The sequence below is a fragment of the Bradyrhizobium sp. Kon56 genome (assembly GCF_055807635.1).
The window spans coordinates 222197-278290 of record NZ_JBVVOU010000005.1 but is presented as its reverse complement, the minus strand read 5'-3'; the positions used below and the strand labels follow the sequence as shown (position 1 = coordinate 278290).

Below are 56094 nucleotides of genomic sequence, written 5' to 3'. Positions count from 1 at the left end.
GCCGAGCTCCAGCTTCGATCCCGATGTGTACGTGGTGAATTGAGTGAGGGCGCCACGGCGCTGGTTGTAATCGGGCTGCGTGTCAGCGTGCCCTCGCCCCTTGCGGGAGAGGGCAGCTCCGCTGGTTGATGCAGACTCACTGGGGTGAGGGGTTTGTCTCCGCGGAAGCAGACCCCTCATCCGGCGCTTCGCGCCACCTTCTCCCGCAGGGGGAGAAGGAAAGAGAGCGAGCCGCACGAGCGGAATGCTTCGTCCTACGCATTCGAATATTTCTTCAGCTCGAACCGCGCGATCTGGTTCCTGTGCACCTCGTCCGGCCCATCCGCAAGCCGCAGCAAGCGCGCGGTCGCATAGGCCTGGGTTAATCCGAAATCGTTCGACGTGCCGCCGCCGCCGTGGGCCTGGATCGCCCAGTCGATGATCTGGCAGGCCATGTTGGGCACGGCGACCTTGATCATCGCGATCTCCGCTTTCGCCACCTTGTTGCCGACGGTGTCCATCGCGTAGGCGGCGTTGAGCGTCAGCAGCCGCGCCTGCTCGATCATGATCCGGGCTTCTGCAATGCGTTCCTGCGTCACCGTCTGCTCGGAGACCGGCTTGCCGAAGGCGATGCGGCTGCGCACCCTCCGGCACATCTTCTCCAGCGTGCGCTCGGAGAGCCCGATCAGCCGCATGCAATGGTGGATGCGCCCCGGGCCGAGGCGTCCCTGCGCGATCTCGAAGCCGCGGCCCTCGCCGAGCAGCATGTTCTCTTTGGGCACGCGCACATCGGTGAAGACGACCTCAGAGGCACGGTCGGGCACACCATAGAAGCCGAACACGGGCAGGGGGCGCTTGACCTCGACGCCCGCAGTGTCCATCGGCACCAGGATCATGGATTGCTGCTTGTGGCGGTCAGCATTGTCGGGATCGGTCTTGCCCATGAAGATGCAGATCTTGCAGCGCGGGTCGGTCGCATTGGTGGTGTACCATTTGCGGCCGTTGATGACGTAATGGTCGCCCTCGCGAACGATCGAGCTTTCGATGTTGGTCGCATCGGAAGAGGCGACGGCAGGCTCGGTCATGGCGAAGCAGGAGCGGATTTCGCCTGCGAGCAGCGGCTTCAGCCAGCGCTCCTTGTCCTCCTTCGTGCCATAGCGCTCCAGCACCTCCATGTTGCCGGTGTCGGGCGCCGAGCAGTTGAAGACTTCGGGTGCGAGATGCGAGCGGCCCATGACCTCGCAGAGCGGGGCATATTCGAGGTTGGTCAGGCCGGCACCGTGGCCGGAGTCCGGCAGAAACAGGTTCCAGAGGCCTTCAGCGCGCGCCCGCGGCTTCAGCTCCTCGACGACCGGATAGACCTTCCAGGGTCCCAGCTCCTCCGCCTCGCGATAAAAGCGCTCCTCATTGGGATAGATGTGCCGATCCATGAAACTGTCGAGCTTGCGCATGAGCTCGACGACTTTGGGGGACATCGGGTAGAGCATCTTTGGTCTCCTCGATCGACAGACAGGCCGGTGCACGATCGGCTCAAGCGACGCGATACTCCCTGAATTTCTCGCGCAGCGCCGATTTGAGCACCTTGCCGGTGCCGGTCATCGGGAATTCGTCCAGAAATTCGACGGCGTCAGGCATCCACCAGCTCGCGATTTTCGGACGCATGTGGTCGAGCAACGTCTTGCCGTCGACGGTCGCGCCCTTTTTGCGGACGACGAGGAGCAGCGGCCGCTCCTGCCATTTCTCATGGTTGATCGCGACCACGGCGGCTTGCAGCACATCGGGGTGAGACAAGGCCGCGTCCTCGAGTTGGATCGAGGAGATCCATTCGCCGCCGGACTTGATCACGTCCTTGGAGCGGTCGGTCAGCGTGACGTGGCCCTGGGGGTCGATTACGGCCATGTCGCCGGTGATCAGCCAGCCGTCGCGGTCGAGGCCTTCGTCGAGTTTCATGTAGCCGGACGCAACCCACGGTCCCCGCGCGCGCAGATGGCCGACGCTCTTGCCGTCGCGCGGCAGCTCGTTGCCGCCGTCATCGACGATGCGCAAGGCGGTGCCGAAACAGGCGCGGCCGGACACCTGGCGGCGGTCGAACTTCTCCTTGTCCTCAAGATGCTCGGAGCCCGGCCGCAAGCCCGGCATCGAGCAGCCCAAGGCTTCGGTCATGCCCCAGGCCTGGACGTAGTCGATGTCATACTCGCGCTTGAGCCTCTCGACCATCGCGCGCGGGGGTGCCGAGCCCGACGACAATGTTGCACGAAGTGTCGAGAACCTGTTGCCGGTCCGCCCGAGCCAGTCGAGCAGGATCAGCCAGAAGCTCGGCACGCCCGCGGACAGCGTCACCTTCTCGCCTTCGAGCAGCTCGTAGAGCTTGTCGGGCTCGTAATTGCGGCCGGGCAGCACCAGCTTCGAGCCGGTATAGGGCGCGGTGAACGGCATGTTCCAGCCGTTGCCGTGGAACAGCGGCGCCATCGGCATCATCACCTCGCGCACGCCTTCCAGGTGCCCGGGCAGGAAGTCGAAATTGCAGGAGACCATGGTCTGCAGGATCGCGGCGCGATGCGAATAGATCACGCCCTTGGGATTGCCTGTCGTGCCCGAGGTGTAGCAGATCGTGGATGCCGATTTTTCGTCGAATTCCGGCCAGGCGAAGCCGGTGTCGTGCTCGTTCTCCAGCAGGTCCTCGTAGCAATGAACGTTGGCAAGCTTGGTCTCCGGCATTCGCTCGCGCGAGCACATCACGACATAGGCTTCGATCGATCTCAGCTGCGGCGCGATCGTCTCCACGATCGGCAGCGTGGCGCGGTCGATGAACAGCAGGCGGTCCTCGGCATGATTGACGATGTAGACGAGTTGTTCGGGAAACAGCCGCGGGTTGATGGTGTGCAGCACATATCCCATGCCCGGCGCGGCGTAGAACATCTCGAAATGCCGGTGCGTATTCCAGGCCAGCGTGCCGACGCGGTCACCGGACATCATGCCGAGCCTCTTGAGCGCCAACGCCATGCGCTTGATGCGCGGGTGGGCGTCGGCATAGGTGTAGCGATGGATGTCGCCTTCGATCTCGCGCGCGACGACCTCAGCCTCGCCGTGATAGTCGGCGGCATACTGGATCAGGCCGCTGATCAGGAGCGGCATGTCCATCATCAATCCCTGCATCGTCTCCTCCGGACCGCCATGTCGTTGCATGACGTACGCTTGTGATGTGCGCTTGAGGTTAGCGGAACGCCACTCCACGTTCACGCAAAAAGCGAGAGACGCGATTGCATGCGTCACTTTTTCAGGGCTAAGTGATGCTAGCTGCCGGCGAAGCAGTGTCCGCCGGGGGAGGAAACGGATGTCAGCGCAAAGACACAAGACCGGCGCAGCCGGCGAATCTACAATCGACATTGCCGCACTCCGAGCGCGCTATCGCGACGAGCGCGATCGTCGCCTGCGCGCCGAAGGCAAGGCGCAATATGTCGAGGTGACCGGCGAGTTCGGACGCTATCTCGACGATCCCTGGGCCAATTCCAGATTTGCGCGCGAGGCTGTCAGCGAACAGACCGAGGTGCTCATCGTCGGCGGCGGCTTCGGCGGCCTTCTGTGCGGCGCGCGACTGCGCGAAGCTGGCATCGATGATTTCCGGGTCGTGGAAAAGGCAGCCGATTTCGGCGGCACCTGGTACTGGAATCGCTACCCTGGCGCGGCCTGCGATACCGAGAGCTACATCTACCTGCCGTTGCTGGAAGAGACCGGCTACATGCCGGTGCGCAAATATGCGCGAGCCCCCGAGATCTACGAGCATTCGCGCCGCATCGGCCGTCATTTCGGCCTCTATGAGCGCGCGCTGTTTCAGACCGTCATCACCCACATGGAATGGCGGGAGCAAGAGGCACGCTGGCTGGTCGAGACAGATCGCGGTGATTGCATCCGCGCGCGCTTCGTCATCCTTGCTGGCGGCCCGCTGAGCCGTCCGAAGCTGCCGGGCATTCCCGGTATCGAAAGCTTCAAGGGACACAGCTTCCACACCAGCCGCTGGGATTACGCCTACACCGGCGGCACGGCCGAAGGTGATCTTAGTGGTCTTGGCGACAAACGCGTCGGTATCATCGGCACCGGGGCCACCGCCGTGCAATGTGTGCCGCATCTCGGCCGCTCGGCCAAGGAGCTCTACGTCTTCCAGCGTACGCCGTCGGCGATCGGCGTGCGCGACGACCGCCCGACGGATCAGAGCTGGGCGCAGGGGCTCAGGCCCGGCTGGCAGCGCGAACGCATGGACAATTTCACCGCCGTGATCTCGGGCGAGCCATTCGAACAGGATCTGGTGCAGGACGGCTGGACCGGCCTGCTCGGCGAGATCCTGCTGGCGCCGCGCCGCCAGCCGCAGCCGGTGACTTCGATCGAGGAGGCGCTCAAGGTCATCGAGCAGGCCGATTATCGCAAGATGGAAGAGATCCGAGCGCGCGTCGATGCGATCGTCAAGGATGAGGCGACGGCTTCGGCGTTGAAACCCTGGTACAAGGCATTCTGCAAACGGCCGTGTTTCCACGACGAATATCTCGACACCTTCAATCGTCCCAACGTGCATCTCGTCGACACCAGGGGACAGGGCGTCGAGCGCATCACCGAGAACGCGGTCGTGGTCGACGGCAGGGCTTATGAGCTCGACTGCCTGATCTATGCCAGCGGCTTCGAGGTCGGCACCGACTACGCCCGCCGCATGGGCTTTGAGGTCTACGGCCGTGACGGCGTGAGCCTGTCGGCGCGCTGGCGCGATGGCGTCAAGACGCTGCACGGCTTCTACAGTCGCGGCTTCCCGAATTGCTTCCTGATCGTCATGGTGCAGGCCGGCCAGAGCGCCAACTTCCCGCACATCATCGACGAGCAGTCGCAGCACATCGCCTATGTGATAGCCGAGGCGCGCAAGCGCAAAGCCCGGACGCTGGAGCCGACGCTCGATGCCGAGAACGCCTGGGTCGAGGAGGTGGTCAAAGCTGCGCTCGGCCGCCAGACCTATCTCGCCGAATGCACGCCCGGCTATTACAACAATGAAGGCGTGTTCGATCCGATCGCGGCGAGAAACAGCCAGTATTGGCGCGGGCCGGTGGCATTCCTGCGGCTGCTGGACAAGTGGCGCCAGGAGGGCAATTTGGATGGACTGGAACTGTCGTATGATCACGCCATGGAGTCGGCGCCTTCGTCCGGGTAAGCTCGGGCATTGGATCACCCAGGGAGAGGACGTCGGACATGATCAGGGGCAGAACTGTAGCTGCGGCGGTTTTTGGGGCGATGACGCTGCTCGGCTGCCTGGCGCCCGCCGCCCACGCCGCGCAATGCGGCAGTTCGTCGGCCGGCTTCGAGGCCTGGAAGCGCGAGTTCAGCGCGGAGGCGCAGGGCAAGGGCGTCGGCCAGACTGCGCTCTCGGCGCTGATGCAAACCAATTACGCCAGTGCCACCATCGCGGCCGACCGTGGCCAGCGCAGCTTCTCGCTGACGCTCGACCAGTTCCTCGCCAAGCGCGGCGCCACCACCATCGTTGCCAAGGGTCGCCAGCTCAAGCAGTCGCAAGCCGCCTTGTTCACCTCGATCCAGCAGCGCTATGGCGTCCCGCCGGGGCCGCTGATCGCGATCTGGGGCATGGAGACCGGGTTCGGCAGCCAGCGCGGCAACCAGAATATGCTCTCTTCGATCGCGACGCTCGCCTATGACTGCCGCCGTCCCGAATTCTTCACTGAGCAGCTCTATGCGGCGCTGAAGCTGATCGATCGCGGCACGCTGTCGGGGGCAACCCGCGGCTCGATGCACGGCGAAGTCGGTCAGACCCAGTTCATGCCCAAGAACATCCTGGCCTACGGCACCGGCAATCTCGAAGTTGCCGCCAATGCGCTGAACTCGACGGCGAATTTCCTCAAGGCCCATGGCTGGCGTGCAGGAGCGGGTTACCAGCCGGGCGAGCCGAATTTCGCTGCCATCGAAGCCTGGAATGCCGCCGGCGTTTATCAGAAAGCGATCGCCCTGATGGGACGGCAGATCGACGAGGGCGGAGGTACGGCCGCCTCGCGCTGACCAGAGCCGCGTTTCGAAGGGGCTCAAGCTTCTTGGTTTTGCCGCGTTTGCTTTATGCGAACCGGCATCCACTTCGCTTGAGAACGCTCCTGCTCAGCAAGGCGTGATGCGCCGGCAAGAGAAAGTTGTTGCCAACTGGAACCGACGGCACGAGGTTTGCTTTGATCGAACAGGGCTGGGCATGAGGAGACTCAACATGGCAACCCAGATCGTGATGGACCAGACTGGCGACACGCGCCACGAGTTTGATCCTGGCAATGCCGAAGCGCTGGCGCGAGCCGAGCGGCGCTTTCGGGAGCTGACCGGAGCGGGCTTCACCGCCGCGCTGCGAACCGGACCTGGCGAAGTCACCCGGATCCGATCGTTTGACCCGACCGCGCAGGAAACGCTGTTCTATCCCCGCCTGGTTGGCGGTTGATCTGAGCTGCTCATGATCGCGGCAGTTTGGCTCCGTGGGCCGGCGCGTGCGCGTCTGCATGCGCTCCGCGAACTCTATCGGCGCTTTTTCGGCGAGAACACGCCGGATGCTCGCGGTCGCCGGCTCCTGGCCGAATGGCTGTCACCGGCGCAGCGCGCCCAATTCGAGCAGCACCGGTATTTCGATGTCGTCGGCGGCGATACCGGCAAGACCTATCGCATCCATTATGGCACCGCCGCCAACGTCCATGAGATCGACGAGGCCGGAAATGCGACGATGGGGTGGTGCTTCGTCCCGTCAGGCTTTCTCGTTCCCGGCGACGTGATGCTCGCACAGAAGATCGCGCTCGAAACCGACGAAAGGGGAGCTCTCGCGCTCGCCAACAGGTTTCCGCCAGCGACGCATTCGGAGCACTTCTACCGGCGGCCGTTCTAGGGCGTGGGCTATCAGTAATGGGTGGAGCGATAGGCATCCACCGCGTGCGCTGCAAAGACGCCGACGCTGCAAAGCGCGAGCAAGGCCGAGATCAGCTCGATCATAGTTCGTCCTCCTGCGGCGGCAGGGCGACGAGGTGCTGACAGCAGGAATAATCCCAGATCAGGTTGAGGAAGAATTGCATGGTGGCCGTCCCTGTATGCTTTTGACAACGAGATAACCGACCATCTGTTTCAGGCGTGTTTCGTCGCATCTGGAAACGGGTTTCTTGGGGAACCCCGGGCTGGTTTGTGCGCTGCGGAGCCGCTACATCCCGCTCTTGCTCAATCCCATTAGCCGCGAGGCGGCGCATCACATTGCGAGGCGAAATCATGGCGCAGGTCGAGTGGTTCGACGATCTCACCATTGGAATGCAGTTCAAATCCCCCGAAGTTCACGTCACCGAGGCCGACATCAAGCGGTTCGCGGCCGAGTTCGATCCGCAGCCGATGCATCTCGACCACGAAGCCGCCAAGCAGACCCTGTTCAGGGGTCTCGCTGCCTCGGGATGGCACACCGCCGCGATTGCCATGAGCCTCGCGATCCAGACCCGTCCCTTCGGCCCGCATCCGCTGATCGGTGCCGGCGTCGACGGGCTGCGCTGGACCATCCCGGTGCGGCCCGGCGACCGCCTGCATCTGGTCGGGGAGGTCATGAGCCTGACGCCATCGAAGTCGAAGCCGCAGGGCATCGCACTGGTGAAATGGACGATGTTCAATCAGAACGGCGAGGAGGTTTACACCTTCACCCCGATCGCGATCGTGCCGCGGCGAACCGCCTGAAGCCCTTGCGGGTCACCGGCAGAGGTGGTCATCTCAGTCCGGGGAACACGCTGGAGGCTGACATGAAACGATATCTTCTCGCCGCCGGGCTCCTGGCAGGCGCCTTGAGCGCAGTCGCTTTGACCGCAGGACCGGTGCAGGCGCAACAATCCAAGGTCGGCGACTGGACCATCGAAAAGCGTATGCAGGACGCGCATTGCAATGCGAGCCGCGGCTACAAGGACAAGGAAGACGAGAACCGGGACTACGTCATCGTCATCACCTATTCCGAGAAGGCGATCGTGATCGTGATGATCTATGACGGTTGGGAGTGGGACAAGGTCGGCGAGATCCTCCGGGCCGATGTCGGCACCGACGACGCCGATATCATGAAGAAGGCGAAGTGGGAGGTCATGGACAAAACTACCGTGCGCGGCATCTTCGAATACGAGCAGTCCATGATGGACCGGCTGTCCAAGGCCAAGCGTCTCTCGCTCGATTTCGAGGACGATGACGACGACAGCATCGAGATGCAGGTGCCGCGTGCCGGTGAAGCGCTGGCGGCATTGAAATTCTGCGAGGAGAATCGCAAGTAAACTGCCGGAGCCGAATGCGAGGCCGGCGGGATCGGTGGCGACAGGGTTCTGCGGTGCGCGCGCTGCCTGACGCATCGCACGCGTGACTCATCGCACACAGTCCGCGCGCTGTTCGCATTTATCCTAGTCTTTGGCGAAAACGTCCAAGCCGCATCCTGCGGTTGACGTTACGCAAGGACGATGTTCGATATTCCAGCATTTCGTTGCAACGTTTTCTCCCAGTCGAAGGCGGCCATTGAACGGCCCGTCTCCTTCGCCAGTCCCCGGATCGCGATCTTTCTCGCACGCCCGAGCCATACGCAGATTGCGTCGTCCGGCCGATGACAATCCTCCACGCAAATCGATTCTCGTCCCTTGTCGGCGAGATCTACGACGCCGCGGTCGATCCCGCACTGCGCAGCGGGGTGCTGGAACAGGTTTCGCATTTCGTCGGCGGATGTGCCGCGACCATCCTGTCCAGGGACAGAGCCAGGCTCTCGATCGAGATCCACGAGCATTTTGGCACCGAATCCCGCTTCCGCCAGCTTTATCGCGACCGATATGTGGAGCTGGACCCTCTACTCGATCGCCATTTTACGCTCGCGGCGGAGCAGACGATCGGCGTAGCCGACATCATGCCTCAGGCGGATTTTCTGGCAACGAGCTTCTATCGCGAGTGGGTGGAACCGCAAGGAGCGATAGACCTTGCAACCGTTGCCCTCGAGAAGTCGGACACGCGCACCACAATCCTGCAGGTGTTGCGCCACCGGTCGCGCGGAATGGTTGACGAGCCGATGCGTGAGCGCATGCGGCTGCTGGCTCCGCACCTTCAGCGCTCCAGGATCATGGGCCGACAGATCAGGGCACGCTCGCATACCGTGGACGACCTTGCCGAGGTCTTGGATGGGCTGAGCACGGCGATTTGCCTGCTCGACGCAGATGGCCGCCTCGTGCATGCCAACGCAGCATGCCGCGGGCTGTTCGCCGATGCCAGCCTGCTCGCAATGGTCGGCGACCGGATCGTGGCCCGCAACACCCAGACTGATAAAATATTCCGCGGCCTGTGCGAAATCGATTCAGGCAGCGAAACTCGTTCCGCTGCCCGCCGCCAGATCGAGCTTGCGACATCAGTTGATGGACAGCACTATCTGCTCCACGCCTTTCCCTTGAAGCGCTGTCGCACTCCATCGCGAGATGCTGCAGCCACGGTGCTGTTCGTTCAGAAGGCATCGGCGGCGACATGGCTCGCGGCTGATGCGATTGCGGCGGCCTTCAGGCTGACACCGTCCGAACTGCGCGTTTTAATGGCCATCATCGAGATTGGCGGTGTTCCCGACATTGCGGCAAAGCTCGGCATCGCCGAAACGACGGTGAAGACGCATCTCGGTCGCCTGTTCGAGAAGACCGGCACCGGCAGGCAGGCCGACTTGGTCAAGATCGCCACCGGCTTTGCCGTTCCATTCGCGCATCGAACGAATGGCGGTGACGACGCCGTGTGATCCATTTCACAAGGCTCGCCGATACGTGCCGCGATCTCAATGCATTGTGATGAGCCGAGCTCCCGTGTCCTCCGAATGCAGGACGCGAGTCATTTGATACTTTCGTATATCGCGATCCAGAAAAGTGAAGAGCAGCAAGCGCCACGAAGAGATGCGACGACGGCGTCAAACGCGAGTGTGAGGAAACGACAGCGCACGGCCGGACCTGCTCGTCGGTTGGAGGATTGCAGTGAGCCAGTTTGATTTTTCCATTATTAATGTTTCGACGAACGAAATTCCCGAAAACGAGCGTATCCCGCTGCTTCGCGATTTCTACTGCCGCGGGGCGTTGAAGGCGGAGGTCGAGGCGAGAGAAGGAAAGCCGGCTACGGCGAGCTTCACGTCCCACGTCTTGCCGGAAGCCCAATTGCTGATCGGAGGATTGTGCGGAGCGCGCGTCAGTCGCACCAAACACCTGGTTGCCGATGGCGACGACAGCCTGGCCCTGATCGTGAATCGATCTGGCGTACTTGGAATATCCGAGCGGGGACACGATCTGAGCCTTCGTGCAGGGGAGGCGGTCCTGACCAGCGCGGAGGACGTCACGACGTTCGAGCGATTGTCGCTGGGCAGCTGCTTCTCCCTACGCGTGCCGAGACGCGTGCTGGCGCCGATGATCGTGGATGTCGATGACGCCGTAATGCGTGTCATGCCGGAGAGCTCGACAGGACTTCGATTGCTGGTCAACTATGCGGAGACACTGGTGCGGGAGAAGGCGTTCGCGACGCCAAATTTGCGCCAGCTCGGGGTCGGGCATCTGCACGATCTTCTGGCAATCGTTCTCGGTGCCACCAACGAGCCCCGGGAGCTGGCCGGGCGGCGCGGCGTGAAGGCGGCACGGCTGCAGAAGGCCAAAGTCTCCATCGCCAACAATTGCTGGCGGCAGGACCTGTCGGTGGCCACAGTCGCCCAGGAGCTCGGCGTGCGCCGCGTTATCTCCAGCGCCTGTTCGAGGCCGACGGCAAGACGTTCTCGTCCTTCGTGATCGAACAACGCGTCAAGCGCGCCCATCGCATGTTGCGGGAACCCGGATACGCCGAGCGGACGGTCAGCTCGATCGCCTACGATGTCGGCTTCGGCGATCTCTCCTATTTTAACCGCTGCTTCCGTCGAACTTATGGCGCCACGCCCAGTGACGTCAGGAGCGGCGAAATGTCGTGACCGCGCACGACTGAATTTCAAGTCAAATGCCGCTTGGAGACAGCACGGGCGGGCGTGCGCCGCCCCCAGTTGGAGTGTTGCATGCGCCGTTTTTTCTTTGACCTTATGATCGGCAATATCGTGAAGATCGATCCGGGCGGCATGGTGTTCGAATGCCCCGAAGCGACATTCGTGGTGGCCAACGAGATGGCAAGCCACCTGTTCGTCTGGCGCGACGATTTGCGCGACCGCGATGCCTGCATCCGGGTCAGAAATGCCGACGGGCGCGAGATCTATCGCGCCGCGGTCTGGTCGGAGAATATGGAGAAGGTCGGCTGGGACGAGATGTGAGCGTCCCGGTGCGGTATCGCGACTCTGCATCAGTAGCACCCGAAACGAATATCCGCTCTTGGCGGCCGACGCCTCATCCGATCGGAGGATGCCGCATGCTGAGGTTGTGGTATGCATGGTGATATTGATCACCCAGGCCATTTATAGCCATGCACGGACCGCGGAAGCTGCCCGACCTCGTCGAGGCCATCTACGATGCCGGACTCGATCCTTCACTGTGGAACAACGTCGTCACCGGCATCCGCGACTTCGTCGGCGGCCAGGCCTGTGGACTGTTTTCCAAGGATTCCATCAGCAAATTCGGCGTCACGCACTATTATTGCGGGGCGGAACCGCACTACATCCAGCTCTACTCCGAGACGCATTCGAAGTTCGATCCGCTGACGGTCTTGCCGCCGCACGGTCAGATCGTCAGCATTCCGGATCTCGTTAATTTCGATGAATACCGGGGCGGACGCTTTTACCAGGAATGGATGCGGCCGCAGGGTTGCAGCGATGCGGCCAACGTGGTGCTCGAGAATTCGAATGCGAGCTGCCCCGTGATGATGACGGTGCTGTCGGGCCGCCGGATGGTGGATCCGGTGATGAAGCAGCGCCTCTCGCTGATCTTGCCGCACGCCAGCCGAGCGTTGCTGATCAACCGCGCCATGACCTCGCAACTGACGCTGGCGACGGCGTTGGCGGAGGTCCTGGACAATTTGGCCTGCGGCATCTTTCTGCTCGATGGATTCTGCCGGGTGGTGCACGCGAATTCCGCGGGGCACGACTTGCTTGCGGCGGACGATCTGGTTCGGTCCGTTGCCGGGCAATTGGTGACCAGCAGTGCGGAGGCCAATCAGACGCTGCGGGAAGCGTTCGCGACCCGCCATGAAATTGCGCTGCTTGCCGCAAAGGGGCACGCGTTTTCGCTGCTTTCGCCTTCGGGCGAGCGCTACGTCGCGCACATCCTGCCGCTGTCGTCCGTCCTGCGGGACGGCAGCGAGCGGGTGGTCGATGCCGTCGGTGCGCTGCTGCTGCGTAAGGTATCGCTCGGCGGACAGTCCTACGGCGAATTGATCGCGCGGACCTTCGACCTTACACCGGCCGAGTTGCGCGTGTTCCTGTCGATCGTCGAGGTTGGCGGCATCCCGGAGACGGCGGTCGCGCTCGGTATCGCGGAAACGACGGCGAAGACGCATCTGCATCGCGTGTTCGCCAAGACGGGCGTTTCGCGTCAGGCCGATCTCGTTAAGCTCGCGGCAGGATTCTCCAATCCGCTTGTGAACTAGACTGTTGAATTTTGCCTTCACGATTGAACCTTTCGCTCCCGCGAAAGACTCACGGAAGCCGCCAGGCATGAAGAACATTTCGCCATCTCCATGTGTCACCATTGGCTCTTCCGATGCCCCGACCTCCAAAACCGTCTGAGTTGATCGAGACTATCTATGACGCGGGTCTCCACCCGGAGTTGTGGAGCGAGGTCGTTGTCAAACTCAATGCCTTCATTGGCAGCCAAGCCTGTGGTCTGATTTCGAAGGACCCGGTCAGCAAATCAGGCGCGACGCATTATTATTGCGGGGTCGATCCGTACTACATTCAGCTCTATGCGGAGACCTACTCCCGATACGACCCGCTTGCTCGGCTTCCGCGCTATGGCGAGGTGCGCAATATCCCTGATCTCGTGGATTTCGACGAATACCGCCGCGGCCGCTTCTACCAGGAATGGCTGCGCCCCCAGGGCTGCGTCGACGTCGCCAACGTGGTGCTGGAGCAGTCGAAGTCGCCGTGTCCGATGCTGATGACCGTGATCCCGGGCAGGGAGATGCTCGGCGCGGAACAGCGGGCGCGAATGCAGTTCCTGGCTCCGCATGCGAGCCGGGCGCTGTTGATCAACCGGACGATCGAGCGGAAGCAGCAGCGCGCGGTCGCGCTTGCCGACGTCGTGGACCGACTGAATGCCGGTGTCATCCTGCTCGATTCGACCTGTCATATCATCCACAGCAATCCGGCCGCGGCGACGATCCTAGACGTCGACGATGTCCTGCGGTCTGTCTCGGGCAGGTTGGTGGCAAGATCTTCCGCTGCTAATTCAGCCTTGCGCGATATTTTCCGTGACACCAGCGAGGTCGCGTTGGCGGCATCTTCGGGACGGAAAATTCCGTTGATGTCGCATGACGGTTCCTACTACGTCGCGCAAATCATCGCGCTGCCATCATTGCTGCGCGACGGGGTGGCCGAGCGCAGTTCGGCAGTGGGAGCCCTGTTCATCTGGAAAGCGGAACTCGACGGCCGCTCGTGTGCCGGCCTCATTGACCGCACCTTCGAGCTCACGCCTGCCGAACTGAGGGTCTTGCAGTCAATCGTCGATGTCGGCGGCGTGCCGGAGACGGCGGTTGCGCTCGGTATCGCCGAGACGACGGTGAAGACGCATCTGCATCGCGTGTTCGCCAAGACCGGCGTTTCTCGTCAGGCCGATCTCGTCAAGCTCGCAGCTGGATTTTCCAATCCGCTCGTGCACTGAGACGCGTTCAAAAACGCAGGCGAGTCGCCGTAGCTCGCAATAGGTTCAATCACAAGCATCATTAGAAAGTTATCGCACGTCGTTCGATCGAATGACGCGATTTTCCGCGTTGTCTTCTACTAGACGTCACACGATCTGTTGTTCGACCTACCAGGCATTTTTGTGAAGCAACTCACTGCGAGCGGAAACGAATTCCGTCAATCTCTCGTGCAGGGTTGAGAGGAGATTGTCATGCGGACGGCGTCACCAGTTCTGACAGGAAGATTCCGCGATATCGTCGCCCGCATGGGCGCGGTACTCCGCGCGCAGCGGGAAATCGACGCGGAGCGCGTGTTGCGGCGCTATCGCCACCTGCTGGACCAGCCGCACGAAGCGCCGTGTTTGAATGAAATTATTCCCGTTTCCCGTGAAGAGGATATCTTTGAAAATGCCAACGGAGTTGATCCGCGCGAGCGCACGAGCGACCACCCCAAATTCGAACGTGCGTAACGCCAGCATCGTCGCAATCGCGCTGACGGCAGCGCTCGTCGCTCTCCAACTGGTCGGCCTCGCGATGCTGGAGCGATCTCATGCTTACGCGCAGCCGTCGGTTCCACTCGTGCCGACCGTTTGCACCGAGAGCGCCGATGTCCCCGTCTCGCAAATTCCCTACGATTGATCGGAGGGCAAATTGTGCCTGATGTCACGACTCTGATGCTGCTCAGCGTTGCCGTGTTCGCCGGCGCCTTTGTCTCCGGACTCTCGGGATTTGCCTTTTCCGCGGTAGCGGGTGCCATCCTGCTCCGGGTGTTTCAGCCGCTCGAAGCCGTACCGCTGATGATGGCGTGCAGCATCGGCGTGCAGGCCACCAATCTGTGGTCGCTTCGGCGCAATATCCGCTGGGAAGGCAGTCTGCTGCTGATCGTCGGCGGCTTGATCGGCGTTCCCATCGCGGTGTCGCTGCTCCAGAGCACCGATACGCATCTGCTCCGGCGCGGCTTCGGCATTATCGTTGCGCTCTATGCGGCCTACATGCTGCTGCGGCCGACGCTGGTGACGGCCGGCGAGGCGGTCGGGCGGCACTGGGTCGCGTTGATCGGGTTCGGTGGAGGACTGGTCGGCGGACTGACCGCGATGCCGGGCGCGATCCCGACGATCTGGTGCGACATGCGCGGCATGCCCAAGAGCGAGCAGCGCGGCCTGGTGCAGCCGTTCATCGCCGCGATGCAGCTGTTCGCGATCGCGCTGCTGTTCGGACATCAGGATCTGTCGTCAAAGGTCTTCGTCGATCTCGCGGTTAGCCTGCCGGCGCTGTTCGCAGGCTCCGCGCTGGGCGTGATCGCGTTCCACAGGGTCAACGAGACGGTCTTTCGCAAGACCGTGCTCGTTTTGTTGTTGCTGTCGGGGATTTCCCTGATCTAGTGCCCGACGGGTTGCACCGGCGCCGCGCTGGTGTCGCTGCCGTGATGCGTCAGCGGCTTCATGCCAGTGACGGTCCGCAGCAGCACATAGAACACCGGCGTCAGGAACAGGCCGAATACGGTGACGCCGATCATGCCGGAGAACACGGCGACGCCCATGGCGCGCCGCATCTCCGAGCCGGCCCCGGTCGAGAGCACCAGCGGCAGCACGCCCATGATGAACGCCATCGACGTCATCAGGATCGGGCGCAACCGCAGCCGGCTCGCCTCGATTGCGGCCCGGATCGGGGTGCGGCCTGCGAATTCGAGCTCGCGCGCGAATTCGACGATCAGGATCGCGTTCTTGGCCGAGAGTCCCACCAGCACGATCAAGCCGATCTGGGTGAAGACGTTGTTGTCGCCCTTGGAGATCCAGACACCGAACATAGCAGCCAGCAGACCCATCGGCACGATCATGATGATCGAGAGCGGCAAGGTCAGGCTCTCATAGAGCGCGGCCAGCACCAGGAACACCAGGAGGATCGCCAGCGGAAACACCCACAGTCCGGAATTGCCGGCGATGAACTCCTGATAGGTCAGGTCGGTCCATTCGAAGGCAAAGCCGGGCGGCAGCGTCTCCGCCGCGATCCGCGTCGCGACCTCCTGCGCCTGTCCGGAGGAGAAGCCGGGAGCAGCCGCCGCGTTGATATCGGAGGACAGGAAGCCGTTGTAGCGGATCGCCCGCTCGGGTCCCGCGCTCTGGCGAACGCTCAAGAGCGCCGAGAGCGGCACCATGTCGCCCGAGGACGAGCGCACCTTCAACTGCCGGATGTCGTCGGCGCGGGCGCGGAACGGCGCGTCGGCCTGCACCCGGACCGAATAGGTGCGGCCAAACTTGTTGAAGTCGTTGACGTAGTAGGAGCCCAGGTAAATCTGCAGCGTGTTGAACACCTCCGTCACGGGCACGCCCAATTGGAGCGCCTTGGTGCGATCGATGTCGGCGAACAGCTGGGGCACGTTGACCTGGAAGCTCGAGAACACGCCGGCGATCTCCGGCGCCTTCTGCATCGCGGCCATGAACGCCTTGGTCGCCTCGTTCAGCGCCTCATAACCGAGACCGGCACGGTCCTCGATCTGCAGCTTGAAGCCGCCGATGGTGCCAAGGCCGTTGACCGGCGGCGGCGGGAACATGGCGATGAAGGCTTCCTGGATGCCGGCATATTTCTTGTTCAGCTCGGCCGCCAGCGCGGGGCCGCTGAGAGAAGGATCCTTGCGCTCGTCGAACGGCTTGAGCGTGGAGAACACGATGCCGGCATTGGAGGAGTTGGTGAAGCCGGCGATCGACAGGCCCGGAAAGGCGACCGAACTCTCGACACCTGGCTGGGTCAGCGCGATGTCGCTCATCTTGCGGATCACCTCTTCAGTGCGATCGAGCGCTGCGCCGTCGGGCAGCCGCGAGAAGCCGACCAGATACTGTTTGTCCTGGCCCGGCACGAAGCCGCTCGGCACCTGCTGGAACAGAAGCGCGGTCACGCCGATCAACACCACATACAGTCCCATCACTGCGGCCTTGCCTGATATCACCTTGGTGACGGTGCCGCTGTAATTCTCCGACGAGCGTGTGAACACCTTGTTGAAGCCACGGAAGAACCAGCCAAGGCCCTTTTCCATGATGATCGTCAGCCGGTCCTTCGGCTCATTCTGTCCCTTGAGCAGCAGCGCCGACAACGCAGGCGACAGCGTCAGCGAATTGATGGCGGAGATCACGGTCGAGATCGCGATCGTCAGCGCGAACTGCTTGTAGAACTGCCCGGTGAGGCCGGAGATGAAGGCGAGCGGCACGAACACCGCGATCAGCACCATCGCAATCGCGATGATCGGCCCCGACACTTCGCGCATCGCCTGGTAGGTGGCGTCGCGCGGCGACAGCCCTCCCTCGATGTTGCGTTCGACGTTCTCGACTACGACGATGGCGTCGTCGACGACGATGCCGATTGCGAGCACGAGCCCGAACAGGCTGAGCGCGTTGATCGAGAAGCCGAACACGTGCATGACCGCGAATGTGCCGACGATCGACACGGGCACCGCCAGCAGCGGAATGATCGAGGCGCGCCAGGTCTGCAGGAACAGGATCACCACCAGCACCACCAGCGCGATCGCCTCCAGCAGCGTGTGAATGACGGCCTCGATCGAGGAGCGCACGAACTGGGTGGGATCGTAAACGATCTGGTAGGACACGCCTTCCGGCATATTCTTCTTGATCTCGGCCATGGTGGCACGGACATGATCGGAGATCTCCAGCGCGTTGGAGCCGGGCGCCTGGAAGATCGGAATCGCCACTGCCTGCTTGTTGTCGAGTAGCGAGCGCAGGCCGTATTCGGACGCGCCGAGCTCGATGCGGGCGACGTCGCGCAAGCGCACGACTTCGCCACGCGTACCGGTCTTGACCACGATGTCGCCGAATTGCTCTTCGTTCGCAAGCCGCCCTTCCGCGTTGACGGACAGCTGCAGGTCGATGCCCTTGACATTCGGGGAGGAGCCGACCACGCCGGCAGCGGCCTCGACGTTCTGCGCCTGGATCGCCTTGACGATGTCGCTTGCGGTGAGCCCGTGTTCGGCAGCCTTCTGCGGATCGACCCAGACCCGCATCGAATAGTCGCCGGCGCCATAGAGCTGGACGTCGCCGACGCCGTCGATCCGTGCAAGACGGTCCTTGACATTGAGCACGGCGTAATTGCGCAAATACGTCATGTCGTAGCGGCCGGTGGGCGACAACAGATGCACGACCATGGTGAGGTCGGGCGACGACTTCTTGGTGATGATGCCGAGCTGCCGCACCACGGCGGGCAGGCGCGGCTCGGCCTGCTGCACACGGTTCTGCACCAGCTGCGTCGCCTTGTCAGGATCGGTGCCGAGCCGGAATGTCACCGTCAGCGTCATCGCGCCATCGGTGGTCGCCTGGCTTGACATGTACAGCATGCCTTCGACGCCGTTGATCTGCTCTTCGATGGGAGTCGCCACCGTCTCGGCGATCACCTTGGGATTGGCCCCGGGATAGGTCGCGCGCACGAGGACGGAGGGCGGCACGACATCGGGATATTCCGAGATCGGCATCGCGAACAGCGAGATCAGGCCGGCGAGGAAGATCAGGACCGAGAGCACACCGGCAAAAATCGGACGATCGATGAAGAACTTCGAGAGATTCATGGCTTTGCCCCTGCGCGAGAGACGACCCTCCCGCCATTCCCGGGCGCGGGAAAAGCCCGCAAATCCGGAAATCCAGAAGTGATGTCTTGGTAGTTCAACAAATTCGACATTCCGGCTCGCGCTGCCCGCGCGCTCCGGAAGCGGAGAATGCTAGCGTTGCACCACGTCCTGTTTGCTGTGGTTGGAGGCCTGCTGCGGCCCGCGCGCGCCCATCGACGCGATCTCCGTCTTGAGCAGGGCGCCGGGACGCACGCGCTGGAGGCCGTTGACGATAATGCGATCGCCGGTCTTCAGTCCCGTCGTCACGATACGCAACCCGTCGACCGAGCCGCCGAGGGTGATCGGCCGGTAGACCGCGCGGCTGTCGTCGCCGACCGCCATCACGAACTTCTTGTCCTGGTCGGTACCGATCGCGCGCTCGTCGATCATGACCAGCGATTGCTGCTTAGGCTGGCCCATGCGCACGCGGGCGAACTGGCCGGGGATGAGACGCCCGTCCTCGTTTCTGAACACCGCGCGGACACGGATGGTGCCGCTCTGGCCGTTGACCTGGTTGTCGATGAGCTGGATGTGGCCCTTGGCCGAGAGGCCGCCTGAGGTCGTCATCTCCACCGGGATCTGGTCCAAATTGCCGCGCTTGCCGGAGACATCTGCGATCGAGTTCAGCGCCCGCAGCACCACCTCCTCATCCGCATCGAACGACGCGTAGATCGGATTGACCGAGACCAGCGAGGTCAGCACGGGGGAGGCGGTGCCGGCGGCGACGAGATTGCCGACGGTGATTTCGATCTTGCCGACGCGGCCTTCCACGGGTGCACGTACCTCGGTGTAGTCGAGATTAAGCTTTGCGGTCTGGAGCGTCGCCTCGGCTGCCTTCACGTTGGCGATGGCCTCGCGGTTGGCGTTGTCGCGCTGGTCGTAGTCGCGCCGCGTCACCACGGCGTTGCCGACCAGCTGCGCGCCGCGCTCAAGTTCATTCTGCGTGAACACGACGCGCGCTTTCGCAGCTTCGAGCTGGGCCGCGGCCTTGTCGACCTCGGCTGCGTAGGGCGCCGGGTCGATCTTGAACAGGATGTCACCAGCCTTCACCAGCGCGCCTTCGATGAAGTTGGCCGACAGGATCGCGCCGGCCACGCGCGGGCGAAGCTCGACGCGTTGAATGGCCTCGAGCCGACCGGAGAAATCGTCCCACAGCACGGTCTGCTTTGGTTCGATCAGCGCGACCGTGACAGGGACGGCTTGCTCGGCCGCGGCGGTCGCGGTCGCCTGCGCGGCACGAAAGTAATGGCCGGTCGCGATCGAGCCGGCTACGGCGAGAGCGCCCACGATGGCGACGCCGCTCAGAAGGCGGCGGACATGGCCGGGGCGAGTGGTATTTTGGGAGGGGGGCATTTGCGCTCCATATATGTAGTGTTCACTACAGATGTGGAGCTGGATACCGCAGCGCAAGATACTTATGTACCATTCGCTAAGAAAATTGTAGCCGCTTACCGCAAGTATTGGCAAGTGGAAGAGAAAATAAAGCGAGAACAAAGAGATAGGATCCGGCGTTAGGGTCAGGGACGACGCCGATTTCGAGGAGAACAGGCAAATGGGCATGGGACGCCCCCGCGAATTCGACGCCGAAACGGCGTTGGACCAGGCGATGGAAGTGTTTTGGCGCCATGGTTATGAGGGTGCCACGATCGCTCAGTTGACCGAGGCCATGGGGATCAATCCGCCCAGCCTCTACGCCTGTTTTGGCAACAAGGAAGGGCTGCTGAAGGCCGCGCTCGACCGCTATACCAAACTGCGCACCGTCTGGATGGACGAGGTCGTGGCAGCGCCGACTGCCCGCGACGTCGCCGAACGGATGCTGATGGGCATCGCCGACAAGCAGACCGATCCCGCCAACCCGCCCGGTTGCCTGCTCGTGCAGGGCGGCATTGCATGCGGCACCGGATCAGAAAGCGTCCCCTTCGAACTCGCCGCTCGGCGCGCCCAGAACGAGGACCAGCTTCGCGATCGTTTTGTTCGCGCCAAGGCCGAAGGCGATCTCAAGCCGACCTCGGATCCCGCGGCACTCGCGCGCTACGTTTCGGCCGTCTCGGTCGGCATGGGCGTGATGGCGTCCTCAGGCTCCGACCGCGAGGCATTGCAGCAGGTCGCGAGCGTGGCGGTGCAGGCGGTCGAGGCGCAGTCGACTGCAAGAACATGACGAGCGTTGTCGTCTTCGCCTCTATCATCTCACCGATTGCGTGGCAGACAGCGACGGCGGCGGGACGAAGCCGCCGAACGCGCGTTCGATCAGTCCGGCGAGCGCAATCGGTGTGCGGTCCTCGAGATAAGGCCCGATGATCTGGACGCCGATCGGCAGGCCCGATGGCGTGCGCTCGATCGGAACGGCCGTTGCAGGCAGTCCGCAGGTCGAAGCGGGGTCTGCCCAGATGAAGCACGCATCGGCATAGGGATAGAGCTGTCCATCGATATCGAGTTGCCGCGCGTCGAACGGCTCGGACTGGTCCTGGGGAAAGGCCGGTACGGCGGCGGCCGGGTAGATTACTGCGTCGAACTCGCGGAACAGCTCCTGCCATCGTTGTTGCAGCCGCAGGCGCGCCGCGTCGGTCGCCAGCCATTCGCGATGGACCATCGCCCAGCCGCGCGCGCGCTCGGCCTGCAGGCTGCGGTCGTCGGGCGAGAGTTCTGCGGCAACTCCTTGCGCCTCTGCGAGGGCGGCCGGTGTCAGGCGTGGACTTCGCGCTGCGTTCAACAGCTTCATGTAAAGGCGGGCGGATTCGGCGAGATCGGGCAGAGACGCACTCGAGCGCGCGACGCGTGCGCCTGATCGTTCGAGCCGTTCCGACAACCGCCCGATGGCGGAACGCACGGCATCGCCTGTCGGCATCAACGGATGCGTATCGATCACGAGAATCCTGAAACCCCTGAGCTGGTCGTGTCGTGAGGCCGGCAACGCAAGACGATAGCCGATCCCGTCGCGCGTCTCGTCGGGGCCGGCGATCACGTCGAGCGCGAGTGCGAGATCCGAGGCAGTGCGCGTCATTGGTCCAACGACGGCGAGATCACCCTGGCCGGCAACGGGCGGTGCCGGCGGAAGGCTGTATCCGCGTAGCGGGACGAGGCCGAGGCTCGGCTTGTGTCCGAACACACCGCAGAAATGCGCGGGCACCCGGATCGAGCCGCCAATATCCGAGCCGATCGACAGCGGTCCGAATCCCGCAGCCAGCGCCGCTCCTGATCCGCCTGAAGAGCCGCCGGGCGATCGGCCGAGATCCCACGGATTGTTCGTCGTACCGTAGATGTCATTGTAGCTCTGGAAATCTCTGAGGCCGATCGGGATATTGGTCTTGCCGATGATGACAGCACCCGCCGCCTTCAACCGCGAGACGACAAGGGCGTCCTCCGCGGGTTGGAAATCTTTGAAATGCGGAAAGCCCCACGTCGTCGGCAGGCCGGCGACGTTGAACGGTTCTTTCAACGTCAAGGGGATGCCGAGCAATGGCTGCCGCTCGCCGCGACCAAGTGCGGTATCGGCGGCGCGCGCGGCGTCTCGTGCGCGATCGAAATCGCGAACGATGACGGCATTGATCTGCCCGTCCAGCGCCTCGATGCGCGCGATCGTATGCTCGATCAACTCGGACGCAGAAAGCTTGCGCGCGTGCAGGGCGCTCAGCAATGTGCTGATCGAGCCGTAGTCCCAGTCAGTGGCGGTCAATCCGGGCGGCATCACGATCTCCATTGTCTTGCATCGCCGCGTCGATGTCGCTCGGCTGCAAATCGATCCGAGTATCGAGCATGCAATTTGGCGGATGGTATGAGGAGGCCACGCAACGGGAACCAGATCTGTCCGCCGGTCGGGGGCCGGAGGCGGTGCCTGGCCATCAGATCGCGGGATACCCACTGCTTGCCGCGGTCTATGCGCGATCGAGGGCTCTGTACGGGCTGCTGCTCACGTGGCATTGGGGGCGGCGAAGCCTGGATACTGACGACCATGTTCGCCCTGACATTCCTTGGGACCTCCGCCAGCGTTCCGTCGGCGGAGCGCAACCATCCGGCTCTCCTGGTGGAGGCCACGGGCAAGCGCGTCCTCATCGATTGCGGCGAGGGCACGCAGCGCCAGTTGCTGCGCAGCGGCGCGGGCTTTCGACGGCTTGACCGCATTCTGCTGACGCATGCCCATCTCGATCACGTGCTCGGTATCCCCGGTCTCTTCTCGACGCTGGGGTTGCGTCAGCAATCGGACGCGATGACCGTCTATGGAGGCCAGGGCACGCTCGACATCGTCATCCGCATGCTTGCCGGCCTGTGGGGCGCGGGCAGGGCGCCGATCCCGGTGGAGTTCGCACCGCTGACCGAAGGACAGGTTATCGACGCCGGCGACTTCACCATCGATTGCTTTCCGGTTCGTCACCGCGACACCGACAGCTTTGGTTTTTGCTTCCAGAGTCCGGCACGCCGCCATCTTGAGCGGGAGCGCCTCGCCGAGCTCGGTGTTCCCGATGGGCCGCTGCGCGGAGAACTGGCCGCGGCACGACCAGTCGTGATCGCCGGCCGCACGATCTATCCCGAAGACGTCATGGGGCCGCCGAGCGGCGGCAGGAAGATTGTGGTCATCGGCGACACCGAAACCACTGACGGGCTGTCCAGGCATGTCGCCGACGCCGATCTGCTGGTGATCGAGGCGACCTTCCTCGATCGCGACGCCGCGACCGCCCGGGACTATGGTCATCTCACCGCGCGCGAGGCGGCTTCATTTGCCGCCGCGAACAACGTCAGGCAACTCGTGCTGAATCACATGTCGGGGCGTTATCGAGACGAAGAGATTCTGGCCGAAGCGACAGCGATTTTTCCAAACACGCGGATCGCCGCCGACTTCGATCGCGTCGTGATTTAGCGGCACCGCTCAAAGAGAGCGCAATCTCTGACGGTCTGTTTGTGAGCTGCTTAACCTGCGGTGGCTGGGGAACTAGGATTCGAACCTAGACAAACAGAGTCAGAGTCTGTTGTGCTACCGTTACACCATTCCCCAACGGAATAGCCGAACAAATTCAATGACTTGTTGATTTGTCCGGCTGTGGCCGATGGCACTTATCGCGCAAATCACGGCTCAAGCGTGGAGGGTTTCTACCCGCTCGGCTGTGGGCTGGCAAGCGCTGCGACGCAGGGATGTTTTGCGGTCCACATGGGACGTGCGGGCCGCGGCATCATGGGCTCCGGCGGAGCGCCGCGGCGGTGCGCGACCGTTTGCCTCATCCGAAAATCACGTTTCCTGGTCGGATCGTCACGCACCGCATCGTCCTTCGGACACACAACCCAAGGAGATCCGTGATGCCCTATGTCGATGGTTTCGTGCTGGCCGTGCCGAAGGACAACATCGAGGCTTACAAGGCGCTGGCGAAAACGGCCTGCGCGATCTGGATGGAGCACGGTGCGCTCGATTATGTCGAATGCATCGGCGACGACGTGCCCTACGGCGAGCTGACTTCGTTTCCGCGCGCGGTGATGGCGAAGGAGGACGAGATCGTGGTGTTCGCCTGGATCGTCTATCGCGACCGGGAGACTCGCGACACCGTCAACAAGAAGGTGATGGCGGACCCGCGGCTGAAGTTGGATGGTATGCCGTTCGACGGCAAGCGCATGATCTACGGCGGCTTCACGACGCTGCTGCGGGCGAGCGACGTGATGGGGTAAGGGCGCTGACCCGGCCCACACGTCGGTGCTTGTCCATGCAGCGTCGTGGCAAGCCGTTTTACTTGCCGGTACGGGGCCAGCATGCCATCCTCTCATCGCCAGGCATAAACAACCGGAAGCGGGCGCTTAGCCGAGCTTCCAAAAAAACTGGTTGGGGAAACCCTTGGGAGGTTTGATTTCATGAGATTGAAGCACGTCACCGGGCTGCTTTGCGCGGCCGCGATGTCCCTTGCGCTCGCTTCAGCCGCGCAGGCCCAGGACAAGGTCGTCAAGATCGGCGCGATCCTGCCGATGTCCGGCGGCACCGCCTCGATCGGGGCGCACGCCAAGGCGGCGCTCGAGGTCGCAATGGACATCATCAACAACGCTCATCCCGAGCTCGGCACTCTGCCGCTGGCCAAGAACGCAGGCCTTGCGGGCCTCGGCGGCGCCAAGATCGAGATCGTGTTCGCCGACAACCAGGGCAACCCGGCGACAGGCCAGAACCAGGCGCTGCGCCTGATCACGGAAGACAAGGTAGCCGCCGTGTTCGGCTCGTATCAGTCCGGCGTCACGCTGACCTCGAGCGCCATCGCCGAAAAATACGGCATTCCCTTTCTGAACTCCGAGTCGGTCGCCGCCAATCTCACCGAGCGCGGCTTCAAATGGTTCTTCCGCACCACGCCGATCGCCACCGACTTCGCCAAGGCCTATGTCGATTTCCTCGCCGACATCAAGGCGCAGGGCGCCAAGACCGATGCAATCGCGCTGGTTCACGACAACACCGAATACGGCACCTCGGTCGCCAACACGATCAGCGCCGCCTTCAAGGAGAAGGGCCAAGTCATCGCAGTTGACGTCGCCTATCCCGTCAATGCGACTGACGTTCAGGGCCAGGTGCTCCAGCTCAAGGAGAAGAAGCCCGACGTGATCATCATGATCAGCTACACGTCGGATGCGATCCTGTTCGCCAAGACCATGCAGTCGCTTGACTACAAGCCGGCGGTTCTTTTGGCCGATGACGCCGGCTATTCCGATCCCTCCTTCATCAAGGCGGTCGGCAAGATATCGCAAGGCGTCTTCAACCGTTCGTCATGGTCGGTGGGGCCGGCCGGCTCACCATCGGCCATCATCGCCGACATGTACAAGAAGAAGAGCGGCGAGGAGATGGACGACACCGTCGGCCGTCAGATGCAGGGCTTCTTCGTGCTGGCCGACGCGATCGACCGCGCCGGCTCGACCGACCCGGCAAAGATCCAGGCCGCGTTGAAGACGACCGATCTGAAGCCCGAGCAATTGATGATGGGTTACAAGGGCGTGAAGTTTGACGACAAGGGCCAGAATATCCTCGCCTCCGGGCTCATCATCCAGCTCCAGGATGGCGAGAACTACACCGCGGTATGGCCGAAGGCCAACGCCGCGAAGGCGCCGGTGCTGCCCTACAAGGGCTGGTGAGATTGAAGGCGGGGCTGCGCGCCCCGCCATTTCCGAAATGATTTGATCAGAGCAACGCTGGCTCATGTCCTTTGTACTCGTGCAGGTGATCGTCGGCGGACTTCTGCTTGGCGCTGTCTATGCCCTGTTTTCCTCAGGCCTCACGCTGGTGTGGGGCATGATGAACATCGTCAATTTCGCGCATGGCGATTTCGTCATGCTCGGCATGTACGTCGCCTATGTCGTCTACACGCTGTTGGGAGGAGGGCCGATCCTCGGCGCGCCGCTGGCAACCCTGGTGCTCGCGACCGTCGGCGTCGTGGTCTATTTCGCCCTGATCCGCGATATCATGAAGGGACCGATGCTGGCGCAGATCCTCGGCACTTTCGGGCTTGCGCTATTGCTGCGTTATTCCGTGTTCTGGTGGTTCGGGGCCAACTTCCTGTCGATGCCTCCGGACATCGTGGGCGGCACTTATGCGTTCGCGGGCCTGCGCATCGAGGCCTCGCGGCTGCTTGCCGGCGTGGTCGCGCTGCTGGTCACGCTCGGGCTGCATCTGCTGCTCACGCGGACCTCGCTCGGCTCGAAAATGCTGGCGGTGGCGGAGGATCAAACAGCGGCCCAGCTCATGGGCATCCGTCCCGATACCATGCAGGCGATCGCCTGGGCGATTGCGGCCGGTGCCACCGGGCTTGCCGGCGCGCTGATTGCGAACTTCTTCTACATCGTGCCGACCGTCGGCGAGACGCTTGGCATCGTCGCCTTCGTCACGGTGTCGCTCGGCGGTTTTGGCAGTGTGCCGGGCGCCCTTGTCGCAGGCCTGCTGATCGGCATGATCGAATCGCTGTCGGGCTATCTGATCGGCGCGATCTACAAGGACATCGTCGTCTATGTCCTTTTCCTGCTCTTCCTCTGGTTCCGGCCGCAAGGCCTGATGGGCAAGACCTGATGGGAAGGCTGTGATGCGGCGCTTGATCTGGCTCTCGGTCGTCGCAGCGTTCGCGATCTGCTATCCGCTGCTGCTGTCCTCGCCGTTCCAGCAGCGTCTGGGCGCGCTGGTGCTGCTTTATGCGATTGCAGCGTCCGCGTGGAATATCGTCGGCGGCTATGCCGGCCAGGTCTCGGTCGGCCACGTCGTCTTTTTCGGCTGCGGTGCTTATGCCGCGATGGGATCCTACGCAAAGTTCGGCCTGTCGCCCCTGTTCGGCATTCCCGGCGGGATCGTGCTCGCCGTGGGCTTGGCCGCGATCATCGGCGTGCCGACGCTGCGTCTGTCGGGCCATTATTTCAGTATGGCGACCATCGCGGTCGCCGAGACGATGCGGCTGATCGTGACCAACACCGACTGGCTCGGTGCGGCCGTCGGGCTCTCAGGGCCGACCGTGCCGCGCAACATCTTCGATCTCTCGTTCCTGTCGTCGCTGCCGTATTACTATCTCTTCCTCGCAATCCTCGTGATCACGCTGTTGATCACCTGGTGGATGACCAACAGCCGCATGGGATTTTACCTGCGCGCGATCAAGGACTCCGAGCGCGCGGCGCGCTCGCTCGGCGCACCCGCCAGTCGCACCAAGCTCCACGCCTACATGCTGAGTGCGGCGCTGACGAGCGTCGCCGGCGCGCTCTATGCCATGATGTTCGGCTTCGTCGACCCCGAGTCCGGGTTCGGGATCCTGATTTCGGTGAAAATCCTGATCATGGCGGCGCTGGGCGGGGCAGGGCTGTTGTTCGGGCCCCTGGTCGGTGCCGCGATCCTGGTGCCGCTGGAGGAGATCTCGAACAGCTGGCTCGGCGGCAAGGGCGCCGGGCTCACCTTCGTGCTCTATGGCGCGATCATCGTGGTGATCGCGCGCTTCCAGCCCGGCGGTCTGCTCAGCCTGTTCACTCGGCGCAGCAAGCCGACGAAGGACACGGGAGCTGGCCATGCTCCTTGAGGCACGCGAAATTACGAAGGCGTTCGGAAGCTTCAAGGCGGTGGACGATGCCTCCGTGACCTTGGAGCAAGGCGACATCCTCGGCCTGATCGGCCCGAATGGCGCGGGCAAGTCCACCTTCTTCAATTGCCTGACTGGCGATCTCAAGACCACTTCGGGCTGCGTCCTGTTCGAGGGCCGTGACATCACCGACTTCGCGCCGGAGCTGCGCGCCGGGCTTGGGCTCGCTCGAACCTTCCAGGTGCCGCAGACATTTGAGGGCATGACGGTGCTGGAGAACGTCATGATCGGCGCATTCCTGCGCACCTCGCATCGCAAGGACGCCGAGACCAGGGCGCGCGCGGTGCTCGAGCGCGTCGGCATGATCAGGCTTGCGGATGCGCCGGCGCGCTCGCTCGGCACCCCCGGTCGCAAGCGGCTGGAGATCGCGCGGGCGCTGGCAACCGAACCGAAGGTGCTTCTGCTCGACGAAGCCATGGCCGGCCTCAACGCCCATGAGGTGAGGCTCGCCATCGACCTCGTGCGCGACATCCATCGTTCCGGCATCACCCTCGTGATCGTCGAGCACATCATGGAAGTGATCATGTCACTCGCCAGCCGCGTGATGGTGTTCCACCAGGGCAAGGAGATCGCCCGCGGATCGCCGCGCGAGGTCACATCCAACCCGGCGGTGATCGAGGCCTATCTCGGCAAGCGTGCAGCCAAGGCAGCGGCCGGCCACACGCCGGTCGAACTGATGGGCGGGCCCGACCTATGAGCGGGCCGTTGCTGCGGATCGAGCACCTCGAGGTGCGCTACGGCGATCTCATCGGCGTGTCCGACGTCTCGCTGGAGGTTCCTGAAGGCAGCGTCGTGGCGCTACTCGGCTCCAATGGCGGCGGCAAGACTACGACGCTGAACGCGATCGCCGGCCTTATTCCCGTGCATTCCGGATCGATCCGCTTTCGCGGCGAGGATATCGCCGGCGAAAGAGCCTTTGCGATCGTGCGCAAGGGGCTGGCGCTGTCGCCAGAAGGCTGGCGGCTGTTCGTGCAGCAGAGCGTCGAGAACAATTTGATGCTTGGCGCAACGCCGCTGCGCGACAAGTCACGCCAGGCCACGCTGCTCGAACGTGTCTACGAGATCTTTCCGCGCCTGAAGGAGCGCCGCAACCAGCGTGCCGGCACCATGTCCGGTGGCGAACGGCAGATGCTCGCGGTCGGGCGCGCGCTGATGAGCGACCCGAAGCTGTTGATGCTGGATGAACCTTCGCTCGGTCTCGCGCCGGCGGTGGTCGAGTCCATGTACGAGACCTTCGGCCGCCTGCATCGCGAGGGCCTGACCATTCTGCTCGCCGAGCAGTCGATCGAGCTCGCACTGGAGGTCTCGGATTTCGCCACGGTGCTCCAGGTCGGCAAGAGCGTGCTGTCGGGCACGGCGGCGGCGCTCGCGGAGGATCCGCAGGTGCAGAAGGCTTATCTGGGCGTGGACTGACCGATTTTCCGCCTGGAGGCGCCCGGTATCGGCGGCGTTAGGCTGCAAAATGGATATGCAACAGTGACGGGGAGGCGTCGCTACTTGATCTTGTCGTAGGCCGCCGCGAAATCGCCGAGCGGCATCGGGATCGCGATCGTTTCCTTCGCCATGTTCTGGAAGGAGACCTTGAGCTGCTTGCCCGACCGCAAGGTCGCAAGCAGGTCCGGTGCGATTGGCGTGGAGGCGTAGCAGCCGCGGTTCTCGCAGGTCTGGATCTGGAGATCGACCGTCTTGCCCTCGTCAACCTGGAGCTTGGCGCCGATGGGAAGGTTGAGGCCAAGCGGCAATTGCAGCAGCGCCACCGGTGTGCGGGTGTCGGGCGCGATGCGGATGTTGATCAGAACGATGGTCTGGCCGGTCTTGGTCAGCACCGCGTTCTGCTCCATCGCGCATTCGAGCGGTGCGTCGCGGCTGACGCTGGTGCAGCGCACGACCCAGCCGGGCTGCTGCGCCGCAGCGCCGTCAGCCTGCGGCTGCGTCGGAGCCGGTGCGGGCTGTGCCGCCGGGGCAGACGGAGCTGCGTTCTTCTTGGCGCCTTGCTGGGCATGCGCGGCACCCGCCGACACCAGGAGAGCGGCTGCTAAGGCGACAAGTCTGGATTGCAAGGGCATGGCAAGACCGCGTTGACGTGAACCGAGGGCCTCGCTGTAACGTCGTGAGGCGCGCGGTGCAAGCTGCTACTCGGCAGCTTCCTTAACGGTGCCGTGCTCGACCGTCTCGTCGCCTTCGCCGTCACCCTTGCGGCCCCAGCCCGAGAACCAGTTGTTGAGCTCGTCGAGATAGAGATAGACGACCGGGGTGGTGAACAGCGTCAGCGCCTGGCTGACGATCAGACCGCCGACCATGGCGTAGCCGAGCGGCTGGCGAATCTCGGCGCCGGTGCCGTGGCCGAGCATCAGGGGCACGCCGCCGAGCAGGGCAGCCATCGTCGTCATCATGATCGGACGGAAGCGCAACAGCGCTGCCTGCCGGATCGATTCCGCCGGCGTCTTGTGCTCGTCGCGCTCCGCGGCGATGGCGAAGTCCACCATCATGATGCCGTTCTTCTTCACGATGCCGATCAGCAGAATGACTCCGATCAAAGCAATGAGGCTGAACTCGAAGCCCGCCGCCATCAGGATCGCGAGCGCGCCGACGCCGGCCGAGGGCAGGGTCGACAGAATCGTGATCGGATGGATGTAGCTCTCGTAGAGGATGCCGAGGATCAGATAGACCACGACCAGCGCGGCGAGGATGAGGAGCGGCACGGTGCCGAGCGACTGCTGGAACGCCTGTGCCGTGCCCTGGAAGCTCGAATTGAGCGTCGGCGGCGCGCCGAGATCGGCCATCGCCTTCTGCACGGCCTCCGTGGCCTGGCCGAGCGCGACGCCCTGGGCGAGGTTGAAGCTGATCGTGATCGCCGGGAACTGGCCCTGGTGGCTGATTGAGAGCGGCCGAACCGGGTCGGTGCTCCAGGTCGCAAACGTTGACAGTGGCACCTGGTCGCCGGTCAGCGGAGATTTCAGGTAGAGCTTGTTCAGGCTCTCGAGGCTGCCCTGCATCTCCGGCAGGATCTCAAGGATCACCTTGTAGGTGTTGAGCTGGGTGAAATACTGCGTGACCTGACGCTGTCCGAACGCGTCGTACAACGTATCGTCGATCAGCTGCGGCTGAATTCCGTAACGCGCTGCAGTATCGCGGTTGATCTTGAGCTGAACCGTGGTGCCCTGGGTCTGCTGGTCGGTCGCGACGTCGCGCAGTTGCGGCAAGGTCTGCATCTTGGCGAGGATCTTCGGCGCCCAGTCGTTGAGCTCGGCGAGATCTGCGTCCTGCAGGGTGAACTCGAACTGCGTACGGGTCGGCCGGCCGCCGAGCCGGACGTCCTGGGCCGCCTGCATGTAGAGGCGGGCGCCGGACACCTTTTCGAGCTTGGGACGCAGCCGGGCGATGATCTGCTGCGCGGAGGCATTGCGGACGCTGAGCGGCTTCAACGTAATGAACATGTTGCCGTTATTGCCGGCGCGGCCGCTGCCGCCGATGTTCATTGCGATCGTTGCGACGTCGGGATCGTCCATCACGATCTTGCCAAGTTCGACCTGGCGACGCTGCATCTCCGCGAACGAGATGTCCTGGGAGGCTTCCGAGGTCGCGGTGATCAGGCCGACGTCCTGTTGCGGGAAGAACCCTTTCGGGATCAGGACGAACAGATAGACCGACAGGGCAAGGGTCGCGAAGAAGATCGTGAGCGTCGTGCGGCGCCAGGCCAGGGCATGGTCGAGCACCCATTCGTAACCGCGCAACATCCGGTCGAATCCGCGCTCGCTCCATTGATAGAACTTGCCGTGGGTAACCTCGCCATGGGCGCGCAGGAAGCGCGAGGCCATCATCGGGGTCAGGGTCAGCGATACGAACATCGAGACGAAGATCGTCATCGCCAGCACGACTGCGAATTCACGGAACAGGCGTCCGATGATGCCGCCCATCAGCAGCAGCGGAATCAGCACCGCGACCAGCGAGATGCTGATCGACACGATGGTGAAGCCGATTTCCTTGGAGCCCTTGAAGGCGGCCGCCATGGGCGATTCGCCTTCCTCGATGTAGCGCGTGATGTTCTCGAGCATCACGATGGCGTCGTCGACGACGAATCCAACCGCGATGGTGAGGGCCATCAGCGACAGATTGTCTAGCGAATAGCCAACGACCCACATCAAGGCGCACGCGCCCAGCAGCGCCAGCGGCACCGTGATGGTGGGAATGACGGTCGCCCAGAAACTGCGCAGGAAAATGAAGATGACCATGACCACCAGGGCAATGGTCAGCAGCAGCGTGAACTGGACGTCCTCAACCGCGGCGCGGATCGTCGTGGTGCGGTCGCTGATGAGCTCGATCTTGATCGCGGGCGGGATCGCGGCGACGAGGCGAGGCAGGGTGGCCTTGATCCGGTCGACGGTTTCGATGACGTTGGCGCCCGGCTGCTTGAAGATCACCAGGAACACGCCGCGCTTGCCATTGGCCCAGGCCGCCTGCTTGGCGTCTTCGGCGCCGCTGACCGCCTGGCCAACATCGCGGATTCGCAAGGGACCACCATTGCGATAAGCGATGATGACGTCGTTCCAGTCCTTGGCCTGGGTGAGCTGGTCGTTGGCGTAGATCGTGTAGGCGCGCTTCGGGCCGTCGATGTTGCCCTTGGGGCTGTCGACCGTGGTGATCGCGATCTGGCTGCGCACGTCCTCCATCGACAGGCCCTTGGCGACGAGTTTCGCCGGGTCGATCTGGATGCGGATGGACGGTTTCTGCTGGCCGCCGATGAAGACCTGCGCGACCCCGGAGAGCTGGCTGATCTGCTGGGCGAGCTGGGCGTCGACCGCGTCGCTGACGCTGGTCAGCGGCAATGTGTCTGAGGTTGCCGACAGCAGCAGGATCGGCGCGTCGGCCGGGTTGACCTTGCGGTAGGTCGGCGGCGACGGCAGGTTCTTCGGCAGCTGACCGCTCGCGGCGTTGATGGCGCCCTGCACGTCGTTGGCGGCGCCGTCGATGCTGCGGTTGAGGTCGAACTGGATGGTGATCGACGCGGTGCCCAGATAGCTCGTCGAGGTCATTTGGGCGATGCCCGGGATCTGGGCGAATTGCCGTTCGAGCGGCTGGGCCACCGACGAAGCCATGGTCTCTGGGCTGCCGCCCGGCAGATTGGCTGTGATCTGGATGGTCGGGAAGTCTACCTGCGGCAGTGGCGCGACCGGCAGCAGGGGATAGGCGACGAGACCAACGAAGAGAATGCCGGCCATCAGCAGCGAGGTGCCGATGGGATAACGGATGAAAGGTGCCGAAATCCCGCCCGCGTTCATTCCTGTCGGACCTTGTTCTGGGCCGGATCCGTACTCGCCACGGCCGTGGAGACGAGGCTTCCGGGCTGGACCTTGAATTGGCCGCCGGTGATCACTTGCTGCCCGGGCGTCAGCCCTTCGTCGACGACCGAACGTCCGTCGATGCTGTAGCTGACCTTGATCTTGTGCACCTGGGCCTTGTTGTCCTGATTGACAGAATAGGCGTAGAGGCCGTTGGTGGAGTGCTGGACCGCGTCATCCGGGACAACGGTCGCATCCTTGAGGGTGCGCACCAGCAGGCGTGTCGACACCGATTGACCGGGCCAAAGCGCGTGGTCCTTGTTCTCGAACACCGCCTTGAGCCGGATCGTGCCGCTGCTGGTGTCGACCTGGTTGTTGATGACGGCAAGCTTGCCCTCGGCCAGCGTCTTCTTGCCGTCGGTCGTGAAGGCGATCACCCTGAGCGCGCCGGCCTTCTGGCCCTCGCTGATATAGGGCAGCTGATCCTCTGGCGCGGTGAAGATCACCGAGATCGGCTCGACCTGCGAGATCGTGACGATGCCGGTCTGCGTCGAGGCGTTGACGATGTTGCCGATGTCGACCTGGCGCAGGCCCGCGACGCCGGTGATCGGCGCCTTGACCTGGGTGTAGTCGAGCTGGGTCTGCGCGTTGGAGATCGCAGCATCATCGGCGGCGATCTGCGCCGTGAGCTGGGCGACCGTGGAGCGCTGGGTGTCGACCCGCTGGGCGGTGGCGAATTCGCCGAGCTTCATGGCGCGCTGGAGCTCGAGATTGGCGTTGGCCAGATTTGCCTCGTCCTGGGCCTTCTTGGCCTTGGCCTGGTCGAGCGTGGCTTGATAGGGACGGGGATCGATCGAGGCGAGAAGCTGGCCCTCCTTGACGATCTGGCCTTCGGTGAAGGCGATCTTGTCGATCTGGCCATCCACCCTGGTCCGGACTTGGACGGTGTTGAAGCCCGCAACCGTGCCCAGACCGGTCAGGTAAACCGGAAAGTCCACCTTCTGAACTGGCGAAACGCTCACGGGGACGGCGGACGGGCGCTGCGGCCCCTTTTGTGCGGTCTGGGTTTTTCCGGCGTCGGGCGAGCCGAATTTCTGCCAACCATAGTAACCTGCGGAGGCCACGGCCGCGATGATCAGAATCCAGAGGATCGGCCGGGACTTTTTCATATCGTCTCGTGTCGGCTCTTATGCCCTAAGCTACGAATTATGAGGCAATCATAGGGTTCCAGGAGGCTTGTATAATACACGCCAAGTTCCAGTGTAAACAGCACTATCGGTTGAGAATCCTAAACAATTGGAAAGCTTTGCACGGGTTAGGCAGCTCCGTGTCACTACGGTGTGCCGTGCTGCATTCCCCCCTCAGGAACGATCAGCGTGCAAAGTTTGTGCAATGCTCGAAAGCGGTGTGCTCTGGACTGAGCGGCGCCGCGCCTAGGCCGCAAGGCGACGGCTGGCAGGAACGGTTCTAATCGTGCGGAGCTCGTTTCGGTTGTCAGGGAAACCGGCATCGGTCATATCGACGCGCCACAACGGGAGCGCAGCATGGACGAACTGAACGGCAAGCTGATCGCGTGTCAGATCCTGATCACGGGACTGATCGCACGCGTCGCCAACGAGCAGCGTGATCCCTTGCGCTTTCTCACCGAGTTCCGCGACGAGATCAGAGCCGTCGTCAACGGCGTCAACATCGCAGGCATGGACAACAGCGACCGCGTGCGCGCGGTGGCGCGGAAGACCGTCGATGAATTGTTCTCGTTGATGAAGCCGCCAAGCAGCGATTGACGATGCGCCCGCGACCGCCGATTTAGCAGCATTTTCACGCGCTCTTTAGAACGACTCCAATCTCGATTTAGAACGATTTCAAACGGCAGTTTAGAATCGCTTTGATCTGGACTTATTCAAGCGTTCTCGCGGCTTACTCGCATTGACCCGCAATTTTGCGGCCGATACCAACACTCCAATCGCTCATCGAAGTGAATGGGCGAACTGGAATATGGGGCGTGTTTGGTAATGGGGCAGGTGGTCGCACCGAAGTCGTTGCGTTCGGTCGCAGCATTCGATGAAAAGTTCACGAGCGTTTCCGGCAAGAAGGTCTCCGCTGTCGCGGGCCTGATCGCAGCAGCATCGGTGTCGAGCGGCGCGGAGGCGCAGCAGTCGAACCTGCCGCCGGTGACGGTCGATGCGCCGGTCGCGCGTCCGCGCCCGGTGGCTTCGAAGCCGACGGCGGATCAGGTCCGCGCACGCAATGCGCTTCGCCGCGCCGCGCAGCGGCAGCAGGCGGCGCAGCAGACCGCTCCCACCACGCCGTCCGGCGAGGTTGACCGCAATCCGTATTCGGATCCGGCGGCGCCATACAAGGTCGACCACGTCCAGGCCTCCGGCAAGTTTCCCGAGCCGATGCTGAACACGCCGAAGACCATCACCGTGCTCAGCAAGGAAGTTCTCGAGGACAAGAACGCCACGACGCTGAAGGAGATCGGGCGCTCCACCGCTGGCGTGACGCTGGGGTCGGGCGAGGGCGGCAACGCGTTTGGCGACCGCTTCTTCATCCGCGGCTTCGATGCGCGCAACGACGTCTTCATCGACGGTATCCGCGATCCCGCGGTCTCAATCCGCGAAAACTTCTTCACCGAGCAGATCGAGATCCTGCGGGGCCCCGCCTCGTCCTACGCCGGCCGCGGCACCGCTGGCGGTGCCATCAACATCGTCACCAAGCAGGCGGGCGACGTTAATTTCAAGCGGATGGATACCGAGTTCGGCACCGACAGAACCAAGCGCGTCACGCTCGACGTCAACCAGGTCGTCGATCCGACCTTCTCCGTGCGCGTGGGCGGGCTGTTCCAGGACGCCAATGTCGCCGGCCGCAACTATATCACCGACGATCGCTGGGGTTCTTTCATCTCGACCAAGTACACCCCGACCAACGACATCAAGATCACGACGAACTATGTCCACACCGATCTCAGCGGCTACCCGGATTTCGGCGTGCCCTTCTACAGGCAGGGCAATGTCCCCGTGACGTCGGCGGGCATTCCGCGCGGAAACTGGTACGGCTTTCTCAACCGCGACTTCCAGACGGCGCGGCAGGATTTCGGCACCGGCGCGATCGAGTACAAGGTCAACGATGCCATCACGCTGACCAGCAAGGTGCGCGGCGAGCACTCGCTGCTGAATTATATCGGCACGCTGCCGCAGAACCCGATCACGACCAGCCCCAATCCGCTGCTCTGGACCACGACGGCCAGTGCGCAGAGCCGCTACCAGAATGTGGATGTATGGGCCAACCAGAACGAGGCCACATTCAAGCTCAACACCGGCGGGGTCAAGCACACCGCAGTGTTCGGCGTCGAATATGCCAACGAAAACATCTCGATCGACCGTTACACCGGCCTCTCGTCCGAACTGTTCGGCGGCGGCTCGACCAGCAACGGAGCGGTCACGGGGGTCAATCTCTACTCGCCGCAGTACACCTACATTCCCTTCAGCAACACGCCGTCGCTGGTTGGAAATCCGACGCGCTACGGTGTCAACACCAGCAGCGTCTACGTCATGGACACCGCGAACTGGCAGGACACCATCATTGTGAACGGCGGCGTGCGCTACGACGGCTACAGCCAGAGTTCGTCGACCAACGCGGCCTATTTGAAGCAGAATGCCGATCTCGTGAATTACAACGTCGGCGCGGTCTACAAGCCGATGTCGATCGGCAGCCTGTATGCAGCCTATGCGACCTCGGCCAATCCGTTCGGGTCGGAACTTGATGCGACCGCGACCGATTACGGTGGTGTTCCGCCCAACACGGCCGTTTTGCTCGGACCCGAGCGTAACAAGGCGATCGAACTCGGCACCAAATGGGAGCTCGCCGACCGTCACCTGTTGGTAACCGGTGCGCTGTTCCAGACGACCAAGGACAACGCGCGCGAGACCGTCAACAATCTGCTGACCTCGGGCGCTGCCTACAGGATCCAAGGCATCGACATCGAGGCCGAGGGCAAGCTCACCGACCGCTGGAGCATTTTTGGCGGTCTGGTGCTGATGCAGTCGAAGGTCACGCAGAGCGGCGTTGCCTCCAACATCGGTCTGCAGCTCGCCAACATTGCCCACCAGTCGTTCAGCATGCTGACCAAGTACAAGTTCGACGGCGGCTGGGAACTCGGCGGCCAGGCGGTGTACCGCTCGAAGGTCTATGGCGGCACGTTCGCGGCCAACACCAACGAGTTGCCGAGCTACTGGCGTTTCGACGCATTCCTCGAGAAGAAGATCGACCAGAACTGGACCATGAAGTTCTACGCCCAGAACCTGACGAACAAGCTCTATTACGACTCGTTCTATCGCAGTGCCGTGCCCTTCGTGGCGGTCGCGCCAGGGCGGGCATTCTACCTCGTGACGACAGCGAAGTTCTGATCATGCTGACGTGCCTTCCTGGCGTTCTGAGCAAGGATGATGTGGCGGATTTCCGCCGCATCATGGACGTCAGCGAATGGGAGGACGGGCGCTCCACCGCCGGCTCGCAGTCGGCGATGGTCAAGCGCAACGAGCAATTGGCGCCGGACAGCGAGGTCGCGCGCAAGCTCGGCAACCGCATCATTTCGGCGCTGACGTCGAACCCGCGCTTTATCGCGGCCGCGATCCCCCTCCAGATATTCCCGCCGCTGTTCAACCGCTATGCGGCCAGCAGCGGCCACCATTTCGGCCTGCACGTCGACAATGCGATCCGCGGAGACCGCCTGACCGGCCTTCGCATCCGCACAGACCTCTCGGTCACGCTGTTCCTGGCCGAGCCGGAGGAGTACGACGGTGGCGAACTTGTGATCGAGGACAGCTACGGTTCGCACGAAGTCAAGTTGCAAGCCGGGGACTGCGTGCTCTATCCCTCGACCAGCCTCCATCTCGTGACCCCGGTCACCAGGGGAACGCGGGTTGCGTCTTTCTTCTGGCTTCAGAGCATGATACGGGACGATCAAGCCCGGAGCATGATCTTTGACCTCGACACCGCGATACAGGCGCTGGTGGAACGGCTCGGGCGTGACGATCCCGAAACGGTCAAATTGACGGGTATCTATCACAACCTCATTCGCTACTGGGCCGAAGTATGAAGATCATGTCCTTCCAAGCAACCCTTGCCGCAGCTCTGGTGCTGGCGGCCGCCTGGCTTGCATCCCCTGTTTCTGCCCAGACACAGGCCGCGCCCGCGGCACCGGTCCAGTCGGCGGCTCAGCCGTCTGCGGTCGGCCCGGCCCCGGTTGTTGCTCCGCCTGCGGCGCCCCAAGCTGCCGCGCCTGCGGCTGCAAAGTCCGATACGGCAGCCGGCATTGCGCCCGCCATGAAGGAACTGTCGCCCTGGGTAATGTTCCAGTCGGCGGATATCATCGTGAAGGCGGTGATGATCGGGCTCGCCTTTGCGTCGCTCGTGACCTGGACGGTGTTGATCGCCAAGTCGATCGAATTGTCGATCGCCTCGACCAAGCTTCGCTCGGCGCTGAAGAAGATCGCGGAGGCGCGCTCGCTCGCGGAAGCGCAGATGGCGCTCGGCTCCAAAGCGGGGATCCTGCCGTCCTTCCTGGCGGCGGCGCTGCGGGAGGCGCGGATGTCGGCCGGCCTGTCCAGTGACACCGGCATCAAGGAGCGGGCGGCTTCGAGCTTCTCCGAGATCATGCGCGCGGAGGCGCGGCGCATCCGCGTCGGCATGGGTGTGCTCGCGACCATCGGCTCGACCTCGCCCTTCGTCGGCCTGTTCGGCACGGTGTGGGGCATCATGAACAGCTTCATCGGCATCTCGAAGTCGCAGACCACGAACCTCGCCGTCGTTGCGCCCGGTATCGCCGAGGCGCTGCTCGCCACCGCGATCGGTCTGGTCGCCGCCATTCCCGCGGTCATCATCTACAACTACTTCTCGCGCGTGACGAAGAGCTATCTCGAACTCGTCAGCCGTGCCTCGGGCGCTGCGGGGCGGTTACTCTCGCGCGATCTCGACCGCAGCCACGGCAGCGTGCATTCGCGCGCGGCGGAGTGACCCATGGGCGTCTCGCTCGCAGACAATGATGACGATGACGATTTCGGCGAAACGCATGAAATCAACGTCACGCCGTTCATCGACGTCATCCTGGTGCTGCTGATCATCTTCATGGTGGCAGCGCCGCTGTCGACCGTCGACCTGCCGATCGATCTGCCGACGTCGAGCGCGACACCGCAGAAGAAGCCGGACAAGCCGACCTATCTCAGCATCAAGCCCGATTTGACGCTTGCCATCGGAGAGAACCCGGTCCACCGCGCCGAGTTGATCGGCACCCTCGACGGGCTGTCCGACATGAGCAAGGACAAGTACGTGTTCCTGCGCGCCGATCGCTCGGTGCCGTATGGCGAGTTGATGGGCGTCATGGAGCTGTTGCGCTCAGGCGGCTATTCGCGGGTGAAGCTGGTTGCGCTGGAAGGCGCTCCGGGGGCGCCCGCGGCAGGCGCCGCTCAGCCTTAGAGGCCCGCTATGTCGGACGAGTCCAGACCAGCCCGGACGCTTTGGATTTTGGCAGCGATGGCGGCGCTCGCGCTCCATCTGGGTGGTGCCGCGCTCGCGCTGGCGCACCTGCGGGCCGATGACGGCGACGACGGCCTCGGCGCGGCCGGCGCGGAGTTCGCTGTCGAGATGGCCTCGCCGAAGGCGCCTGACACCGACCTTCCGCCGGGACCGGATAGTGAAGCGATGCACGAGCAGCAGGCACTTCCCGAGCAAAAGGCCGAGACCAAGGAAACCGAGCTTCCAAAGGATCAGTCGCAACAGGTCGACGACCCCGATCGGGTCGTCACGGAAAACATCTCGAAGAAGCCGCAGGACGAGGATCCGAAGATTGCGGCGGTCGAAACGCCCGCTGCGGAGGCCTCGCCGAAGTCCGTTGCGACGGCGCGGCAGACGCTCGACGAGGACGCGCGCGAGGCCGAGAAGGCGCTGGCGCCCGTGCTGGGCATCGGCAAGGACATTCTAAAGCTCACGGCAGACTGGAATCGCAAGATTAGCGCGCACCTTACGGCCCACAAGGTCAATCCGGAGGGCAAGGAGCCCAACAATCAGAAGGTCAAGGTCAGCTTCGCGATCAACCGACGTGGCAACGTGCTTTCAGTCGACGTTGTCGAGTCGTCCGGGGATGCAGCTTACGATGCGGCCGCGATCTCGATTGTCCGCAAATCCGATCCCATCCCGCAGCCGCCTGCCAGCCTGACCGACGACCGGTTCGAGCGCACCGTCGACATCATCTTCACGCCGCCGGACGCAAGGAAAAAGAAGAAGACGGCTCAGCGCCAGTAGAGCCTGATCCCGACATAGACCACGACCAGGCAGGCGAAGATCAGGGCCACCGGGAGCGGCCGCTTCTGTGTCGCGCCCGCGGTCGCTGCCCGGAAGAAACTGGCCTTCTTCGGCTTCGGTTCGGGGCGGCGGAAAGCGGTAACATTGTCCGCCGCCGGTTCAGCCGCCCGGGGGCGGACGTCAGGTGGAGTTCCCGCGCCGCCCATCTCGGCATAGTAGGCCTTGTAGATGGCGCCGATGGTGGCCTCGGTAGCCTCACCCTCGTTCATCTGCGCCCGCAGGTTCTTGTAGCTCAGGAGGAACTCCTGCGCCTCCGGAGGCAGCGCGGACGACCCGTTGAGCTTGGCCATCATCTTCCAGGTGGCAAAATCGGCGCGGGCGCGGGTATCAGCGCGTCGCGCGATCAGCATATCGGCAGCTTTGACCAAGTCGGCCTCGAGCCCTTCGGCTTGTGTTCGGGTGTGCTGTTCAACTACGTATTGCCGGTCAGAATGAGAACAGCCTGAATCACATAACCGGTCAACGTTCGCAGTATTGCTGAAATAACATCAAGATTTAGACCGAACTGCGAGCCTGCCAGCGGTAGCAGGATCAGCAAGCCGATCAGAATCAGCATCCCGAACGGCTCGAGCCGCGCCAGCGGGAGGGCGAGCGGCCGGGGCAGCAGCCCTACCGCGACGCGCCCGCCGTCGAGCGGCGGGATCGGCATCATGTTGAACACCGCCAGCACCGCGTTGATCAGCAGTGCGTTCTTGAGATTGTCAAAGATCCATTGCGCCGAGTTCGCTGGGGCCCAGGGCAGGGCGTGCAGGGCAAGAGCTGCGGACAGCGCCAGCAGGATGTTGGTGGCGGGCCCGGCCAGCGCCACCCAGACCATGCCGAGTCTGGGGTCGTTGAGCTTGCGGAAATTCACCGGCACAGGCTTGGCATAGCCGAACAGGAATGGCGAATGCGCGAACAGCAGCATCGCCGGCAATATCAGCGTGCCGAACGGGTCGATGTGGCGGAGCGGGTTGAAGCTGACACGGCCGAGCTGCCATGCGGTATCATCACCGAGACGATGTGCGACGAAGGCGTGGGCAGCCTCGTGGAAGGTGATGGCGAGCACCAGCGGCAGCACCCACACCGAGAGGTCATACAAGGAAATGTTCACGGCTCGTCCGTCCCGGTTTGCCTGCGGTCTTGCAGCCGACCCAGCCAACCGGTGGTGCAGCAACGCGTCACCCCAACATAGGGTGGGCGGTCCCGAAATGCCACGCCGCAAATGATCGGCGAGACCAGCGGCCGTGACGCGGAGCCTTGGCGCCGGATGAGCTACGTCGGGATCGTCCCGTCATATCGGATCATGCCGTCCTCGATCGTCACCCAGCCCATCTTTTCGCTGACCCAGATGTGCTCGGTCGGCACAAACGCGTTGCGATCGTCGAAGGTCGCCAGCGCGACGCCCGCCAGCGTGCCATTGCGGCGCCAGGCGAACAGGCGCGTGCCGCAGCGCCTGCAGAACACGCGGTCGATGTGCTCGGACGACGCATAGCGCTCGGTGTCGCCCTCGACAGTCAGTGCGCGCCGGTCGAATTGCGCGCGGGCGAAGTAGGGCGAGCCCATCGCCTTCTGACAGATGCGACAATGGCAGATGCGGACGTTGAGCGGCTCGCCCTCCGCCTTGAACCGCACCGCGCCGCACAGACATCCGCCTTCTCGGATCATGGCTGCCTCAATAGGTTGCCCGCCCACCCGAGATGTCGAACACGGCGCCGGTCGAGAACGCGCAGTCCTCGGATGCGAGCCAGCTCACCATCGCGGCTAGCTCTTCCACCAGCACAAAGCGCGCTTTCGGGATTTTCGACAGCATGAAGTCGATATGCTGCTGCGTCATCTGGTCGAAGATCGCCGTCTTCGCAGCCGCGGGAGTCACCGCATTGACGAGAATGTCGTGTGCGGCCAATTCCTTGCCGAGCGACTTGGTCAGCGCGATCAGGCCGGCCTTGGACGCCGAATAATGCGAGGCGTTGGGATTGCCTTCCTTGCCGGCGATCGAGGCGATGTTGACGATGCGCCCGTACTTCTGCTTGAGCATCCAAGGCACGATCGCCTTGCAGACGATGAAAGGGCCGTCGAGGTTGATGCGCAGAACTTTCCGCCATTCCTCGAGATCGGTCTCCCAGACCGGCTTGTTGACGCCGGCGATGCCGGCATTGTTGACGAGGATGTCGATCTTGCCGAAGGCGGCCAGCGTCGCGTCGCGGGCCTGCTCGACGGCCGCGGTATCGGTGACGTCGACCTTAAAAACGCGGGTGTTGTCGCCGATTTCCTTTGCCGTCTTCTCGGCCAGGGCTGCATCAAAATCCCAGATCGCGACCTTGGCGCCGGAGGCGACGAAGCGCTGAACAATGGCGCGGCCAAAGCCCTGCGCGCCGCCGGTGACGATGGCGACACGGCCGTTGAGATCGATCTTGTTCATGCCGGGCCTCTGGCGTCAGAGCATGTAGCCGCCGTCGACCACGAGGTCGACACCGGTGGTGAAGGCGCTCTCGTCGCTGCCGAGATAGACCGCCATGGATGCGATCTCGTCGGCGGTGCCGAGCCGGCCCATCTTCTGGCGGGAGACGAACATCTCCTTGCCCTGCGGCCCTTGCGCTGCGGCACGGTCGAGCATCGAAGGCGTCTCGACGGTGCCCGGGCAGATGCTGTTGCAGCGGATGCCCTTGGTGATGAAGTCGAGCGCGACCGCGCGCGTCAGCAGCGACACCGCTGCCTTCGAGGCGCTGTAGACGTAACGGTTGGCCGGCGGCCGCAGCGCCGCGCAGGAGGAGATGTTGACGATGCTGCCGCCGCCGCCCGCGAGCATGTCCGGCAGGAAGGCCCTGATGGTCCGGTGCATCGACTTGACGTTGAGGTCGAACGAGAAATCAAAATCCTCTTCCGAACACTCCAGGATGGTGCCGTGGTGCACGAAGCCCGCCGCGTTGAGCAGGATGTCGACCTTGCCGACGCGCTTGGCGAAGGCGTTAACGTCGGCGGTGCTGCGCACGTCGAGCTTCGCAGTCTCGGCAATACCTTCCTTAGCCAGCCTCGCGATGCCGCTCTCATTGATGTCGGTGGCGATGACGGTTGCGCCTTCACGCGCGAATGCAATGGCGCATGCGCGCCCGATGCCTGCCGCTGCAGCCGTGATGACGGCGCGCTTTCCCTTGAGGCGGTCTGCCATTTGTATTCTCCTCGATTTTCTCAGTGCCGTAGCCCGGATGAGCGCGCGAGCGCGATATCCGGGAGCGGATGTCCCGGGTGTCGCTCCGCTCACCCGGGCTACGTGTTCCTAACTCAGTGATTATCCCGCGCTACGCCAAATGTGCCGGCGACGTTCTGATAGCGCGTAGCGAGCTCCATGCAGGCACCGGTCGACTGCTGGCCGACGGTGTTGCGATAAAGCTCCTGCCACGGCGTCTGGTTCGGCGGATGCTTGAAGCCGCCATTGGCCTTGAGCTCGGCGTGGCGCTTCTTCACCTCGTCGTCCGAGATGAGAATGTTGGCGCTGCCCTTGTTCAGATCGACGCGCACCTTGTCGCCGTTTCTGAGGATCGCGAGCCCGCCATTGGCGGCGGCTTCCGGCGAAGCATTGAGGATCGAAGGGGAGCCCGAGGTGCCCGACTGGCGGCCGTCGCCGATGCAGGGCAGGGACATGATGCCGCGCTTGATCAGCGCCGCAGGGGGCTGCATGTTCACGACCTCGGCGCCGCCGGGATAGCCGATCGGGCCGGTGCCGCGAATGAACAGCACGCAGCGCTCGTCGATCTCGAGTGAGGGATCGTCGATCCGCTCGTGATAGTCCTCGGGACCCTCGAACACGATGGCGCGGCCCTCGAATGCATTGAGATCGGTCGGGTTGCTGAGGTAGCGATCGCGGAATTCCTTGGAGATCACGCTGGTCTTCATGATCGCGGAATCGAACAGATTGCCCTTCAGCACCAGGAAGCCGGCGTCCTTCACCAGCGGCTTGTCGTAAGACCAGATCACGTCGTTGTCGGGTTTTGGCGCATTGGCGCAGTTCTCGCCGATGCCGCGGCCGTTGACCGTGACCGCGTCCTCGTGGATGCGCTTGTGCTTCATCAGTTCGCGCACCACGGCCGGCACGCCGCCGGCGCGGTGGAATTCCTCGCCGAGATAGAAGCCGGCCGGCTGCATGTTCACCAGCAGCGGCACGTCGTGGCCGACCTTCTGCCAGTCGTCGATGGAGAGCTCGACGCCGATGTGGCGCGCCAGCGCGTTAATGTGGATCGGTGCGTTGGTCGAGCCGCCGATCGCCGAATTGATCACGATGCAGTTCTCGAACGCCTTGCGGGTCAGGATGTCCGAAGGCTTGAGGTCTTCCCAGACCATGTCGACGATGCGCTTTCCCGTCTCGTAGGCGATCTGGCCGCGCTCGCGATAGGGGGCGGGGATCGCCGCACAGCCCGGCAGCGAGAAGCCGAGCGCTTCCGCGAGCCCGTTCATGGTCGAAGCGGTGCCCATGGTGTTGCAATGGCCGACCGAGGGCGCCGATGACGCCACGATCTCCATGAATTCTTCATAGTCGATCTCGCCGGCGGCGAGGCGCTCGCGCGATTTCCAGACGATGGTGCCGGAGCCGGTGCGCTCGCCATTGTGCCAGCCGTTCAGCATCGGCCCGCCCGACAGCACGATCGCGGGCAGGTTGACGGTCGCCGCCGCCATCATGCAGGCCGGCGTGGTCTTGTCGCAGCCCGTGGTCAGCACCACGCCGTCGAGCGGATAGCCGTAGAGGATTTCGACGAGGCCGAGATAAGCGAGGTTGCGGTCGAGCGCCGCGGTCGGGCGCTTGCCGGTCTCCTGGATCGGATGGGTCGGGAATTCCATCGCAATGCCGCCGGCCTCGCGGATGCCTTCGCGGACGCGATGGGCAAGCTCGATATGGTGGCGGTTGCAGGGGGAGAGGTCGTTGCCGGTCTGCGCGATGCCGATGATCGGTTTGCCGGACTGGAGCTCGGCGCGGGTGAGACCGTAGTTCAAATAGCGCTCCATATAGAGCGCGGTCATGCCCGGATTATGCGGATTGTTGAACCATTCCTGCGAGCGGAGGTGGCGGCGAGCACCGTTGCCGGCGGGGGCATGCCCATTGGTTGGTTTTTTTGTCATTGGTTTCTCCTGCAATGCAAACGCACTGGCGTCCGTTTTATGGTATCGGCTTGTGCGATGCCCAACGGCGCGAGCGACGATTTGCCTGCCCGCTGGCGGGTCGTTTCCTCACAAATCCGATACTAGTCATGGCCACTTGGTAACGCTACCATTTTGTTCGCGACGCCCCCGCCTGAAACGGCTGGCCGGTTGTCGGAACGCCGGGCCGACGAGCTTTGCCGCTCGATCACCTTGAAGCCGAGATCGAGCACCGGGTGCTCCGGGCGCCGTCCGTCGATCGCCTCGATCAGCATGCTGGCGGCCGTGTTGCCCATCTCGTAGCGGTTGGTGCGCACGCTCGTCAAAGTCGGGACGGCGGAGGCCATGAATTCGAGATCGTTGAAGCCTACGATCGCGATCTGTTCGGGGATCGCGATCTCGCGGCGCCTGCATTCGAACAGCACACCCAGCGCGAGGTCGTCATTGGCGCAGAACACCGCGTCCATGCCGGGCTCCCGCGCCAGGAGATCGGTGAACAGGGCGCCTCCGAGCGTTACCGAGGTCGGAGTCGCCGTGGTGACGACGAGGCGTTGGTCGAACAGTCCGGCGTCTTTCATGGCCGAGACGTATCCGTCGAGCCGGCGCTGCACCCGCGGATCCATCCGTGCGCCGACGAAACCGATCTTGCGGTGACCTTGCGCGAACAGATGCGCAACCGCCGCACGGGCTGCGTCATAGTGCGAAAAGCCGATCATCATGTCGATCGGATTGGGTCCGATCTCCATGATCTGCACGATCGGGCAGTCGGCGGCATCGAGCATTGCGCGCGATTCCGTGGTCTGGTCGATGCCGGTGACGATCAGCCCGGCCGGCTTCTGCGCAAGAAACAGCCGCAGCAGCTTCTCCTCCTGGAGAATACTGTAGCGTGTGTTGGACAACTGGATCGAGTAACGGCTGTTTTCGGAGGCGTCGTAGATGCCGCGTAGCACGTCGGAGAACACGTTATTGGTCAGCGACGGAATCAAGACACCGATCACCTCGGTGCGCTGCGAGGCCAACGCGCGCGCCGCCAGGTTCGGCACATAGCCAAGCTCCCTGGCCGCGCTTTCGACCCGGGTCCGTTTGGCCACCGACAGCGCCTCGGGATTGCGGAAGAAGCGGGACGCTGTGATCGGGCTTACGCCGGCGAGCTCGGCGACTTCCGCCAGCCGGATTTTGCCTGACTTGGTGCGGTTTCGACCCATTTGCTGCTCTTAACACACTCACTGTCGCAAACAAAGGAACGTTGACAGCGCTACCAGCACGGACTAACCAAAGACAAATTGCCAAAACCGCGCAAACTGCCGACAATGTCGCCCGCTAAGGTTGGGCTTCGTTCGGTGAAGTCTGAAAAAACAAGACGGTCGCGGCGCGAGATGCGTCGTGGACTTTCGAGGAGGGAGCTAGATGTCGTCTGTGCAAATCCGCGACGTGCGGAAATCGTTCGGCAATTTTGAAGTCCTGCACGGCGTTTCGATTCCGATCGAGGACGGCCAGTTCGTCGTCCTGGTTGGTCCCTCCGGCTGCGGCAAGTCGACGCTTCTGCGCATGCTCGCCGGTCTCGAGAACATCACCTCAGGCACGATCTCGATCGGCGACCGCGTCGTCAACAATGTCCAGCCCAAGGAGCGGGACATTGCGATGGTGTTCCAGAACTACGCGCTCTATCCGCACATGACGGTCGGCGAGAACATGGGCTTCTCGATGAAGCTGCGGGGCGAGAGCACCGAAGAGATCAACAAGCGCGTCAAGCGCGCCGCCGAGATCCTGGCACTGTCGCCGCTGCTCGAACGCTATCCGCGCCAGCTCTCCGGCGGCCAGCGCCAGCGCGTCGCCATGGGCCGCGCCATCGTGCGCGATCCGCAGGTGTTCCTGTTCGACGAGCCCTTGTCGAACCTCGACGCCAAGCTGCGCGTCGCGATGCGCACCGAGATCAAGGAGCTGCACCAGCGGCTGAAGACCACGACGGTCTACGTCACCCACGATCAGATCGAGGCCATGACCATGGCCGATAAAATCGTGGTCATGCATGACGGCATCGTCGAGCAGATGGGTACGCCGCTCGAGCTCTACGACAAGCCCGAGAACCAGTTCGTCGCCGGCTTTATCGGCTCGCCGTCCATGAACTTCCTGAAGGGTCATGTGCGGGTCAACGGCGTTGCGACCTTCGAGGGGCCGAATGGCGTCAAGCTGCCGCTCAGGAACGCGCCGGCGGCGTCCGACGGGCGTCCTGTCGTTTACGGCGTGCGTCCCGAGCATTTCACCATCGCTGACGACGGCGCCGATGCCGAGATCGTCGTGGTCGAGCCGACCGGCTCGGAAACGCAGGTGTTTGCGAAGCTCGGTGGTGAGCAGGTCGTCGCGGTCTTCCGCGAACGTCACCAGTTCAACCCGGGCGACAAGGTCAAGCTGAAGCCCGATCCTTCCGTGATTCATCTGTTCGACGAGGCGACGGGCAAACGCGTATAGCGACGCCAAAGAACTGCCAAGCAGAACTGCCCCAATACAAGACGACCCAATACAAATATAAAATTTAGGGAGAGAACGATGAGCGATTTCGACAGGCGAAGTGTGCTTAAAGTCGGTCTGGGCGGCGCGGCGCTGCTGGCCGGCCCGGGCATTGTCCCGGTACGCGCGGCAGAGTGGACCAACACGCCCGAGCCGAACGCTTCCATCCGCGTCTTGCGCTGGAAGCAGTTCATTCAGGCCGAGTTCGACAAATTCGCCGAGCAGACCAAGGCGTTCTCCGAGAAGACCGGCGTCAAGATCAAGCTCGAGGCCGAGAGCTGGGAGGACATCCGCCCCAAAGCCGCGGTCGCCGCCAATGTCGGCGCCGGTCCCGACCTGATCATCGGAACGCTCGATGATCCCCACAAATTCCCGGAAAAGCTGATCGACATGACTGACGTCGCCGACTATCTCGGCGCGCAGTATGGCGGCTGGTACCCGGTTGCCGAACGCTACGGCAAGAAGGGCAACAGCTGGATCGCCATTCCGCAGGGCGCGACCGGCGGCTGCCTGAACTATCGCGTTAGCCACGTGAAGGCCGCCGGCTTCGATGAATTTCCCAAGGACACTGCCGGCTTCCTCAAGCTCTGCCAGGCGCTGAAGAAGAACAACACGCCGGCCGGCTTCGCGCTCGGCCACGCCACGGGTGACGCCAACGGCTGGTGCCAGTGGGCGCTGTGGGCCTTCGGCGGCAAAGTCGTCAATGAAAAGAACGAGGTCGTGATCGACTCGCCGGAGACGATCGCCGCGCTCGAATACGTCAAGCAGCTCTACGAGACCTTCATCCCCGGCGTGCTGTCGTGGAACGACTCGAACAACAACAAGGCGTTCCTCAACGGCGAGCTCAGCCTGACGCTGAACGGCATCTCGATCTGGACCGTCGGAAAGAACTCGACCGATCCGAAGCAGCAGGAGATCGCCAAGGACATGAACCACGCGCCGATGCCGATCGGTCCGGTCGGCGTGTCGACCGAGCAGCAGAACGTGCTGGTTTATTACGGCTACAAGCACTCGAAGTATCCGAAGGCGGTCAAGGAATACATCAAGTTCATGATGGACAAGGCGAACTACGACGCCTGGGAGGTCTCCTCCAACGGCTACGTCTCACCGCCGCTTCCGGCCTACAACGACAACCCGGTGTGGACGTCGGATCCGAAGATCACGCCGTATCGCGACTGCCTGAAGCGCTGCCGCGACAACGGCTATGCCGGCGATCTCGGCTATGCCTCGGCCGCGGTGATGGGCGACTTCGTCGTCGTCGACATGTTCGCCGAGGCGGCGTCGGGCTCGGTGACGCCGAAGGCGGCAGCCGCACGCGCAGCCGAGCGCGCCAAGCGCTACTATCAGGTCTGATCAGCTCCAATCTACGCGGCGTCCGGTTCGCCGGACGCCGCGACTTTTCGTCGAGGGGAATCCGACATGGCAGTTATGGCCGAGTCCACTGTCGCGCAGGCCAAGCGCAGCAGCTTGTGGACCAGAGCATTCGAGAGCCGGCATTTCCTCGGCGCGATGTTCATGGTGCCGGCAATCGCCATCCTCATCCTGTTTCTGGCTTACCCGCTGGCGCTGGGCTTCTGGCTCGGCATGACCGACACCAAGATCGGCGGCGCCGGGCGCTACATCGGCTTCCAGAATTTCGTCTCGCTGGCGAAGGACTCAGTGTTCTGGCTTTCGGTGTTCAACACGATCTTCTACACGGTCGCCGCCAGCGCGGTGAAATTCGCCATCGGCCTTTACCTGGCGCTGCTGCTCAACGAGCGGCTGCCGATGAAGTCGATGATCCGGGCGATCGTGCTGTTGCCCTTCGTCGTGCCCACGGTGCTCTCTGCGATCGCGTTCTGGTGGATTTATGACAGCCAGTTCTCGATCATCTCCTGGGTGTTGATCAAGGCCGGCCTGATCACGCGCTATATCGATTTCCTTGGCGATCCCTGGAATGCGCGCTGGTCGGTCGTCGCCGCCAATATCTGGCGCGGCGTGCCTTTCGTGGCGATCACGCTGCTGGCGGGATTACAGACCATCTCGCCCTCGCTCTATGAGGCCGCCAATCTCGACGGCGCCACCAATCTGCAGCGCTTCCGCCACATCACGCTGCCGATGCTGTCGCCGATCATCGCGGTCGTGATGACGTTCTCGGTGCTGATGACCTTCACCGACTTTCAGCTCATCTACACCATCACGCGGGGTGGACCGATCAACTCCACCCATCTGATGGCGACGCTGTCGTTCCAGCGCGCCATCACCGGCGGCAATCTCGGCGAGGGGGCGGCGATCTCGAACGCGATGATTCCGTTCCTGGTCGCGGCGATCCTGCTCAGCTTTTTCGGGCTTCAGCGTTCCCGCTGGCAGCAGGGCGGGAGGGACTGACCATGACCACGGCAGACGACCAAAGCGTCGGAATGGACTATCTCGAGAGCTTCCCGCGGAAGTTTTTTCGGGTCTACCTTCCGCTCGGCCTGATCATCTTCTTCCTGCTGTTCCCGTTCTACTGGATGGCGGTCGCGACGTTCAAGCCGGACGCGGAGATGTACGACTACGAAAAGTACAATCCGTTCTGGATCGTGCATCCGACGCTGGAGCACATCAAGAAGCTGTTCTTCGACACCGACTATCCGCTCTGGATGTGGAACACCGTGATCGTCTCGGTGTCCTCGACCTTCATCTCCCTGTTCGCCAGCGTCTGCGCCGCCTATGCGATCGAACGCCTTCGCTACAAGGGCTCGCGCTATGTCGGCCTTGCGATCTTCCTCGGCTATCTGGTGCCGCCCTCCATTCTGTTCATTCCGCTGGCGGCGATCGTGTTTCAGCTCGGGCTGTTCGACGGCAATTTGGCGCTGATCCTGACCTATCCGACCTTCCTGATCCCGTTCTGCACCTGGCTCCTGATGGGCTATTTCCGCACCATCCCCTATGAGCTGGAGGAGTGTGCGCTGATCGACGGGGCGACGCGGCTGCAGATTCTGATGAAGATCACGCTGCCGCTTTCGCTGCCGGGCGTGATCTCGGCGGGCATCTTCGCCTTCACGTTGTCCTGGAACGAGTTCATTTACGCGCTGACCTTCATCTCCTCGTCCGAAAACAAGACGATCCCGGTCGGCGCGATCACCGAGCTCGTCAATGGCGACGTCTACCACTGGGGGGCCCTGATGGCGGCGGCTCTGACCGGCTCGGTTCCCGTAGTTATCCTTTATTCCTTCTTCGTCGAGTATTATGTGTCGGCGATGACCGGCGCCGTGAAGGAATGATCGCGGGGCCTGCCTCGAGAGCGCGCCGGGACGAATCGCCGAAATCGGCGCGTTCCGGCCAATAAAAAGGAGTAGGCTCTTGCACATTCTGGTTCTGGGCGCCGCCGGCATGGTCGGCCGCAAATTGTGCGAACGGTTGTCGCGCGACGGCCGGCTCGGCAAGAGCGACATCACCAAGCTGACCATGCATGACGTGGTCGAGCCGAAGGCGCCCGAAAGAGCCGGTTTTGCCGTCGAGACCGTGTCGAGCGATTTCGCCGTGCCGGGTGCGGCCGAAAAGCTGATCGCCGGCCGTCCGGACGTGATCTTTCATCTCGCCGCGATCGTCTCGGGCGAAGCCGAGCTCGATTTCGACAAGGGCTACCGCATCAATCTCGACGGCACGCGAATGCTGCTCGATGCCGTCAGGCTTGCAGGCGGCGGCTACAAGCCGCGCGTGGTCTTCACGTCCTCGATCGCGGTGTTCGGCGCGCCGTTCCCCGATGCGATCGGCGACGAGTTCTTCCACACGCCGCTTCTGAGCTACGGTACGCAGAAGGCGATCGGCGAATTACTGCTGGCCGACTATTCCCGCCGCGGCTTCCTCGATGGCATCGGCATCCGCCTGCCGACCATCTGCATCAGGCCCGGCCTGCCCAACAAGGCGGCATCGGGCTTCTTCTCCAACATCCTGCGCGAGCCGCTGGCCGGCAAGGAAGCGGTTCTTCCCGTGTCCGAGGACGTCCGCCACTGGCATGCCACGCCGCGCTCCGCCGTCGGCTTCCTGCTGCATGCCGGCACCATGGACCTCGCCGCGGTGGGGCCGCGCCGTAATTTGACCATGCCGGGTCTGTCGGCGACGGTTGGCGAGCAGATCGCTGCGCTGAAGCGCGTCGCCGGCGACAAGGTCGCCGCCCGCATCAAGCGGGAGCCCGATCCCTTTATCGTCAGCATCGTCGGCGGCTGGCCGCGCAACTTCAATGCAAAGCGGTCGCTCGAGCTCGGCTTCACCACTGCCGAGAAGACTTTCGACGACATCATCCGCATTCACATCGAAGACGAGCTCGGCGGCAATTTCGTCGCCTGATCTCTGACTGAGCGGGTAAAGTGATGGCGAGCGTTGCTTGCATCGGCGAATGCATGGTCGAGCTCCGGCAGGCCCAGGGTGGACAATCCGCCGGACCTTCCAGCGGGCAGGGCGGGGGCCTCTACTCGCGTGGATTCGGCGGCGACACCCTCAACACGGCCGTTTACCTCGCGCGGCTCGAGGTCAAGGTCGATTATTTCACCGCGCTTGGCGACGATGCCCTGAGCGATGAGATGATGGCGGCCTGGACTGCGGAGGGCGTCGGCACGAGGCGCGTCGCGCGGCTGCCGGGCAAGCTGCCCGGCCTCTACATGATCCAGCTGGATGCGAAGGGAGAGCGCCAGTTCTTCCACTGGCGCGACAGTGCGGCGGCGCGCCAGCTGATGAACCTGCCGGAGACGGACGATCTCCTCAACTCGCTGATGAGCTACGACATCGTCTATCTCTCTGCGATCACGCTCTCGATCTACGACACGGCTGGGCGCGAGCGCCTGCTCGCGGCGATCAAGCGCGCGCGTCTGCTTGGCACCCGCTTCGTGTTCGACACCAATTTTCGCGCGCGGGGATGGCCGGATCGTGAGGTCGCGCGCGAGGTGTTTTCAGCGGCCTTCGCGGCAGCCGACATCGTGCTGACCTCGACCGAGGATCTGCTCGCTCTCTATCCCGGCGAAAGCCACGAGCAGTTGATGGCGCGCATCCCAAGCCCCGAGCTGGTGTTCCGGCTCGCCGAGCCGGTCAGCCTGCTGCGCTTTCCCGGGGGGCCCTACGAGGTCCGCGCAGAGCCCATGACCAAGCCCGTGGTCGACACCACCGCGGCCGGCGACAGCTTTGCGGCGGCCTATATCGCGGCACGGCTCGCCGGTTCCGACCCGGTCGAGGCCGCGCAGGCCGGGCACCGCCTCGCCAGCCTCGTCATCTGCTATTCCGGCGCCATCATTCCGGGTTATGCCATGCCGCCGAAGAAACGGCATCGGCCGGCGACCACGCGTCAAGCGACCAAGTGAAACGAAAGCCAAGATGACCACGACTGCCCAACAGAACCACCTCGCCGCGCTGTTCAAGGCCGCGACTGTCATTCCCGTCCTCACCATCGAGCGTATCCAGGATGCGGTGCCGCTGGCGCGTGCGCTGGTGGCCGGCGGCGTCCGCACGCTGGAGGTGACCATGCGTACCCCTGTTGCGATCGAGGCGGCGAGGGCGATGATGGCCGAGGTGCCCGAGGCGGTGGTCGGCATCGGCACGATTCTCAATCCGGCCGACTTTACCCGTGTCGAGAAGCTCGGCGTTGCGTTCGGCATCAGCCCGGGCTTGACCCCGGACCTCTTGAAGGCCGCCACCCATAGCTCCTTGCCGTTTGCGCCGGGTATCGCCACGGCCTCCGAGCTGATGATGGCGCTGTCCTACGGCTTCGACATTGCAAAATTTTTCCCGGCCGAGCAGGCCGGCGGCATCAAGGGGCTGCGCTCGCTGGGTGGGCCGTTCCCGAACGTGCGGTTCTGCCCGACCGGCGGGGTCGGCGAGGCCAATGCGGCAACCTGGCTCGCGGAGCCCAATGTGGTCGCGGTCGGCGGTTCCTGGCTGTGCCCGACGGCGGAGATCAGGGCCGGGAACTGGGCCGGCATAACTGCCATCTGCCAGCGCACCCTCCAGGCCCTTAAACCCGCGTGAAGTCTTGCCATCCCTGGGCTAAGACTTAGGTCAGCAAGAGACCGCCAGGGAGAAAGACCATGACCGCCAGCATCGTCGGATGGGCGCATACGCCGTTCGGCAAGTTCGACACCGAGACCGTGGAAAGCCTCGTGGTGAAGGTCGCCAATGAGGCGCTGGCGGATGCCGGCATTTCGGCCGGCGATGTCGACGAGATCGTGCTCGGCCATTTCAACGCCGGCTTCTCGCCCCAGGATTTTACCGCCTCGCTGGTGCTCCAGGCCGACCCGAAGCTGCGCTTCAAGCCGGCGACCCGGGTCGAGAACGCCTGCGCCACCGGCTCCGCCGCCGTCCATCAGGGCGTGCGCGCGATCACGGCCGGCGCGGCCAGAATTGTCCTCGTCGTCGGCGTCGAGCAGATGACGCGCACGCCGGGGCCGGAGATCGGCAAGAACCTGCTCAAGGCGTCCTATCTGCCTGAGGACGGCGACACCGTCGGCGGCTTCGCCGGCGTGTTCGGCAAGATCGCCAGCTCCTATTTCCAGAAATACGGCGACCAGTCCGATGCACTGGCCCTGATCGCGGCCAAGAACCACAAGAACGGCGTCGCCAATCCCTTCGCCCAGATGCGCAAGGACTTTGGCTTCGAGTTCTGCCGCGCCGAGAGCGAGAAGAACCCCTACGTTGCCGGCCCCCTGAAGCGCACCGACTGCTCGTTGGTCTCAGATGGTGCCGCTGCCCTGGTGCTGGCCGACGCGGAAACCGCCAAGGGCATGAGCAAGTCGATCGGCTTCCGCGCCACCGCGCACGCCCAGGATTTCCTGCCGATGTCCAAGCGCGACATCCTCCAGTTCGAGGGCTGCACGGTCGCCTGGCAGCGCGCGCTGGAGAAGGCGGGCGTTACACTGTCCGATCTCTCCTTCGTCGAGACCCATGACTGCTTCACCGTCGCCGAGCTGATCGAGTACGAAGCGATGGGCCTAACGCCGAGGGGGCAGGGCGCCCGCGCCATCAAGGAAGGCTGGACGCTCAAGGACGGCAAGCTGCCGGTCAATCCGTCCGGCGGCCTGAAGGCCAAGGGCCATCCGATCGGCGCCACCGGCGTCTCTATGCACGTGATGACCGCGATGCAGCTCGCCGGCCAAGCGCCTGAGGGCATGCAGCTCAAGAATGCAAAACTCGGCGGCATCTTCAACATGGGCGGTGCGGCGGTTGCCAACTACGTCTCCGTGCTGGAGCCGCTGAAGTAAGCCCCGATCTTGTAGGGTGGGCAAAGGCGCGCAAGCGCCGTGCCCACCATCTTGTTTGCGCTAGATCATGGTGGGCACGCGTCGCTTTGGCCACCTTACGGCACTGATTGATTCGCGGGACATGCATCATGAGCAATGACTACGAAGATTCGCTATCGATGGACGCACTCAACGATCGCATCGCGATTCTCGAGGACAATATCCGCCAGCTCATCGAGCAGGCCGCGGCCGCCTCGGGTGAGCAGAACGAGTCGCGGATAGCGGACCGCATCAACCAGCAGAATGAGGAGCTCGACCGTCTCCTCAAGATTCGCGAATCCCGCCAGAAGAAATAGCGGCCTTTCGCCGCCGGCGCATGCGGCCATACGCCGGCCGCCCTTGCGCACGCGACGCCGCTGCCGTTAGCTGAACCGAAATCGCAGGGCTCATCTGAGCCCGCGCAATCGGGAGCGAACGATGGGACCGCTGAAGGGCATCAAGGTCGTCGACATGACCACCGTGCTGATGGGTCCCTATGCGACCCAGATGCTCGGCGACTACGGCGCAGACGTCATCAAGGTGGAATCTCTGGACGGCGACGTCACCCGCCTGATCGGTCCGATGCGGCACGCCGGCATGGGCCCGGTGTTCCTCAACACCAACCGCAGCAAGCGCTCGATCTGCCTCGACCTGAAGAAGCCCGCCGGCCGCGAGGCCGTGCTGCGCTTGCTGAAAGACGCCGACGTTCTCGTCTACAACGTCCGCCCGCAGGCGATGGCGCGGCTTCAACTGGGCTATGATGTTGTTGCTAAGATCAATCCGCGTCTGGTCTATGCCGGCGTGTTCGGCTTCGGCCAGGACGGGCCGTATGCTGCAAAACCCGCCTATGACGATCTGATCCAGGGCGCCACCGCGCTGCCGGCCTTGATGGCACAGACCGGTGACGGCGTGCCGCGCTATGTGCCGAACGCACTGGTCGATCGCATCGTCGGCCTCACCGCTGTGGGCGCGATCTGCGCCAGCCTCGTGCATCGCGACCGCACCGGCCACGGCCAGCGCGTCGACATCCCGATGTTCGAGACCATGGCCGGCTTCGTCATGGGCGACCACATGGGCGGATTGACCTATGAGCCCCCGCTCGACAAAGGCGGTTACGCCCGCCATCTCTCGCGCGACCGCCGGCCCTACAA

53 protein-coding genes, 1 tRNA gene and 1 pseudogene (2 of these 55 only partly in view) are annotated in these 56094 nt (G+C 63.3%); 39 read left to right on the top strand and 16 right to left on the bottom strand.

Annotated elements, in window-relative coordinates; translation table 11 throughout:
- A protein-coding gene (locus AC0L3B_RS11045) for an amino acid ABC transporter substrate-binding protein (protein ID WP_085395888.1) crosses the window boundary here: on the top strand, positions 1-43 show its final stretch. 866 nt of this gene lie to the left of the window's left edge; only the last 43 of its 909 coding nucleotides appear in the window; its start codon lies beyond the left edge, outside the window; it ends in the stop codon at positions 41-43.
- Positions 44-254: 211 nt separating this feature from the next.
- Here AC0L3B_RS11045 and AC0L3B_RS11040 read toward each other — a convergent pair whose 3' ends face one another.
- Both AC0L3B_RS11040 and AC0L3B_RS11035 read right to left on the bottom strand, forming a co-directional pair.
- On the bottom strand, positions 255-1466 hold the full coding sequence (locus AC0L3B_RS11040; RefSeq protein ID WP_473380388.1) for an acyl-CoA dehydrogenase family protein: 1212 nt from the start codon (positions 1464-1466) through the stop codon (positions 255-257).
- Between the two features lie 43 nt (positions 1467-1509).
- On the bottom strand, positions 1510-3135 hold the full coding sequence (locus tag AC0L3B_RS11035) for a long-chain fatty acid--CoA ligase (protein WP_473380387.1): 1626 nt from the start codon (positions 3133-3135) through the stop codon (positions 1510-1512).
- A 178-nt stretch (positions 3136-3313) separates the two neighbouring features.
- Here AC0L3B_RS11035 and AC0L3B_RS11030 point away from each other — a divergent pair, with 178 nt between their 5' ends.
- From AC0L3B_RS11030 to AC0L3B_RS10965, 14 genes and pseudogenes are all read left to right on the top strand, one after another.
- Entirely contained in the window at positions 3314-5167 is a 1854-nt protein-coding gene (locus tag AC0L3B_RS11030; RefSeq protein ID WP_247398252.1) for a flavin-containing monooxygenase, read from the top strand.
- Between the two features lie 38 nt (positions 5168-5205).
- On the top strand, positions 5206-6024 hold the full coding sequence (locus AC0L3B_RS11025; RefSeq protein ID WP_085352771.1) for a lytic murein transglycosylase: 819 nt from the start codon (positions 5206-5208) through the stop codon (positions 6022-6024).
- Between the two features lie 196 nt (positions 6025-6220).
- On the top strand, positions 6221-6442 hold the full coding sequence (locus AC0L3B_RS11020; protein WP_007592399.1) for a hypothetical protein: 222 nt from the start codon (positions 6221-6223) through the stop codon (positions 6440-6442).
- A 12-nt stretch (positions 6443-6454) separates the two neighbouring features.
- Positions 6455-6877, top strand: a complete 423-nt coding sequence (locus AC0L3B_RS11015; RefSeq protein ID WP_018459285.1) for a hypothetical protein — start codon at positions 6455-6457, stop codon at positions 6875-6877.
- A gap of 371 nt (positions 6878-7248) precedes the next feature.
- Positions 7249-7698, top strand: coding sequence for a MaoC family dehydratase (locus tag AC0L3B_RS11010; RefSeq protein WP_018459282.1), 450 nt, complete (start codon positions 7249-7251; stop codon positions 7696-7698).
- 62 nt (positions 7699-7760) lie between these two features.
- On the top strand, positions 7761-8273 hold the full coding sequence (locus AC0L3B_RS11005; protein ID WP_085352774.1) for a hypothetical protein: 513 nt from the start codon (positions 7761-7763) through the stop codon (positions 8271-8273).
- Positions 8274-8593: 320 nt separating this feature from the next.
- Positions 8594-9751 (top strand): helix-turn-helix transcriptional regulator, encoded by a 1158-nt coding sequence (locus AC0L3B_RS11000; RefSeq protein ID WP_473380386.1) that lies wholly within the window; start codon positions 8594-8596, stop codon positions 9749-9751.
- 229 nt (positions 9752-9980) lie between these two features.
- Positions 9981-10951 (top strand): annotated as a pseudogene (locus AC0L3B_RS10995) (helix-turn-helix transcriptional regulator).
- A gap of 81 nt (positions 10952-11032) precedes the next feature.
- Positions 11033-11281: a DUF6894 family protein gene (locus AC0L3B_RS10990; protein WP_247391264.1), complete on the top strand. Its 249-nt coding sequence runs from the start codon at positions 11033-11035 to the stop codon at positions 11279-11281.
- A gap of 149 nt (positions 11282-11430) precedes the next feature.
- Positions 11431-12549, top strand: coding sequence for a helix-turn-helix transcriptional regulator (locus AC0L3B_RS10985; RefSeq protein ID WP_247391267.1), 1119 nt, complete (start codon positions 11431-11433; stop codon positions 12547-12549).
- A gap of 113 nt (positions 12550-12662) precedes the next feature.
- Positions 12663-13781, top strand: a complete 1119-nt coding sequence (locus AC0L3B_RS10980; RefSeq protein WP_247391269.1) for a helix-turn-helix transcriptional regulator — start codon at positions 12663-12665, stop codon at positions 13779-13781.
- Between the two features lie 231 nt (positions 13782-14012).
- Positions 14013-14270 carry a hypothetical protein gene (locus AC0L3B_RS10975; RefSeq protein ID WP_085352780.1) on the top strand — a complete coding sequence of 86 codons (258 nt, stop codon included), beginning with the start codon at positions 14013-14015 and terminating at the stop codon, positions 14268-14270.
- Positions 14263-14439 carry a hypothetical protein gene (locus AC0L3B_RS10970; protein ID WP_240543388.1) on the top strand — a complete coding sequence of 59 codons (177 nt, stop codon included), beginning with the start codon at positions 14263-14265 and terminating at the stop codon, positions 14437-14439. The genes AC0L3B_RS10975 and AC0L3B_RS10970 overlap by 8 nt, the downstream gene beginning before the upstream one ends.
- 14 nt (positions 14440-14453) lie before the next feature.
- Complete coding sequence (locus AC0L3B_RS10965; RefSeq protein WP_085352782.1) at positions 14454-15182, top strand: sulfite exporter TauE/SafE family protein; 729 nt, start codon at positions 14454-14456, stop codon at positions 15180-15182.
- Here the strand turns inward: AC0L3B_RS10965 and AC0L3B_RS10960 are convergent.
- On the bottom strand, positions 15179-18367 hold the full coding sequence (locus AC0L3B_RS10960) for an efflux RND transporter permease subunit (RefSeq protein ID WP_473380385.1): 3189 nt from the start codon (positions 18365-18367) through the stop codon (positions 15179-15181). The genes AC0L3B_RS10965 and AC0L3B_RS10960 overlap by 4 nt on opposite strands.
- 150 nt (positions 18368-18517) lie before the next feature.
- The gene (locus AC0L3B_RS10955; RefSeq protein ID WP_473380384.1) at positions 18518-19759 is read right to left on the bottom strand and encodes an efflux RND transporter periplasmic adaptor subunit; all 1242 of its coding nucleotides are present in this window, start codon (positions 19757-19759) and stop codon (positions 18518-18520) included.
- Positions 19760-19958: 199 nt separating this feature from the next.
- Between AC0L3B_RS10955 and AC0L3B_RS10950 the strand changes: the two genes are divergently transcribed.
- On the top strand, positions 19959-20564 hold the full coding sequence (locus AC0L3B_RS10950; RefSeq protein ID WP_018459270.1) for a TetR/AcrR family transcriptional regulator: 606 nt from the start codon (positions 19959-19961) through the stop codon (positions 20562-20564).
- A gap of 24 nt (positions 20565-20588) precedes the next feature.
- Here AC0L3B_RS10950 and AC0L3B_RS10945 read toward each other — a convergent pair whose 3' ends face one another.
- Entirely contained in the window at positions 20589-22091 is a 1503-nt protein-coding gene (locus tag AC0L3B_RS10945) for an amidase (protein ID WP_094183362.1), read from the bottom strand.
- Between the two features lie 264 nt (positions 22092-22355).
- On the opposite strand from AC0L3B_RS10945, the gene rnz reads away from it, so the two are divergent.
- Positions 22356-23258 (top strand): ribonuclease Z, encoded by a 903-nt coding sequence (rnz, locus tag AC0L3B_RS10940; protein WP_085352786.1) that lies wholly within the window; start codon positions 22356-22358, stop codon positions 23256-23258.
- A 61-nt stretch (positions 23259-23319) separates the two neighbouring features.
- Here rnz and AC0L3B_RS10935 read toward each other — a convergent pair.
- A tRNA-Gln gene (locus AC0L3B_RS10935) sits at positions 23320-23393 on the bottom strand.
- A 299-nt stretch (positions 23394-23692) separates the two neighbouring features.
- Here AC0L3B_RS10935 and AC0L3B_RS10930 point away from each other — a divergent pair.
- The 6 genes from AC0L3B_RS10930 (at position 23693) to AC0L3B_RS10905 (ending at position 28875) form a co-directional block, all read left to right on the top strand.
- The gene (locus tag AC0L3B_RS10930; protein ID WP_085385621.1) at positions 23693-24055 is read left to right on the top strand and encodes a DUF1428 domain-containing protein; all 363 of its coding nucleotides are present in this window, start codon (positions 23693-23695) and stop codon (positions 24053-24055) included.
- A 180-nt stretch (positions 24056-24235) separates the two neighbouring features.
- The gene (locus tag AC0L3B_RS10925) at positions 24236-25489 is read left to right on the top strand and encodes an ABC transporter substrate-binding protein (RefSeq protein ID WP_085352788.1); all 1254 of its coding nucleotides are present in this window, start codon (positions 24236-24238) and stop codon (positions 25487-25489) included.
- Between the two features lie 64 nt (positions 25490-25553).
- Positions 25554-26417 carry a branched-chain amino acid ABC transporter permease gene (locus AC0L3B_RS10920; protein WP_018459265.1) on the top strand — a complete coding sequence of 288 codons (864 nt, stop codon included), beginning with the start codon at positions 25554-25556 and terminating at the stop codon, positions 26415-26417.
- 13 nt (positions 26418-26430) lie between these two features.
- Positions 26431-27402 (top strand): branched-chain amino acid ABC transporter permease, encoded by a 972-nt coding sequence (locus tag AC0L3B_RS10915; protein ID WP_085352789.1) that lies wholly within the window; start codon positions 26431-26433, stop codon positions 27400-27402.
- Positions 27392-28159, top strand: coding sequence for an ABC transporter ATP-binding protein (locus AC0L3B_RS10910; protein WP_018459263.1), 768 nt, complete (start codon positions 27392-27394; stop codon positions 28157-28159). The genes AC0L3B_RS10915 and AC0L3B_RS10910 overlap by 11 nt, the downstream gene beginning before the upstream one ends.
- On the top strand, positions 28156-28875 hold the full coding sequence (locus AC0L3B_RS10905) for an ABC transporter ATP-binding protein (RefSeq protein ID WP_085352790.1): 720 nt from the start codon (positions 28156-28158) through the stop codon (positions 28873-28875). Before AC0L3B_RS10910 ends, AC0L3B_RS10905 begins: the two co-directional genes overlap by 4 nt.
- Positions 28876-28955: 80 nt before the next feature.
- Here AC0L3B_RS10905 and AC0L3B_RS10900 read toward each other — a convergent pair whose 3' ends face one another.
- The 3 genes from AC0L3B_RS10900 to AC0L3B_RS10890 all read right to left on the bottom strand — a co-directional run bounded on the left by AC0L3B_RS10900 (position 28956) and on the right by AC0L3B_RS10890 (position 33910).
- Complete coding sequence (locus tag AC0L3B_RS10900; protein WP_247297572.1) at positions 28956-29528, bottom strand: invasion associated locus B family protein; 573 nt, start codon at positions 29526-29528, stop codon at positions 28956-28958.
- A 66-nt stretch (positions 29529-29594) separates the two neighbouring features.
- The gene (locus AC0L3B_RS10895) at positions 29595-32741 is read right to left on the bottom strand and encodes an efflux RND transporter permease subunit (RefSeq protein WP_247369210.1); all 3147 of its coding nucleotides are present in this window, start codon (positions 32739-32741) and stop codon (positions 29595-29597) included.
- The gene (locus tag AC0L3B_RS10890) at positions 32738-33910 is read right to left on the bottom strand and encodes an efflux RND transporter periplasmic adaptor subunit (RefSeq protein WP_247398210.1); all 1173 of its coding nucleotides are present in this window, start codon (positions 33908-33910) and stop codon (positions 32738-32740) included. The genes AC0L3B_RS10895 and AC0L3B_RS10890 overlap by 4 nt, the downstream gene beginning before the upstream one ends.
- 375 nt (positions 33911-34285) lie before the next feature.
- On the opposite strand from AC0L3B_RS10890, the gene AC0L3B_RS10885 reads away from it, so the two are divergent.
- The 6 genes from AC0L3B_RS10885 to AC0L3B_RS10860 all read left to right on the top strand — a co-directional run bounded on the left by AC0L3B_RS10885 (position 34286) and on the right by AC0L3B_RS10860 (position 40040).
- Positions 34286-34525 carry a hypothetical protein gene (locus tag AC0L3B_RS10885; protein ID WP_085352792.1) on the top strand — a complete coding sequence of 80 codons (240 nt, stop codon included), beginning with the start codon at positions 34286-34288 and terminating at the stop codon, positions 34523-34525.
- 228 nt (positions 34526-34753) lie between these two features.
- Entirely contained in the window at positions 34754-37147 is a 2394-nt protein-coding gene (locus AC0L3B_RS10880; protein ID WP_473380383.1) for a TonB-dependent receptor, read from the top strand.
- A gap of 2 nt (positions 37148-37149) precedes the next feature.
- On the top strand, positions 37150-37839 hold the full coding sequence (locus AC0L3B_RS10875) for a Fe2+-dependent dioxygenase (RefSeq protein WP_085352794.1): 690 nt from the start codon (positions 37150-37152) through the stop codon (positions 37837-37839).
- On the top strand, positions 37836-38756 hold the full coding sequence (gene exbB, locus AC0L3B_RS10870; protein WP_377790284.1) for a tonB-system energizer ExbB: 921 nt from the start codon (positions 37836-37838) through the stop codon (positions 38754-38756). Before AC0L3B_RS10875 ends, exbB begins: the two co-directional genes overlap by 4 nt.
- A gap of 3 nt (positions 38757-38759) precedes the next feature.
- Complete coding sequence (gene exbD / locus AC0L3B_RS10865; protein ID WP_018459254.1) at positions 38760-39215, top strand: TonB system transport protein ExbD; 456 nt, start codon at positions 38760-38762, stop codon at positions 39213-39215.
- 9 nt (positions 39216-39224) lie between these two features.
- Positions 39225-40040, top strand: a complete 816-nt coding sequence (locus AC0L3B_RS10860; protein ID WP_473380382.1) for an energy transducer TonB — start codon at positions 39225-39227, stop codon at positions 40038-40040.
- Here the strand turns inward: AC0L3B_RS10860 and AC0L3B_RS10855 are convergent.
- The 7 genes from AC0L3B_RS10855 to gntR form a co-directional block, all read right to left on the bottom strand.
- Positions 40028-40450 carry a hypothetical protein gene (locus AC0L3B_RS10855; RefSeq protein ID WP_085352797.1) on the bottom strand — a complete coding sequence of 141 codons (423 nt, stop codon included), beginning with the start codon at positions 40448-40450 and terminating at the stop codon, positions 40028-40030. The genes AC0L3B_RS10860 and AC0L3B_RS10855 overlap by 13 nt on opposite strands.
- A gap of 62 nt (positions 40451-40512) precedes the next feature.
- Positions 40513-41193: a site-2 protease family protein gene (locus tag AC0L3B_RS10850; protein ID WP_026233763.1), complete on the bottom strand. Its 681-nt coding sequence runs from the start codon at positions 41191-41193 to the stop codon at positions 40513-40515.
- 161 nt (positions 41194-41354) lie between these two features.
- Positions 41355-41747 carry a GFA family protein gene (locus tag AC0L3B_RS10845; protein ID WP_473380381.1) on the bottom strand — a complete coding sequence of 131 codons (393 nt, stop codon included), beginning with the start codon at positions 41745-41747 and terminating at the stop codon, positions 41355-41357.
- 7 nt (positions 41748-41754) lie between these two features.
- Complete coding sequence (locus AC0L3B_RS10840) at positions 41755-42501, bottom strand: SDR family NAD(P)-dependent oxidoreductase (RefSeq protein WP_473380380.1); 747 nt, start codon at positions 42499-42501, stop codon at positions 41755-41757.
- Between the two features lie 15 nt (positions 42502-42516).
- Positions 42517-43248 (bottom strand): SDR family oxidoreductase, encoded by a 732-nt coding sequence (locus tag AC0L3B_RS10835; RefSeq protein WP_446480200.1) that lies wholly within the window; start codon positions 43246-43248, stop codon positions 42517-42519.
- Positions 43249-43361: 113 nt separating this feature from the next.
- Entirely contained in the window at positions 43362-45191 is a 1830-nt protein-coding gene (locus AC0L3B_RS10830) for an IlvD/Edd family dehydratase (protein ID WP_085352800.1), read from the bottom strand.
- Between the two features lie 122 nt (positions 45192-45313).
- Positions 45314-46414 carry an HTH-type transcriptional regulator GntR gene (gene gntR / locus AC0L3B_RS10825; protein ID WP_247297558.1) on the bottom strand — a complete coding sequence of 367 codons (1101 nt, stop codon included), beginning with the start codon at positions 46412-46414 and terminating at the stop codon, positions 45314-45316.
- A gap of 202 nt (positions 46415-46616) precedes the next feature.
- Here gntR and AC0L3B_RS10820 point away from each other — a divergent pair, with 202 nt between their 5' ends.
- The 10 genes from AC0L3B_RS10820 to AC0L3B_RS10775 form a co-directional block, all read left to right on the top strand.
- On the top strand, positions 46617-47678 hold the full coding sequence (locus tag AC0L3B_RS10820; RefSeq protein WP_007592328.1) for an ABC transporter ATP-binding protein: 1062 nt from the start codon (positions 46617-46619) through the stop codon (positions 47676-47678).
- A gap of 78 nt (positions 47679-47756) precedes the next feature.
- A complete protein-coding gene (locus AC0L3B_RS10815) occupies positions 47757-49070 on the top strand; it encodes an ABC transporter substrate-binding protein (RefSeq protein WP_018459245.1) in 1314 nt (437 codons plus the stop codon).
- Positions 49071-49136: 66 nt separating this feature from the next.
- Positions 49137-50084 (top strand): carbohydrate ABC transporter permease, encoded by a 948-nt coding sequence (locus AC0L3B_RS10810; protein WP_007592324.1) that lies wholly within the window; start codon positions 49137-49139, stop codon positions 50082-50084.
- Positions 50085-50086: 2 nt separating this feature from the next.
- Positions 50087-50962 carry a carbohydrate ABC transporter permease gene (locus AC0L3B_RS10805; protein WP_007592322.1) on the top strand — a complete coding sequence of 292 codons (876 nt, stop codon included), beginning with the start codon at positions 50087-50089 and terminating at the stop codon, positions 50960-50962.
- A gap of 79 nt (positions 50963-51041) precedes the next feature.
- On the top strand, positions 51042-52028 hold the full coding sequence (gene denD / locus AC0L3B_RS10800) for a D-erythronate dehydrogenase (RefSeq protein ID WP_247369214.1): 987 nt from the start codon (positions 51042-51044) through the stop codon (positions 52026-52028).
- 23 nt (positions 52029-52051) lie between these two features.
- Positions 52052-53032, top strand: a complete 981-nt coding sequence (locus AC0L3B_RS10795) for a sugar kinase (protein WP_473380379.1) — start codon at positions 52052-52054, stop codon at positions 53030-53032.
- A 13-nt stretch (positions 53033-53045) separates the two neighbouring features.
- Positions 53046-53696, top strand: a complete 651-nt coding sequence (gene eda, locus AC0L3B_RS10790) for a bifunctional 4-hydroxy-2-oxoglutarate aldolase/2-dehydro-3-deoxy-phosphogluconate aldolase (protein WP_204510940.1) — start codon at positions 53046-53048, stop codon at positions 53694-53696.
- A gap of 59 nt (positions 53697-53755) precedes the next feature.
- The gene (locus AC0L3B_RS10785; protein WP_473380378.1) at positions 53756-54925 is read left to right on the top strand and encodes an acetyl-CoA acetyltransferase; all 1170 of its coding nucleotides are present in this window, start codon (positions 53756-53758) and stop codon (positions 54923-54925) included.
- Positions 54926-55053: 128 nt separating this feature from the next.
- Positions 55054-55260 (top strand): hypothetical protein, encoded by a 207-nt coding sequence (locus tag AC0L3B_RS10780; protein WP_027517389.1) that lies wholly within the window; start codon positions 55054-55056, stop codon positions 55258-55260.
- Between the two features lie 121 nt (positions 55261-55381).
- A protein-coding gene (locus AC0L3B_RS10775; RefSeq protein ID WP_473380377.1) for a CaiB/BaiF CoA transferase family protein crosses the window boundary here: on the top strand, positions 55382-56094 show its 5' portion. The gene runs 511 nt beyond the window's last position; only the first 713 of its 1224 coding nucleotides appear in the window; the start codon lies at positions 55382-55384; its stop codon lies beyond the right edge, outside the window.

What these genes read in the sequence shown, in the direction of transcription:
- AC0L3B_RS10880 (WP_473380383.1), top strand. Translation starts at nt 34,754, where the DNA reads ATGGGGCAGGTGGTCGCACCGAAGTCGTTGCGTTCGGTCGCAGCATTC.
- AC0L3B_RS11015 (WP_018459285.1), top strand. Translation starts at nt 6,455, where the DNA reads ATGATCGCGGCAGTTTGGCTCCGTGGGCCGGCGCGTGCGCGTCTGCAT.
- AC0L3B_RS10920 (WP_018459265.1), top strand. Translation starts at nt 25,554, where the DNA reads ATGTCCTTTGTACTCGTGCAGGTGATCGTCGGCGGACTTCTGCTTGGC.
- AC0L3B_RS10815 (WP_018459245.1), top strand. Translation starts at nt 47,757, where the DNA reads ATGAGCGATTTCGACAGGCGAAGTGTGCTTAAAGTCGGTCTGGGCGGC.
- AC0L3B_RS10960 (WP_473380385.1), bottom strand. Translation starts at nt 18,367, where the DNA reads ATGAATCTCTCGAAGTTCTTCATCGATCGTCCGATTTTTGCCGGTGTG.
- AC0L3B_RS10955 (WP_473380384.1), bottom strand. Translation starts at nt 19,759, where the DNA reads ATGCCCCCCTCCCAAAATACCACTCGCCCCGGCCATGTCCGCCGCCTT.
- AC0L3B_RS11035 (WP_473380387.1), bottom strand. Translation starts at nt 3,135, where the DNA reads ATGCAGGGATTGATGATGGACATGCCGCTCCTGATCAGCGGCCTGATC.
- AC0L3B_RS10795 (WP_473380379.1), top strand. Translation starts at nt 52,052, where the DNA reads ATGGCGAGCGTTGCTTGCATCGGCGAATGCATGGTCGAGCTCCGGCAG.
- AC0L3B_RS10990 (WP_247391264.1), top strand. Translation starts at nt 11,033, where the DNA reads ATGCGCCGTTTTTTCTTTGACCTTATGATCGGCAATATCGTGAAGATC.
- AC0L3B_RS10910 (WP_018459263.1), top strand. Translation starts at nt 27,392, where the DNA reads ATGCTCCTTGAGGCACGCGAAATTACGAAGGCGTTCGGAAGCTTCAAG.
- AC0L3B_RS11040 (WP_473380388.1), bottom strand. Translation starts at nt 1,466, where the DNA reads ATGCTCTACCCGATGTCCCCCAAAGTCGTCGAGCTCATGCGCAAGCTC.
- AC0L3B_RS10985 (WP_247391267.1), top strand. Translation starts at nt 11,431, where the DNA reads ATGCACGGACCGCGGAAGCTGCCCGACCTCGTCGAGGCCATCTACGAT.
- exbB (WP_377790284.1), top strand. Translation starts at nt 37,836, where the DNA reads ATGAAGATCATGTCCTTCCAAGCAACCCTTGCCGCAGCTCTGGTGCTG.
- gntR (WP_247297558.1), bottom strand. Translation starts at nt 46,414, where the DNA reads ATGGGTCGAAACCGCACCAAGTCAGGCAAAATCCGGCTGGCGGAAGTC.
- AC0L3B_RS10780 (WP_027517389.1), top strand. Translation starts at nt 55,054, where the DNA reads ATGAGCAATGACTACGAAGATTCGCTATCGATGGACGCACTCAACGAT.
- AC0L3B_RS11010 (WP_018459282.1), top strand. Translation starts at nt 7,249, where the DNA reads ATGGCGCAGGTCGAGTGGTTCGACGATCTCACCATTGGAATGCAGTTC.
- AC0L3B_RS10900 (WP_247297572.1), bottom strand. Translation starts at nt 29,528, where the DNA reads ATGCCCTTGCAATCCAGACTTGTCGCCTTAGCAGCCGCTCTCCTGGTG.
- AC0L3B_RS10980 (WP_247391269.1), top strand. Translation starts at nt 12,663, where the DNA reads ATGCCCCGACCTCCAAAACCGTCTGAGTTGATCGAGACTATCTATGAC.
- AC0L3B_RS10805 (WP_007592322.1), top strand. Translation starts at nt 50,087, where the DNA reads ATGACCACGGCAGACGACCAAAGCGTCGGAATGGACTATCTCGAGAGC.
- AC0L3B_RS10905 (WP_085352790.1), top strand. Translation starts at nt 28,156, where the DNA reads ATGAGCGGGCCGTTGCTGCGGATCGAGCACCTCGAGGTGCGCTACGGC.
- AC0L3B_RS11000 (WP_473380386.1), top strand. Translation starts at nt 8,594, where the DNA reads ATGACAATCCTCCACGCAAATCGATTCTCGTCCCTTGTCGGCGAGATC.
- eda (WP_204510940.1), top strand. Translation starts at nt 53,046, where the DNA reads ATGACCACGACTGCCCAACAGAACCACCTCGCCGCGCTGTTCAAGGCC.
- AC0L3B_RS10890 (WP_247398210.1), bottom strand. Translation starts at nt 33,910, where the DNA reads ATGAAAAAGTCCCGGCCGATCCTCTGGATTCTGATCATCGCGGCCGTG.
- AC0L3B_RS11030 (WP_247398252.1), top strand. Translation starts at nt 3,314, where the DNA reads ATGTCAGCGCAAAGACACAAGACCGGCGCAGCCGGCGAATCTACAATC.
- AC0L3B_RS10845 (WP_473380381.1), bottom strand. Translation starts at nt 41,747, where the DNA reads ATGATCCGAGAAGGCGGATGTCTGTGCGGCGCGGTGCGGTTCAAGGCG.
- AC0L3B_RS11025 (WP_085352771.1), top strand. Translation starts at nt 5,206, where the DNA reads ATGATCAGGGGCAGAACTGTAGCTGCGGCGGTTTTTGGGGCGATGACG.
- exbD (WP_018459254.1), top strand. Translation starts at nt 38,760, where the DNA reads ATGGGCGTCTCGCTCGCAGACAATGATGACGATGACGATTTCGGCGAA.
- AC0L3B_RS10785 (WP_473380378.1), top strand. Translation starts at nt 53,756, where the DNA reads ATGACCGCCAGCATCGTCGGATGGGCGCATACGCCGTTCGGCAAGTTC.
- AC0L3B_RS10830 (WP_085352800.1), bottom strand. Translation starts at nt 45,191, where the DNA reads ATGACAAAAAAACCAACCAATGGGCATGCCCCCGCCGGCAACGGTGCT.
- AC0L3B_RS10975 (WP_085352780.1), top strand. Translation starts at nt 14,013, where the DNA reads ATGCGGACGGCGTCACCAGTTCTGACAGGAAGATTCCGCGATATCGTC.
- AC0L3B_RS10810 (WP_007592324.1), top strand. Translation starts at nt 49,137, where the DNA reads ATGGCAGTTATGGCCGAGTCCACTGTCGCGCAGGCCAAGCGCAGCAGC.
- AC0L3B_RS10860 (WP_473380382.1), top strand. Translation starts at nt 39,225, where the DNA reads ATGTCGGACGAGTCCAGACCAGCCCGGACGCTTTGGATTTTGGCAGCG.
- AC0L3B_RS10855 (WP_085352797.1), bottom strand. Translation starts at nt 40,450, where the DNA reads ATGCTGATCGCGCGACGCGCTGATACCCGCGCCCGCGCCGATTTTGCC.
- AC0L3B_RS10915 (WP_085352789.1), top strand. Translation starts at nt 26,431, where the DNA reads ATGCGGCGCTTGATCTGGCTCTCGGTCGTCGCAGCGTTCGCGATCTGC.
- AC0L3B_RS11005 (WP_085352774.1), top strand. Translation starts at nt 7,761, where the DNA reads ATGAAACGATATCTTCTCGCCGCCGGGCTCCTGGCAGGCGCCTTGAGC.
- AC0L3B_RS10930 (WP_085385621.1), top strand. Translation starts at nt 23,693, where the DNA reads ATGCCCTATGTCGATGGTTTCGTGCTGGCCGTGCCGAAGGACAACATC.
- rnz (WP_085352786.1), top strand. Translation starts at nt 22,356, where the DNA reads ATGTTCGCCCTGACATTCCTTGGGACCTCCGCCAGCGTTCCGTCGGCG.
- AC0L3B_RS10945 (WP_094183362.1), bottom strand. Translation starts at nt 22,091, where the DNA reads ATGCCGCCCGGATTGACCGCCACTGACTGGGACTACGGCTCGATCAGC.
- AC0L3B_RS10840 (WP_473380380.1), bottom strand. Translation starts at nt 42,501, where the DNA reads ATGAACAAGATCGATCTCAACGGCCGTGTCGCCATCGTCACCGGCGGC.
- AC0L3B_RS10925 (WP_085352788.1), top strand. Translation starts at nt 24,236, where the DNA reads ATGAGATTGAAGCACGTCACCGGGCTGCTTTGCGCGGCCGCGATGTCC.
- AC0L3B_RS11020 (WP_007592399.1), top strand. Translation starts at nt 6,221, where the DNA reads ATGGCAACCCAGATCGTGATGGACCAGACTGGCGACACGCGCCACGAG.
- AC0L3B_RS10835 (WP_446480200.1), bottom strand. Translation starts at nt 43,248, where the DNA reads ATGGCAGACCGCCTCAAGGGAAAGCGCGCCGTCATCACGGCTGCAGCG.
- AC0L3B_RS10820 (WP_007592328.1), top strand. Translation starts at nt 46,617, where the DNA reads ATGTCGTCTGTGCAAATCCGCGACGTGCGGAAATCGTTCGGCAATTTT.
- AC0L3B_RS10875 (WP_085352794.1), top strand. Translation starts at nt 37,150, where the DNA reads ATGCTGACGTGCCTTCCTGGCGTTCTGAGCAAGGATGATGTGGCGGAT.
- AC0L3B_RS10950 (WP_018459270.1), top strand. Translation starts at nt 19,959, where the DNA reads ATGGGCATGGGACGCCCCCGCGAATTCGACGCCGAAACGGCGTTGGAC.
- AC0L3B_RS10885 (WP_085352792.1), top strand. Translation starts at nt 34,286, where the DNA reads ATGGACGAACTGAACGGCAAGCTGATCGCGTGTCAGATCCTGATCACG.
- AC0L3B_RS10895 (WP_247369210.1), bottom strand. Translation starts at nt 32,741, where the DNA reads ATGAACGCGGGCGGGATTTCGGCACCTTTCATCCGTTATCCCATCGGC.